Origin of the sequence: Bifidobacterium pseudolongum subsp. globosum, from assembly GCF_000741295.1 — a bacterium.
Lineage (GTDB): Bacteria > Actinomycetota > Actinomycetes > Actinomycetales > Bifidobacteriaceae > Bifidobacterium > Bifidobacterium globosum.
In genome coordinates this window covers 57,672-115,342 of record NZ_JGZG01000002.1, presented here as the reverse complement: position 1 = coordinate 115,342, position 57,671 = coordinate 57,672, and the positions used below count along the sequence as shown (strand labels likewise).

Annotated in this window: 49 protein-coding genes (2 of these 49 cut by a window edge); 35 read left to right on the top strand and 14 right to left on the bottom strand. The window is 61.6% G+C overall.

The window, feature by feature from the left end; genetic code table 11:
• A protein-coding gene (locus BPSG_RS01445; protein ID WP_034878928.1) for a leucine-rich repeat domain-containing protein crosses the window boundary here: on the bottom strand, window positions 1-301 show its 5' portion. Its footprint begins 1,319 nt before the window's first position; 301 of the gene's 1,620 nt are visible here — the first part of the coding sequence; its start codon is at window positions 299-301; its stop codon lies beyond the left edge, outside the window.
• Between the two features lie 376 nt (window positions 302-677).
• On the opposite strand from BPSG_RS01445, the gene BPSG_RS08235 reads away from it, so the two are divergent.
• Complete coding sequence (locus tag BPSG_RS08235; RefSeq protein WP_051592014.1) at window positions 678-1,586, top strand: glycosyltransferase family 2 protein; 909 nt, start codon at window positions 678-680, stop codon at window positions 1,584-1,586.
• A 9-nt stretch (window positions 1,587-1,595) separates the two neighbouring features.
• Here BPSG_RS08235 and BPSG_RS01435 read toward each other — a convergent pair whose 3' ends face one another.
• Entirely contained in the window at window positions 1,596-2,159 is a 564-nt protein-coding gene (locus tag BPSG_RS01435; RefSeq protein WP_026643693.1) for an arsenate reductase/protein-tyrosine-phosphatase family protein, read from the bottom strand.
• A 143-nt stretch (window positions 2,160-2,302) separates the two neighbouring features.
• Window positions 2,303-3,394, bottom strand: coding sequence for a polysaccharide pyruvyl transferase family protein (locus BPSG_RS01430; protein ID WP_026643692.1), 1,092 nt, complete (start codon window positions 3,392-3,394; stop codon window positions 2,303-2,305).
• A 189-nt stretch (window positions 3,395-3,583) separates the two neighbouring features.
• Here BPSG_RS01430 and BPSG_RS01425 point away from each other — a divergent pair, with 189 nt between their 5' ends.
• Complete coding sequence (locus tag BPSG_RS01425; RefSeq protein ID WP_026643691.1) at window positions 3,584-4,993, top strand: Maf family protein; 1,410 nt, start codon at window positions 3,584-3,586, stop codon at window positions 4,991-4,993.
• 31 nt (window positions 4,994-5,024) lie between these two features.
• Here BPSG_RS01425 and BPSG_RS01420 read toward each other — a convergent pair whose 3' ends face one another.
• Window positions 5,025-6,839, bottom strand: coding sequence for an AMP-dependent synthetase/ligase (locus BPSG_RS01420; protein ID WP_026643690.1), 1,815 nt, complete (start codon window positions 6,837-6,839; stop codon window positions 5,025-5,027).
• Between the two features lie 260 nt (window positions 6,840-7,099).
• Between BPSG_RS01420 and BPSG_RS01415 the strand changes: the two genes are divergently transcribed.
• Complete coding sequence (locus BPSG_RS01415; protein ID WP_026643689.1) at window positions 7,100-10,657, top strand: ABC transporter ATP-binding protein/permease; 3,558 nt, start codon at window positions 7,100-7,102, stop codon at window positions 10,655-10,657.
• 72 nt (window positions 10,658-10,729) lie between these two features.
• Here BPSG_RS01415 and pdxT read toward each other — a convergent pair whose 3' ends face one another.
• Window positions 10,730-11,380 carry a pyridoxal 5'-phosphate synthase glutaminase subunit PdxT gene (pdxT, locus tag BPSG_RS01410; RefSeq protein WP_026643688.1) on the bottom strand — a complete coding sequence of 217 codons (651 nt, stop codon included), beginning with the start codon at window positions 11,378-11,380 and terminating at the stop codon, window positions 10,730-10,732.
• Window positions 11,381-11,383: 3 nt separating this feature from the next.
• Complete coding sequence (gene pdxS, locus BPSG_RS01405; RefSeq protein WP_026643687.1) at window positions 11,384-12,259, bottom strand: pyridoxal 5'-phosphate synthase lyase subunit PdxS; 876 nt, start codon at window positions 12,257-12,259, stop codon at window positions 11,384-11,386.
• A gap of 207 nt (window positions 12,260-12,466) precedes the next feature.
• On the opposite strand from pdxS, the gene BPSG_RS08230 reads away from it, so the two are divergent.
• The 3 genes from BPSG_RS08230 to BPSG_RS01390 all read left to right on the top strand — a co-directional run bounded on the left by BPSG_RS08230 (window position 12,467) and on the right by BPSG_RS01390 (window position 14,624).
• Window positions 12,467-13,405: a restriction endonuclease gene (locus BPSG_RS08230; RefSeq protein ID WP_051592013.1), complete on the top strand. Its 939-nt coding sequence runs from the start codon at window positions 12,467-12,469 to the stop codon at window positions 13,403-13,405.
• 265 nt (window positions 13,406-13,670) lie between these two features.
• Window positions 13,671-14,105: a hypothetical protein gene (locus BPSG_RS01395; RefSeq protein ID WP_026643686.1), complete on the top strand. Its 435-nt coding sequence runs from the start codon at window positions 13,671-13,673 to the stop codon at window positions 14,103-14,105.
• Window positions 14,106-14,207: 102 nt separating this feature from the next.
• Window positions 14,208-14,624: a hypothetical protein gene (locus BPSG_RS01390; protein ID WP_026643685.1), complete on the top strand. Its 417-nt coding sequence runs from the start codon at window positions 14,208-14,210 to the stop codon at window positions 14,622-14,624.
• A 45-nt stretch (window positions 14,625-14,669) separates the two neighbouring features.
• Here the strand turns inward: BPSG_RS01390 and BPSG_RS01385 are convergent, their stop codons facing one another.
• Window positions 14,670-15,887, bottom strand: a complete 1,218-nt coding sequence (locus BPSG_RS01385; protein ID WP_080699237.1) for an acyltransferase family protein — start codon at window positions 15,885-15,887, stop codon at window positions 14,670-14,672.
• Between the two features lie 164 nt (window positions 15,888-16,051).
• Between BPSG_RS01385 and BPSG_RS01380 the strand changes: the two genes are divergently transcribed.
• Together BPSG_RS01380 and BPSG_RS01375 are read left to right on the top strand one after the other, a co-directional pair.
• Window positions 16,052-16,798, top strand: coding sequence for an HNH endonuclease family protein (locus tag BPSG_RS01380; protein WP_026643684.1), 747 nt, complete (start codon window positions 16,052-16,054; stop codon window positions 16,796-16,798).
• Between the two features lie 78 nt (window positions 16,799-16,876).
• Window positions 16,877-18,211: an Nramp family divalent metal transporter gene (locus tag BPSG_RS01375; RefSeq protein WP_051592011.1), complete on the top strand. Its 1,335-nt coding sequence runs from the start codon at window positions 16,877-16,879 to the stop codon at window positions 18,209-18,211.
• Between the two features lie 3 nt (window positions 18,212-18,214).
• Here the strand turns inward: BPSG_RS01375 and BPSG_RS01370 are convergent, their stop codons facing one another.
• Window positions 18,215-19,831: an MDR family MFS transporter gene (locus BPSG_RS01370; RefSeq protein ID WP_080699236.1), complete on the bottom strand. Its 1,617-nt coding sequence runs from the start codon at window positions 19,829-19,831 to the stop codon at window positions 18,215-18,217.
• Complete coding sequence (locus tag BPSG_RS08790; protein ID WP_404802103.1) at window positions 19,828-20,403, bottom strand: hypothetical protein; 576 nt, start codon at window positions 20,401-20,403, stop codon at window positions 19,828-19,830. The genes BPSG_RS01370 and BPSG_RS08790 overlap by 4 nt, the downstream gene beginning before the upstream one ends.
• Before the next feature lie 256 nt (window positions 20,404-20,659).
• Here BPSG_RS08790 and BPSG_RS01360 point away from each other — a divergent pair, with 256 nt between their 5' ends.
• From BPSG_RS01360 to BPSG_RS01325, 8 genes are all read left to right on the top strand, one after another.
• Window positions 20,660-22,195 carry a sugar transferase gene (locus tag BPSG_RS01360; RefSeq protein ID WP_026643681.1) on the top strand — a complete coding sequence of 512 codons (1,536 nt, stop codon included), beginning with the start codon at window positions 20,660-20,662 and terminating at the stop codon, window positions 22,193-22,195.
• A gap of 77 nt (window positions 22,196-22,272) precedes the next feature.
• Window positions 22,273-23,517, top strand: a complete 1,245-nt coding sequence (locus BPSG_RS01355; RefSeq protein ID WP_026643680.1) for a nucleotide sugar dehydrogenase — start codon at window positions 22,273-22,275, stop codon at window positions 23,515-23,517.
• Window positions 23,518-23,627: 110 nt separating this feature from the next.
• Window positions 23,628-24,509: a glycosyltransferase family 2 protein gene (locus BPSG_RS01350; RefSeq protein WP_026643679.1), complete on the top strand. Its 882-nt coding sequence runs from the start codon at window positions 23,628-23,630 to the stop codon at window positions 24,507-24,509.
• A gap of 2 nt (window positions 24,510-24,511) precedes the next feature.
• Window positions 24,512-25,276 carry a DUF4422 domain-containing protein gene (locus BPSG_RS01345; RefSeq protein WP_026643678.1) on the top strand — a complete coding sequence of 255 codons (765 nt, stop codon included), beginning with the start codon at window positions 24,512-24,514 and terminating at the stop codon, window positions 25,274-25,276.
• A gap of 52 nt (window positions 25,277-25,328) precedes the next feature.
• On the top strand, window positions 25,329-26,207 hold the full coding sequence (locus BPSG_RS01340) for a glycosyltransferase (RefSeq protein WP_236822958.1): 879 nt from the start codon (window positions 25,329-25,331) through the stop codon (window positions 26,205-26,207).
• A complete protein-coding gene (locus BPSG_RS01335) occupies window positions 26,204-27,247 on the top strand; it encodes a glycosyltransferase family 2 protein (protein WP_051592010.1) in 1,044 nt (347 codons plus the stop codon). Before BPSG_RS01340 ends, BPSG_RS01335 begins: the two co-directional genes overlap by 4 nt.
• Window positions 27,237-28,190, top strand: coding sequence for a capsular polysaccharide synthesis protein (locus BPSG_RS01330; RefSeq protein ID WP_051592009.1), 954 nt, complete (start codon window positions 27,237-27,239; stop codon window positions 28,188-28,190). Before BPSG_RS01335 ends, BPSG_RS01330 begins: the two co-directional genes overlap by 11 nt.
• 20 nt (window positions 28,191-28,210) lie before the next feature.
• Entirely contained in the window at window positions 28,211-29,077 is an 867-nt protein-coding gene (locus BPSG_RS01325; RefSeq protein WP_033502305.1) for a glycosyltransferase, read from the top strand.
• On the opposite strand, the gene BPSG_RS01320 is transcribed toward BPSG_RS01325, so the two are convergent.
• Window positions 29,078-30,544 (bottom strand): oligosaccharide flippase family protein, encoded by a 1,467-nt coding sequence (locus BPSG_RS01320; protein ID WP_033502303.1) that lies wholly within the window; start codon window positions 30,542-30,544, stop codon window positions 29,078-29,080. It lies immediately after the preceding gene.
• 25 nt (window positions 30,545-30,569) lie between these two features.
• Window positions 30,570-31,859, bottom strand: a complete 1,290-nt coding sequence (locus BPSG_RS01315; protein WP_026643674.1) for a rhamnosyltransferase WsaF family glycosyltransferase — start codon at window positions 31,857-31,859, stop codon at window positions 30,570-30,572.
• 125 nt (window positions 31,860-31,984) lie between these two features.
• On the opposite strand from BPSG_RS01315, the gene BPSG_RS01310 reads away from it, so the two are divergent.
• From BPSG_RS01310 to BPSG_RS01285, 6 genes are all read left to right on the top strand, one after another.
• Window positions 31,985-32,860 (top strand): glycosyltransferase, encoded by an 876-nt coding sequence (locus BPSG_RS01310; RefSeq protein ID WP_033502302.1) that lies wholly within the window; start codon window positions 31,985-31,987, stop codon window positions 32,858-32,860.
• 38 nt (window positions 32,861-32,898) lie between these two features.
• Window positions 32,899-33,918, top strand: coding sequence for a dTDP-glucose 4,6-dehydratase (rfbB, locus tag BPSG_RS01305; RefSeq protein WP_026643672.1), 1,020 nt, complete (start codon window positions 32,899-32,901; stop codon window positions 33,916-33,918).
• A 24-nt stretch (window positions 33,919-33,942) separates the two neighbouring features.
• A complete protein-coding gene (locus BPSG_RS01300; RefSeq protein ID WP_026643671.1) occupies window positions 33,943-35,397 on the top strand; it encodes a sugar nucleotide-binding protein in 1,455 nt (484 codons plus the stop codon).
• A gap of 6 nt (window positions 35,398-35,403) precedes the next feature.
• Window positions 35,404-36,294: a glucose-1-phosphate thymidylyltransferase RfbA gene (gene rfbA / locus BPSG_RS01295; RefSeq protein ID WP_026643670.1), complete on the top strand. Its 891-nt coding sequence runs from the start codon at window positions 35,404-35,406 to the stop codon at window positions 36,292-36,294.
• Window positions 36,295-36,395: 101 nt separating this feature from the next.
• Entirely contained in the window at window positions 36,396-38,291 is a 1,896-nt protein-coding gene (locus BPSG_RS01290; RefSeq protein WP_051592008.1) for a DUF4012 domain-containing protein, read from the top strand.
• Between the two features lie 185 nt (window positions 38,292-38,476).
• Complete coding sequence (locus tag BPSG_RS01285) at window positions 38,477-38,932, top strand: hypothetical protein (protein WP_026643668.1); 456 nt, start codon at window positions 38,477-38,479, stop codon at window positions 38,930-38,932.
• A 100-nt stretch (window positions 38,933-39,032) separates the two neighbouring features.
• Here BPSG_RS01285 and BPSG_RS01280 read toward each other — a convergent pair whose 3' ends face one another.
• Window positions 39,033-40,091 carry an aggregation-promoting factor C-terminal-like domain-containing protein gene (locus BPSG_RS01280; RefSeq protein ID WP_026643667.1) on the bottom strand — a complete coding sequence of 353 codons (1,059 nt, stop codon included), beginning with the start codon at window positions 40,089-40,091 and terminating at the stop codon, window positions 39,033-39,035.
• A 254-nt stretch (window positions 40,092-40,345) separates the two neighbouring features.
• A complete protein-coding gene (locus tag BPSG_RS01275; protein ID WP_026643666.1) occupies window positions 40,346-40,747 on the bottom strand; it encodes a thioredoxin family protein in 402 nt (133 codons plus the stop codon).
• Between the two features lie 166 nt (window positions 40,748-40,913).
• On the opposite strand from BPSG_RS01275, the gene BPSG_RS01270 reads away from it, so the two are divergent.
• From BPSG_RS01270 to BPSG_RS01215, 12 genes are all read left to right on the top strand, one after another.
• The gene (locus BPSG_RS01270) at window positions 40,914-41,549 is read left to right on the top strand and encodes an NUDIX hydrolase family protein (protein ID WP_022858828.1); all 636 of its coding nucleotides are present in this window, start codon (window positions 40,914-40,916) and stop codon (window positions 41,547-41,549) included.
• A gap of 73 nt (window positions 41,550-41,622) precedes the next feature.
• Window positions 41,623-42,489: an alpha/beta fold hydrolase gene (locus BPSG_RS01265; RefSeq protein WP_026643665.1), complete on the top strand. Its 867-nt coding sequence runs from the start codon at window positions 41,623-41,625 to the stop codon at window positions 42,487-42,489.
• 25 nt (window positions 42,490-42,514) lie between these two features.
• On the top strand, window positions 42,515-43,576 hold the full coding sequence (gene nudC / locus BPSG_RS01260) for an NAD(+) diphosphatase (RefSeq protein WP_026643664.1): 1,062 nt from the start codon (window positions 42,515-42,517) through the stop codon (window positions 43,574-43,576).
• Between the two features lie 55 nt (window positions 43,577-43,631).
• The gene (gene gcvH, locus BPSG_RS01255; RefSeq protein WP_026643663.1) at window positions 43,632-44,036 is read left to right on the top strand and encodes a glycine cleavage system protein GcvH; all 405 of its coding nucleotides are present in this window, start codon (window positions 43,632-43,634) and stop codon (window positions 44,034-44,036) included.
• The gene (locus BPSG_RS01250) at window positions 44,033-45,424 is read left to right on the top strand and encodes an App1 family protein (RefSeq protein ID WP_099309723.1); all 1,392 of its coding nucleotides are present in this window, start codon (window positions 44,033-44,035) and stop codon (window positions 45,422-45,424) included. Before gcvH ends, BPSG_RS01250 begins: the two co-directional genes overlap by 4 nt.
• 40 nt (window positions 45,425-45,464) lie before the next feature.
• Window positions 45,465-47,906 carry a S9 family peptidase gene (locus BPSG_RS01245; protein WP_026643661.1) on the top strand — a complete coding sequence of 814 codons (2,442 nt, stop codon included), beginning with the start codon at window positions 45,465-45,467 and terminating at the stop codon, window positions 47,904-47,906.
• A gap of 98 nt (window positions 47,907-48,004) precedes the next feature.
• A complete protein-coding gene (locus BPSG_RS01240) occupies window positions 48,005-49,045 on the top strand; it encodes a 3-isopropylmalate dehydrogenase (RefSeq protein WP_026643660.1) in 1,041 nt (346 codons plus the stop codon).
• A 622-nt stretch (window positions 49,046-49,667) separates the two neighbouring features.
• A complete protein-coding gene (locus tag BPSG_RS08225) occupies window positions 49,668-50,378 on the top strand; it encodes a TM2 domain-containing protein (RefSeq protein ID WP_051592007.1) in 711 nt (236 codons plus the stop codon).
• Window positions 50,379-50,381: 3 nt separating this feature from the next.
• On the top strand, window positions 50,382-51,512 hold the full coding sequence (locus BPSG_RS01230; protein WP_026643659.1) for a lipoate--protein ligase family protein: 1,131 nt from the start codon (window positions 50,382-50,384) through the stop codon (window positions 51,510-51,512).
• A 111-nt stretch (window positions 51,513-51,623) separates the two neighbouring features.
• Entirely contained in the window at window positions 51,624-52,334 is a 711-nt protein-coding gene (locus BPSG_RS01225; protein WP_033502311.1) for a Crp/Fnr family transcriptional regulator, read from the top strand.
• Between the two features lie 79 nt (window positions 52,335-52,413).
• Window positions 52,414-54,669 (top strand): transglycosylase domain-containing protein, encoded by a 2,256-nt coding sequence (locus BPSG_RS01220; protein WP_026643657.1) that lies wholly within the window; start codon window positions 52,414-52,416, stop codon window positions 54,667-54,669.
• Between the two features lie 155 nt (window positions 54,670-54,824).
• Window positions 54,825-56,003 carry an NADH:flavin oxidoreductase/NADH oxidase gene (locus tag BPSG_RS01215; RefSeq protein WP_236822959.1) on the top strand — a complete coding sequence of 393 codons (1,179 nt, stop codon included), beginning with the start codon at window positions 54,825-54,827 and terminating at the stop codon, window positions 56,001-56,003.
• Window positions 56,004-56,013: 10 nt separating this feature from the next.
• On the opposite strand, the gene BPSG_RS01210 is transcribed toward BPSG_RS01215, so the two are convergent.
• The gene (locus tag BPSG_RS01210; protein ID WP_026643655.1) at window positions 56,014-57,162 is read right to left on the bottom strand and encodes a quinone-dependent dihydroorotate dehydrogenase; all 1,149 of its coding nucleotides are present in this window, start codon (window positions 57,160-57,162) and stop codon (window positions 56,014-56,016) included.
• Window positions 57,163-57,275: 113 nt separating this feature from the next.
• On the opposite strand from BPSG_RS01210, the gene BPSG_RS01205 reads away from it, so the two are divergent.
• Window positions 57,276-57,671, top strand: the 5' portion of a protein-coding gene (locus BPSG_RS01205) for a glycosyltransferase (RefSeq protein WP_080699232.1). Its footprint extends 606 nt past the window's final position; only the first 396 of its 1,002 coding nucleotides appear in the window; it begins with the start codon at window positions 57,276-57,278; its stop codon lies beyond the right edge, outside the window.

Below are 57,671 nucleotides of genomic sequence, written 5' to 3'. Positions count from 1 at the left end.
CGATTGAAGCGATCGAGTTGTGGGTCAAATTGATGGTGGTGAGCTTAGTCAACCCGCTGAGGCGGAGATAATCGCTGATATCGTTGTCTCCCAAGCCGAGGTCCTGCAGATTGGCCAATGATGAGAGTGGGCCTAAGTCGCTGATATTGTTGTTGTACAGCCACAGGCGCTCCAATGAGGAGAACACTCCCAATCCAGTCAGATCGGCGATGCCCGCATTACGGGCGTCCAGCGAGGTCAATGCATGCACGTGTGCCTGCGTAATGACGGTGCCCTCGTCGGAGATTTTCAAGGTGCCCATCACGGTTTTGCGCAGATTGGCGTCGGGCAGGCACTGAGCAAAGCTATTGCTGCCTACCGCGCAGCTACTGGTGGTGCCTGGCTTCTTCCGCGAAGGCCGGCGGAGCGACTGGCACAGCTACAAGTGCAACGGCCAGCAGCATCCCCACCAGAAGAGACAGCCGTCGAATCGTTTTGGTATACACGAGAATCCCTCCTCAATCTATAATCGTGCACAAAGCATGGTTGCCATCCTCTTTGTGGCAGCGCATGTTGTATGGTTGTGCCTGAATAAATTCCGTAAGAAACCATTCTAATACAGTGGAATATGCGCAACAGCCCGTGTTCTGGAGGTGTTGTGAAAAAATGGTGGAGAAAAGAAAGGGCGGGGTCGAACAATGAACCGGAACACCCCCTTGGTCAGTGTCATTGTGCCGGTCTACAACAGCTCGGCATATTTGCGTACCTGCTGCGATAGTGTGCTGCATCAGTCATACACCAATCTGGAATTGGTTCTGGTGGATGACGGATCGACTGATGGAAGCCCCGCGATCTGCGACGAATACGCCAAGCGATATGACAATGTACAAGTGGTTCATCAGTCGAATGGGGGCGAACCGGCTGCCCGCAACACGGGGCTCTCCGTGGCGCAGGGGGAATACATCATGTGGGTCGATAGCGACGATTGGATCGACCCTGATTGGGTTGCCTCATACATGGAGCTTGCTGTCGACCAAGCGGTGGATGTTGTGGTGGCAGGGCGGGTGACGGGTCAATACGGGTATCCTCAGGCTCTGATTCAGTATCTGTTGAATCATATCGAACACACCATATGGATAAGTTGCGTTCGTCGAGTTCTCTTCGATGGGTTGAGTTTCAGCAGCCACACCATTGGCTGTGACGCGTTGATGTTGACGAAGCTATTTGCAAAAGCTCATTCCACCTACGTCATGCCACGTCCTGAAGGCTACCATTACATGGACAATGAGGAGTCCGTCACCCGGGTGCATAACATCGGCACACGTATGGGCTGGCCTGCTCGAGCTCAGGATGAGCTGGATTTCGTCGCTCACACGGCGCCGGAACTGATGTCATGCGCTCGGTTTGACGTTATGCGTGGGGCCGGGGTGATATACCGGAATGTACGGGCATTGCCGCTGCCGCCGGAAGAGAGGGAACGCAAGAAGGTGTTGCTGAAGCAGCTGCGCCGCTTCATTGCTGAGGGGATGACCCATCTGCCAATGCGTTATATGTCTTTCAAAGACTACAAACAGGTCATATTGACAATTCGTGACATGTGGTTCTGACCTGAAAAGTCATTCCGCGTGTTCGGCTGTGCTAGGCTCGAGTGCTTGGGCGATGTCCGCGAATGCGTAACCGATCTGGTCATGGGCTTTCTGGAATGCGGAGAACTCCTTGCGGTAGGGATCGTCGATGTCTTCTGCAGCCGGCAGCGCATGCCTCACCATCGAGGCATTGTAGATGACCTCGTGCAAACGGTTCTCCACCGTGCCGCTTTTGAGTAGGTTGTGGTCGCTGAAGTATTGACACAAGTTGGCAAAATCGCTGAGTACAAATGTGCGCGTACGCACACGTGGTGCAAGCGCGATGATTTTATTACGCTGATGTTCGGTGAAGCACAGAATCAGGTCACTGTCCATTGCAAGCTGCGGGGTGAGTCGTTTAGAACGGAACGCGCTTGAATCGATGCCGTCGAGCTCCATGAGTCGGGCGCTCGACGGATCGATGGGGTTGCTGATGAGCCCTTGCGTGCCAGCGCTATCAGTCTCAATGTCAGTATGATGGAAGAATAGTGGGAACATGAGCTCTCCCATGGGGGAGCGGCAGATGTTTCCCGTGCATACGAACAGCACCTTCATGTGTTGGGCCTTTCCCTCGAATCCACCCGACTGCGCTTCATTGTGTGGCCGCTGCAGTGTCCTGGTCCTTGTACTCTCAATATCATAGGGCGCATAGCATACGAAGGTGTTCCTTCAGGGCGTACATAGGCGCAAGCCAAGTCCTAGTCGTGCATGGCCTCTGCAAGCCATGCACCTGACCGTTCCCGACGCGCTGCGAGCAATCGGTCGACATTCTCGTAGTCGATTGTCGGGGCGAGGCCAGCATCGATTATCACCGATTCAAGATCGAATAGTCGGAACAATGTTTCCATCCGTGAGTTCATGCTGGATTTACCGGTCATGTTCGCGCGGTTGAATACGGTGAATTGCTTGTGGAACAGCATGGAGAAACAGCATGCGTGGTATGAGTCGGTGAACACATATTCGGCTTTGGAGAACAATTCCACGAAGTCCTGTGGGCCGGCAAGATAAGTCTGAGGGTCACGCATGTCAAGAATACGGCGGATTCTGCACCCGTGCTTCTTGGCATATTCCTGAATGTTCCTCTCCTGCTCATCGCTCGGGTGGCCGAGGAAGTAGGTGAGCACGTATTTGTCGTCTTTGGGCACAAAGCCCTCTGTGATGGTCTTCCAATCGTTAGCGGTCAGCATGAGCGTTGGGTCGAGCACCACAGTGGCGTCGAGACCAGTCATCTCCTTCACCAGTTCGGCGCCACGGAACTCACGGACTGAGATCGCCTTGAGTTTCGGCAGATACTGTTTGAAGACTGCTTGCGTGTCTTCGTCGATTGAGGAGATTCCGAAACTCGCAGCATAGCTGATGACAGGGCAGCCGGCTGGTGTGAAGGAACCGAGTGCCAATCCAAGATCGCGTTTGGTGATCCAGTTGTAGTTCCAGATCTGGTCGGAACCAAGGACCACCCGGTTGTACGTGGCGCCTTGTTTGGCGGTGAGCCCCCTGTAGTCGGTGAGCGTGAAGCGATCATCGGGAATGTAGCGTTTGGTGAACGCGACGCATTTGCGGGTGCGCTGCAAGTCGAGCAGTTTCTGCCCTCGCACAATATTTGCGCGTAGGCGTTTTGCTGTCTTCTTGGCATTGCGCACGAGCTTGTGCTTGAATGTGGGGAGATTGGACTGGAAACGGGCCGTTGTGGTCTCGCCGTACGCGTCTGAAAGGAGCTGCGTCAGTGCGTAATTCTGCAGTCTATTGCCGTAGTTTGTGTAATCGCTGATAGTGACGATTAAATTGGTCATAGGTCTCCAATCCTGCGAACGTATAGTGACATAATAAAGCAAACGGTATGAAGAGACAGCCGCAGACGTCAATACAAGCGGAATCTTTACTGAATCCATGGTTTGGCCATGGCGATCATGTATGAGTGCGGTGCTATATGCTGGGGTCACTTTACTGCATATGCTGCGGCAGCAGTATGGTGGTGGGTTATGACCATACCGCTGATCCTCGCTTCCAAATCCAAGCCGCGCCGCGACATCCTGTTCCACGCCGGCATCTGCCCCACGATCCGCGTGTCGCATGTGGATGAAGACGCGGTGCTCGCCAAGGCGGCCGACGAACGGGGCATCACCGTGGACGAGCTGTCGATCGACACCAAGGTGATGCTGCTTGCCGAAGCCAAGGCGCTCGCCGTATATGAGGCCTATCTTGCCGTCGCCAAGACCGCGCGCGAAGCGACGGGGGAGCGCGTGACCGGCCGCCCGCTTGCCGCCGTGACTGCGGACGATCCGGCCGCGGCGCTCGCCGACGACGTACGCGCCGAGACGCAGACCCGCGATTTTTCCAGTGTACGAATTCCGCGCACCGAGGAGCCGCTGCAGCAGGCGCTCGCCGCTGAAGGGCGCGGTCTGACCGCTGCCGGGGTGGGGCCGCTCATTTTGGGTTGCGATTCGATGTTTTTGCTCGATGGCAAGGCGTATGGTAAACCGCATACGCCGGAAGTCGCGCGCGAACGCCTGCGCCGGATGAGCGGTGCGGCCGGAGAGCTGTGGACGGGCCATTGCCTGATTGATTTCGCGACCGGCCGCGTGTCGAAGGGCGCAAGCAAAGCGACGCTGCACTTCAGCGAGTTCTCGGACACGATGATCGATCGGTACATCGCCACCGGCGAACCGCTCGAAGTGGCTGGATCGTTCACGCTCGACGGTTTCGGTGGCGCATTCATCGAGGGCATTGAAGGCGACCCTAGCGGCATCATCGGCCTCAGTTTGCCGCTTGCGCGCCAATTGACCGAACAGTTGGGCATCGAGTGGACCGACCTGTGGAACGTGACGCGTGATGAGCGTTTTGAAGTGGCTGCGCCGGACAACGGTGGCAAGCTACCTCCGAAAGAGAATGTGCGCCAGCCTGGCGATGGCTGGGTCGAGTGTGCGTGCCGCCGCAAACATTGGGGCACCAACGGCGCCGCCGGTGTATTGCTTGCCTGCAGGGATGCACAGACCGGGGAGGTGACACACATCGTGATGCAACACCGCGCGGCGTGGAGCGCGGAAGGCGGCACATGGGGGATTCCCGGCGGCGCCATCGCCGACGGTGAGAACACCATCGAGGGCGCGCTGCGCGAATCGTTCGAGGAAGCGAACATCACGCCCGAAGACATCGAAGTGGTCGGCTCGTATTGCGAGGATCATGGCCCGTGGAGCTATACCACGGTGTTCGCGTTCGAGAAGCCGGCTCACAAGGTGAACCCCAAGGCGAACGATGATGAGAGCATGGAGATTGTATGGGTGCCGATCGATGAGGTGCCCGATCGCAAGCTGCTCACCGCGATGCGCACTGACTGGCCAAGTTTCGCGCGGCGTCTGCGCGCATTGGCGGCTGAGCATAAGGGCGAGTGAGCCATTTGGCTTCACTCGCCCAATCAGCGGTTCACCGCCCGTAGATCTCCTTGTCGATTTCCCGAGCAAACACCTCATTCACCTTCGGCCTCACGACCTTCATCGAAGGCGTGAGGCACTTGTTGTCCTGTGTGAACTGCACGGGCAGCACGATGAATTTGCGTACGGACTCGGCGCGGGAGACGTCGGCGTTGGCACGGTCCACATACCGCTGGATCTCGGCGTGCACTTCGGGCAATGCGGCGGCCTCCTCGACCCCCAAGTCCGCGGCGAGCTTCTGCGTCGGCAGCCACTGCGTCAGGCCTTCGGGGTCAAGCGTCACCACGGCCGCCACAAACGGCCGGTTGTCGCCCACAACAACCGCGTGCTCCACAATCGGGCATTTCGCGATCTCCTGCTCCATCGGGATCGGCGCCACGTTCTTGCCGCCCGCCGTGATGATGATGTCCTTGGCGCGCCCGGTGAGTGTGATATGCCCCTCATCGTCGATCGACGCCAGATCGCCGGTGCGCAGCCAGCCGTCTTCGGTGAACACCTCGGCGGTTTTCTCGGGCAGATGGTGGTAGCCCACGAACACGTTCTGCCCGCGCACTTCGAGCTCGCCGCTTGGTGCGATGCGCACCGACGACCCCGGCACGGGTTGCCCCACAGTGCCGATCTTATTGTCAGTCACGCGCGTGAACGTGAACGGTGCCGCCGTTTCGGTCAGGCCGTAGCCCTGGATCATCGTCAATCCGATGCCGTTGAAGAAATGCAGCAGGTCAAGCGTGATCGGCGCGCCGCCCGAAGCGAGGTACTTGATCTTCGGGCCGAACGCGCCGCGGATCGTGCGGTACACGCTCGTCTCATACATGGCGTGTTCGGCTCGCTGTTTCGCAGTCGGGCGTTCCCCCGCCTGCTGCATCGTCGACCATTCGATCGCCGCCTCGGCCGCTTTGGCGAACATGCGGCCTTTCCAGCCGGTGCCGGCTTTGCGCGATGCCGCGTTGTACACTTTCTCGAACACGCGGGGTACGCCGAGCAGGAACGTCGGCTGGAACACCTGCATGTCGCGGGGGAGTGTCTTCGTGTTCGGCAGATACCCGACCACGCCTTCCGCGGAGCCGATTGTGAAGTACTGGATCATGCGCGCAAAGCAGTGGGCGAGCGGCAGGAACAGCAGCAGGCGCGCCTCGCCGGTGATCGCCCCGGGCAAACAGTTCTGGGCCGCGCGCGTGATGCTCGTGAAGTTGCGGTGGGTGAGCTCGGCGCCTTTCGGTGCGCCGGTCGAACCGGAGGTGTAGACGATCGTCGCCAGGTCGTCGGCGTGCACGGAGCCGATCCGCTCGTCGAGCTCCTCGTCGGAGATCATGACGCCGAGCCCCTCAAGGGCGTTGATGGCATGCGCGTCGAGCATGAGGATGCGTTCAAGCGCGTGGCAGGAGTCGAGCACGGAGTCGAGCCGGTCGAAGCGTTCCTGATTGTCTGCGATCGCCAGTTTGACCGCCGAATCATTGAGGATGCGCTGCGCCTGCGCCGCGGAATCGGTGTCGTAGATCGGCACGGACACCGCGCCAATGGCCGCCAGCGCGAAGTCGAGCAGGCCCCATTCGATGCGTGTCGCCGAGAAGATGCTGACCGCGTCTCCCTTGCCGATGCCGAATTGGATGAGGCCCTTGGCGATCGCGCGCACATGGTCGTTGAACTCCACGGCGGTCATCGTGCTCCACGAACCGTCGGCCTCCTTGTTCTGTGCAAGCGGCGCGTTCTCCGCGCTGTTTGCCAAGCGTGTGGTGAGCAGCGAGTAGATGGTGGCGTCGTCGTCCACGGTGAGTGCGGGGCCGGGCGTGGTGAATTCAGTGAGCATGAGCGGGTGTCCTGTCGGTGTATACGGGTGCGTAGCCTACGCCATCGTAACTGTGTGCGCGGGGGAGCGCGTTGTGCAAAGGGACAAGACACTCGAAGAGCGCTTTGTAGTTCCATACAACACAGAGGGCCTTTGTGCCTAATGCTGTGGTTTTCCCCACAGGGGTCTGTTGCTCGCGCAGAATTCCTGCTAGATTAGCCGCTGGATTCATGCTCATTGACGGGTCCAGTATTTGGACTGTAGGGGTGGAAAGAGGCGCAATGGTAGACAAACGGCTGTTCTCGATCATGCCCGGCGTATGCGGGCTTGTGGTGGGCAAGATCATCTGCCTGTGGATTGGACTTGTGGCGGACATCGCGCTCGCCGGCACTGTGACCGTACTCGTCGCCTCGCTCTTCCCGCAGACGAGCGTGCACGGCGCGATGCAGTCCATCGGCATCTCGGGGTCGTCCGGATTCATGCTGATCGCCATTGCGACGCTCGCCATCGCCGCAGTGCGGTTCCTCGCGCACCACTTCGCCACCAGACTCGGCACCGAAGCCGCCGAACGCGTGAAGCTCGGGCTGCGGTCGGAACTCTACCGCAAGATGTTGCGCCTCGGCCCCTCGTATGCGCAACGCGCGCGCACTTCCGACGTGGTGCAGCTCACCGGTGAAGGCGTGGACCAGATCCAGAGTTTCTTCGAGTTGTTCCTGCCGCAGCTCGGTTTTGCGATTCTCGCGCCGCTCACCCTGTTTGCGGCGATCGCCCCGCTCAACATGCCCACTGCTGTGGTGCTGCTTGTCTGTGCGCCGCTCATCATCGTGATCGTGGGCGCCATCGCCATGACCACGGCGAAGACCTTCAAGAAATACTGGGGCAAATACACCGACATGGGTGCGGTGTTCCTCGACAATCTGCAGGGGCTTGAAACGCTCAAGACCTTCGACGCCGACGCGCGCGCCGCCGAACAGATGGACAAGAACGCCGAGGACTTCCGTGTGATGACAATGCGCGTGCTGCAGATCCAGCTGCGTTCGCTCACCGCGATGGACGTGGTGGCGTACGGCGGTGCTGCAGCCGGCATCGGCACCGCACTCTGGCAGTTCGTGCACGAAGGGCACACCGCATTCGCCTCGTCGGCGCCGTTCCTGCATGTGTTCAACGGGCCGACGCTCGGCGTGGCGGGCGTGCTGTTCGTGATCCTCGTCTCCGTGGATTTCTTCCTGCCGCTGCGCCAGCTCGGCTCATATTTCCATGTGGCGATGAACGGCATGACCTCCACCAAACGCATCTTCGCGCTGCTGGATGAGCCGGATCGCGCCTATGGCGATCGCCAACTGCCGCAGGGCGCGCTCGATGTGACAACGTGCGATCTGGGCTTCGCGTATGCTGAATCCGCGCGTCCGGCGCTGCATGATGTCACACTGACGATGCCGGTGCGCTCGCTCACCGCGGTCGTCGGTGAGTCGGGCTCCGGCAAATCCACCCTCGCCGCGCTCATCGCCGGCGAGCTCGAAGGGTACGATGGCGCACTGCGCATCGGGCAGGTGGAACTGCGCGAACTGAGCGAACGTGCGCTGACCGGCGCGGTTTCGATCGTCGGCGCGCGCAGTCACCTCTTCGCCGGTACGTTGCGCGACAATCTGCTGATGGCGCGTCCTGGTGCCTCCGACGCTGAACTGCGCGATGCGCTCGCGCGCGCCCATGTGCTCGACATGGTGGACACGCATCCGCAGGGGCTCGACATGCGCATCGAGCAGGATGCGGCGAATCTTTCGGGTGGTCAGCGCCAGCGCATTGCCGTGGCGCGCGCGTTGCTGCATGATGCACCGATCATGATTTTTGACGAGGCCACGAGCAGCGTGGACGCTGAAAGCGAGCGGCTCATCATGCGCACAGTGCATGAGCTGGCCGAGCGCAAAACCGTCATCCTCGTGACGCACCGGCTCGCCGATGCCGTGGACGCCGATGTGATCGCCGTGTTCGACCATGGCGCGTGTGCGGCAACCGGCACGCATGCCGAACTCATGGCCCAAGGCGGCCAATACGCTACGATGTTCCGCGCGCAGGCGTCGGTGGAGCAGGTGGGGCAGCGTGCGCGCAACTGCGGCATTGCGTATGCGGCGGCACCTGCATCAAACACTGTGGAACACAATGTGAAACAACCAGAGAGTGCGCACACACAGTGCACGCCGATGACGACCTTCCAGCTCGTGCACCGGCTGCTGGGGCAGGTGGGCGATCTGCGGCCGCTCATGGTGCTGGCGTGCTGCTTCGGCACACTCGGGCATCTTGCCGCGACCTTCCTGCCGGTGTTCGGTGTCATGGCGTTGTGCGCGGCGGCTGAGCGGCCCGTCTGGGGCCTGTCCGTGGGCTGGGCCGTGGCGCTCATGGTGGTGTGCGCGCTGATCCGCGGCGCCATGCGGTATTGCGAACAGTACATGAACCACAATCTGGCGTTCCGTTTGCTCGCGTTGTTCCGCGGGCAGATGTTCGCAGCACTGCGCCGACTTGCCCCGGCCAAGCTTACCGGCAAAGGCAAGGGCGACCTCATCTCCATGGTCACCACAGACGTGGAATTGCTTGAGATCTTCTTCGCGCACACCATCTCGCCGACCGTGATCGCGCTGGCCACTACAGTCGTGTACGCCCTCGCCCTGCTGTTCCTGAGCCCGTGGTTCGCGGTGCTGCTTGTGGTGGCGCATCTGCTCCTTGGTGTGGCCGTACCGGCGTGGTTCGCGCGGGCGTTGCACGGGGTCGGCGCGCGCATCCGCAAACAGAGCGCGAATCTTGACGATGACGTGCTCGACGACATGCGCGGCCTTGAACAGATCATCCGATTTGGGCAGGGCCGTGTGCGGCTTGCGCGCATCGACCGGCAGTCGCGTGCGCTGTGGGGCCAGCGTGTGGAGCTGAGCGCGCGCAATGGCGTGTTCGGTGGATTCGACCATGTGATCATTGTGCTGGTCACGGTGTGTGCGGCGTTGCTCGCCGTGTTCGCGAGCCGCGGCGATATGGCGATGGTCGCACGCAATGTGACGGCGATGGTGCTCGTCGTCAGTTCATTCGGACCCACGCTCGCGCTGAGCGCACTGCCGGCGAGCCTGACGCAGACATTCGCGTCGGCGCGGCGTCTGTTCGCATTGGTGGATGAGGAGCCGGCGGTCGAGGAACTCGGCACGCTCGAACCGGAATATCACGGCATGCGCATGGAGCAGGTCACGTTCGCGTACGGCGCGCGCACGCCTGTGCTGCGCGACGTGACGCTCGATGTGCCGGTCTCTGGCATCCTCGGATTGCAGGGGCCGTCGGGCCGCGGCAAGTCGACGCTGCTCAAGCTGCTCATGCGGTACTGGGATCCGCAGCAGGGCGCGGTGGCGCTGTCCGGCGACGTGCTGCCGGGCGTGGACGCGCACACGCGCCGCCGGTTGCAGACGATGATGAGCCAGGAAACGTACCTGTTCGACGGCACGATTGCGAGCAATCTGCGCATCGCCAACGAGCAGGCGAGTGACGATGAACTGCGTGAGGCGCTGCGCAAGGCGTCGATTTTGCCGCTCGTCGAAAGCCTGCCGCAGGGCATGGAGACGCCGGTGGGCGAGCTCGGCGGACGGCTCTCGGAAGGCGAGCGGCAGCGCATCGGCTTGGCACGCATGTTCCTGCGGCATGCGGACCTGTATCTGTTCGATGAGCCGACGAGCCGCTTGGACGCGCTCAACGAGGCGTACATCCTGCAGTCGATCAATGAGCTTGTATCGGAGCGCGATGCCGCCGTCGTGCTCGTCTCACACCGCGCCTCCACAATGAAAATCGCCGACGAGGTGCTGCATATGTAGTCATGTAGCATAAAGGGTGGGGGTTGCACGCAGCTGCGTGCAACCCCCACCCTTTATGCCTGCGTGCGCTGTCTACAGACTGAGGAAATATTCGTGGATGCGCGGGTCGTCGGTGATTTCTGGATGGAACGCCGTGGCGATGATATTGCCCTGTTGCAGGGCGACAGCGTTGCCACGGGTCGAGGCCATCACACGCGCGTTTGGACCGACCTTGGCCACGAACGGGCCGCGGATGAACACAAGCGGGAAATCGGCGATTTCGCCGCTCGGTTCGCCCTGCGCGTCGAATGTCCGTACGGTCTCTTCCGCGGCAAACGATCCGAGCTGGCGGCCGTACGCATTGCGGCGCACGGTGGCGTCGAGCACGCCGAAATACACATTGGCGTCGTTCTCGAGCCTGCGGGCGAGCAGGATCATGCCAGCGCATGTGCCGAAGACCGGCTTACCGGCGGCGATATGCGCGGCGATCGGTTCGAACAGGCCGGTGGAGCGTAGCAGTTTGCCCTGTGTGGTGCTTTCCCCACCGGGCAGAATCACGCGGCCGATCGACTCGTCGAAATCCTCGGCCGCGCGCAACAGGCGCCATGGGGCGCCGAGCTGGTCGAGCATCGCGGCGTGCTCGGCGAATGCGCCCTGCACGGCGAGGATGCCAGTGACTGAGCCCGGAGTGTGACCGAGGTCGTCGGAACGCTCTTTCGAGATATATGCAACGTCAACAACCATGGGTCACTCGCCGCGCTGGGCCATGATGATGTCGATCTCTTCCTCATTGATGCCCACCATCGCCTCGCCGAGGTCCGCGGACAGGCGTGCGAGCAGATCGGCGTCCTGCCAGTTGGCGGTCGCCTGCACGATCGCGGCGGCGCGCTTGGCCGGGTCGCCGGACTTGAAGATGCCCGAGCCGACGAACACGCCTTCGGCACCGAGTTCCATCATGAGTGCGGCATCGGCGGGCGTGGCAACGCCGCCGGCGGCGAAGTTGACGACCGGCAGACGGCCGTTGTCATGCACATACTTCGCGAGCTCGTACGGCACGGCGAGCTGCTTGGCCGCTTCGTACACCTCGTCGTCGCGCAGGGAGACGAGCTCGCGGATCTGGCGGTTCATGGTGCGCATGTGGCGCACGGCCTGGATCACGTCGCCAGTGCCCGGCTCGCCCTTCGTACGGATCATCGACGCGCCCTCTTGGATGCGGCGCAGTGCTTCGCCGAGGTTCTTCGCGCCGCAGACAAACGGCACATCGAACTGGGTTTTGTCGATGTGATAGACGTCATCGGCAGGGGAGAGCACTTCGGACTCGTCGATGTAATCGATCTCGATCGCCTGCAGGATGCGCGCTTCGGCGATGTGGCCGATGCGCACCTTCGCCATGACCGGGATGGAAACGGCCTCCTGGATGCCGCGGATCATGGCGGGGTCGCTCATGCGGCTCACGCCGCCGGCCGCGCGGATGTCTGCGGGGATACGCTCGAGCGCCATGACGGCGCAAGCGCCCGCGTCTTCCGCGATGCGCGCCTGCTCGGGCGTGGTGACGTCCATGATGACACCGCCCTTGAGCATCTGGGCGAGGTTCTTGTTGAGTTCGTTGCGTGTAGTCTCCATGAGCTTTTCTCTCTGGTTCCTTCTGTGCGCCTATGTGGACTTGCATGCCGCGCGTGGTGCGTGGCACTGTTTCGAGAGATACCACAATGGTGCTGCACTCCATGTTTCATGTTCTGATATTGAACGGGGAGTTGAGGGCGCACTATTCAGGAGACTGGTAATAGTATCTAAGTGAAGTGAAGAAACAATGTGAGAGAAGGTGCGTCAGTGTTGGAGTGGTTCTCGAATTTGGACAGTGTATGGAAATACTGCATTGCAGGGGTCGGCATTATTGCCGTGTTGGCCTTGGCGATATGGGCGGTGGATTCCATCCGTCAAATGGTGTTTCGCTCGAAGTTCCATAAGCGATATGGTGTGAGTCTTCCGCATAGCGTGCGTATCAAGCGGTACTACCATGAAGACGACCCAATAGGCACGTTGGTGCTGCGTTTCCCATACTGGTCCGCTGCCAAACGAGACGGCACCCGTGACCAACGTACAAAGGATACGACCATTTGCTACCAGAAATCCTTGATTGACATTGGATCATGGGGGCTGAGTGGTAAGAATCCGTTGGTGATGTATCAAATTGCGCTTGACTTACGCGCGCAAGGCCATACCGTCGGATATTGTCCGGAAGAGAAAATCAAGCGCCAGAGCGTAATGGAGCAGGTCAAGGCGCAACGCTCCGCCACCAGCGTCGCTAACATTGTGGCTCAATTCAGGAGCCAGCCCACGGATTTCGAGCCGTTTTGCGCTGATGTGTTCCGGAATCTCGGCTGGAGTGCGGAAGTGACCCCTCCAGTGCGAGATGGCGGGTTTGACCTTAAACTCTATGATTCCCAAGGCGTGAGCTTTATCGCGGAATGCAAATGCTACGAGCCCACGCATCGTGTAGGGCGCCCGATCATCCAGAAATTGCAGGGCGCCAACACTACAGTGGGAGCGCAGGGCATGATGGTGATCACGACCAGCGGATTCTCGCGTGACGCCGTGACGTATGCGAATCAAGCGGGCGTGCAGCTGATTGACGGTGATATGCTCGTTCGTTTATGCGCGCAGGCATTTGGGGAATCTGATGCGCAGCCGGTACCGGCGTCAGCTTTTGTGTTGACGCGTAATGACATCATGCAGCATATACCAGCAGACATGTGGAACATGCTTTAACAACTGATGTTGTTTTGAACCCCGGGGTGTATTCCGCAGTCTGGCATTGAGGCCGCCGCACAAATCGATTTTTGGGGTTGAAATTCGATTTGTGCGGATGAGGAGTGAGGGGAGCAGGAGGTAGGTAGCACAGTAACAGGGGGAGAGAAGTGCTGTTGGGGCAGCGTGGGAATCCACATTTCCACAATAGTGCTGAGGTGAATTGCGCGCTCGGAGTGGTGAGGATACGGTGAGTGGATTCAAACCGCAGTAAGGAGCGAGCGCAATGGATGAATTCTATGAGGAATGGGACGCAATCCCGGTGGATATACACGAGAGTCGCCGCAACTCATATCCGCTGCTGCAGTCGCATCTGTGGCAGACCGCCTCGCAGATGATGCGCCGTTGTGCACACGCCAACATTCCGTGCATGTACTGCGGGTCGACAGCGCTGCGCCTGCTCGGTGTGGAGACGCCGGGAGATCTTTCGGGCCCGGGCAATGTGTGGGACACTGCGCCACCGCACGCCACCAAACAGCCTAAAGACGCATTGCATGTAGTTGTACGCACAGCTGGCGAACGTCATGAATTGCCGGACGTTCGCATGCGCGTGTGGAAGGGCTTGGCGGTCGATTCCATGCAGCAGTTCGCGACCGGCGTGCAGTGCCTGAGGCCGGCGGCCGCGTGGGCGTCGGTGGCGATGGACGCGACGATGCTGTAGCTCATTCAGATTGCGGAATCCATGGAGCGGTACGGACTGTGCCCGCTTACCGATTTACGTGCATTTACAAGCGCACACCGTTTCCACGGAAAACGCCGGTGTTTGCGCGCATTGACGATTGCGCGGCCGGGGAACGCCTCGGTCAAAGAGACTGAATTGCGTGTGCGACTGGAGTTGCGCGGACTGCCGGCGTTCGAGATTAATTATGTGGTGCCCGGGTCAGCGTATGACTCGCGTACAGAACACACCGTGGATCTCGCCATCGCAAAATACCGATTGGGATTGGAATATCAGGGTGGTCAGCATCGTTTGGATTATCGGCAGTATCGGCGTGATCACGAAAAGCTGGGCGCACTGGCGGCGCTGGGGTGGAGTGTATTCGAAGTGACGCAGGCTGATTTGAATTCCGAGGAGGCGCTGGACCGGCTCGCCATGCGCGTCGCCTGTGTAATCGCGCAGCAGACGGGCAAGAATCCGCGGATTGCGCGCCCTCCCTATGCACGCATAGGGAGGGCGTAATGAGGCTTGCGTTGGGCTGGTTTTGAGTCGGGGCAAAGAGAGGTCCTACTCTGCATCATCGTGAGCTTTGGTTTCGGAGGGTATACGAGAATCTACCATCAACTTGGGCAGCGACTGAACCCACGACCACTGGGCTGCTTTATTCCACAGGGCTTCGAACCAACGTCCTGGATGTCGGTCCAGAGTGAGTGCGAAGAGTCCACGGCGGGCGAAATCGCATAGCGTGCAAGCGGCATATACTCCAAGCATGATGACGATGATGCGCAGCAGTGCGAAGGGCTTGCCATATATGTCTTTGAAATCGAACAAAGTAGACCATAGCAGGTCGCGCATGGGGAGGTACTCAGAAATCAGATAGACTGCAAATGCCGACTTGGCAATGAAATTGATGTATTTGCTGTAGAAGTGCAAACGGTCGAATAGTAAGAAGATTGGGATACCGACCATAAGCGATGGCAGTGCAATGAAATCACGGAATGGGGTGTATGTCACCAGCTTTGTGGGGGTGTTATCTGCAAACATAAGCACAATAACTGCATCCTTCAAAACTGTAATCAACACACCTATGAGAAGGCCGCTCGCCATCAGTATCCAAAGCTGTTTGACATTGAATTGTTTGAGATACAGTTTGTAGCACGACAAGAGGATGAAAAGATACATGAACCCTGCCACGTTGTTGATGTAGACACCGAATATGGTGGGGTATGGCACTAGGCTCAACGGGCCGAAGACCAGCAGAAGCATCAAAGCCAATTGTGTGTGGCGCTTGGGACCCATTGCAAGTAGTGCATATTGTAAGAAGGGCAGTATGGCGAGGAATGAGGCGTAGGCCGAAGCGTACCACCATAGGCTGGTGATTACGGGGAATACGCTGTTGAGCATCATTGTCGGCGACAACAAGGATTTCTTTGCGAGGGTGAATGTTATGAGCAGCGTGAGGCTCCAGAACAGAAGTTCGCGCTCCATAAGCCATATGCGCCGGAAGTTGTGTTTGATGGACTGCTCTGAACTGATAAGGAACCAAGTGGAGATAGAGAAGAATATGGTAACACCGATTTTTCCTGCGCCAAGGAAGAGGAATGAGAAGATCTCTCTCACCGGTGTCATGGGAAGATCTGCGAGAGAGGTTCCGTTATGCAAGACAAAATGATGCGAAAGTATCATTAGCATGGCGATGATACGTAATAATTCGATACTTGAATTGCGCGGTGTACGAATCAATTTATGTCGTGCTTTTGTTGCATCAATGCCTTGTGTGTTCATAAGTTGTTCTTCCCCAATAATGACTAAACTCTTTTAATCTTACCAAACTATGTCGACCGGTATTGCTGAAGACGACATGTCGGTGCCGGCTGAAAATCATACGAAACGATTTGTATGCGCCACGCAGCTTGATTTTCCACACGATTCGCGCGACAGTAGAGCGCATGACTCGTAGACGTTCCAAGCATTTCGGCCGCAACTACTTCAACAGTTCCAGTGTGGCTGAGCGCGTGTTGATTCTGCTCGTGATCGCCATAGTGATTGGTGTGACGATTGGTGTGGTCCTGCCGCGCATCAGTCCGAAATTCGCGGAAATCACTGGGCAGTACCACGCCACGGGCACGGCAGCGGAGACGTTGCAGAAACTGCCGGTGGACGACGACGTCTCCACGAACGGCTACGAGCGTGAACTCTTCGGCTACCGCGAAACAGACGACGACGGCAATGGCTGCGACGTGCGCGAAGACGTGCTCGCCCGCGACCTGACCGACGTGAAATACACCAAGCTCGGCGGGTGCAAAGTCAAGTCCGGCGTGCTCGCGGATCCGTATACAGGCAAGACGATCCACTTCCAGCGCGGGCAGACCACCAGTTCGGCCGTGCAGATCGACCATGTGGTGGCGCTGCAGAACGCGTGGCAGTCCGGCGCGCGCGACTGGAGCCAGCAGAAGCGGTTCCGCTTCGGCAACGATCTCTACAATCTGCTCGCGGTGGACGGCCCGGCGAACCAGGAGAAAGGCGCGGCGTCGGCGGCGTACTGGCTGCCGACGAACGGCGAATACCGGTGCGATTACGTGGCGCGGCAGATCGGTGTGAAAGACAAGTACGGGCTGAGCGTGACGACGCAGGAGAAACGCGCGATGCTCAGCGTGCTGCACTCCTGCCCGGGGCAGGCGATTCCCAATGATTGAGCGGCGCGCGAAACCACGATAATTCGACACAATGGAATCCGAAGATAGGCTGCGGTAGTCGAGGAGTCGTGATGCATAATGAGCCAAGGTAAGCAACAGAGCGCACCGGAAGCGCCGGCGGACATCGACGCGCTCGCATTGCAAGCCGAGGCGAACCAAGACATTGCGATCGAGCGCAAAGCGAACGGCAAGCCGGAGAAACCGGCGCACGCGCTCGCCAGCATGCTTGGGCCGGCGTTTGTGGCGGCGGTGGCCTACGTGGACCCGGGCAACGTGGCGGCGAACCTCACCTCCGGCGCGAAATACGGCTACCTGTTGGTGTGGGTGCTCGTCGTGGCCAACTGCATGAGCGTGCTAATCCAATATCAGGCGGCGAAACTCGGCATCGTCACCGGCAAAAGCCTGCCGCAGATCCTCGGGCAGCGCATGGGCACGGCCGGGCGTTTCCTGTTCCTCATGCAGGCCGAGGTCATCGCCATCGCCACCGACCTCGCCGAAGTCATCGGCGGCGCCATCGCACTGAATCTGCTGTTTGGTGTGCCCCTGCTCGTGGGCGGGTGCATCATCGGCGCCGTCTCCACGGTGCTGCTGCTGTTCCAGGGCGGTGAGACGCACAAGATCTTCGAACGGCTTGTCATCGGCCTGCTGCTCGTGATCACCTTTGGGTTCATCGCCGGCCTGTTCATCGACCCGCCCAATCCGCTTGCCGTGGCGGAGGGATTGATCCCGCGGTTCACCGACGGGTCGTCGGTGCTGATGGCCACGTCGATGCTGGGCGCGACCGTGATGCCGCACGTGATCTATCTGCATTCCACACTCGTGAACGACCATTTCGGCGCAGGCACAGACAGGCCGAGCGTACGCGAGATGATGCACGGCAGCCGCATCGACGTCGTGTGGGCGCTCGCGATCGCCGGCACGGTGAACATCGCACTGCTCGTGCTCGCGGCGAATTCGCTCTACGGTATGACGGGCACCGACACGATCGAGGGCGCGCAACACGCGATCGCGCAGGTGCTGGGGCCTGTCGTCGGCACCATTTTCTCCATTGGTCTGCTCGCGTCGTCGCTCTCATCCACATCCGTCGGCACCTACGCTGGCTCGGAGATCATGAAGGGACTGCTGCGCGTGGACGTGCCCATGTGGGCATGCCGTGTGGCCACGCTCGTGCCGGCGCTTGTGGTGCTTGCACTCGCCAACAATCCGACCGAGGCGCTGATTGTTGGGCAGGTGGTGCTGTCGATCGGCATTCCGTTCGCGATCATTCCGCTGATGCGCTACACGCACGACCGCACGTTGATGGGTCAATACGCGGATGGGCGTATCAAGCACATCGTCTGTTTGGCGGTCGTGGCGCTGATCATCGCGCTCAACGCCGTGCTCATTATGCTCACGCTCATGGGCAAGGCGTAAGTATTACTGTGCGGATGCGGCCTTTGCATGACGCAGTGCACGGCGTACGGCACTGCGTGCCGAGCCGGCGTCTTCGCCCTTGACGCCGAAGACGACCATCAGAATCATGATGAAGTTGATGATCGCGCTGATACGCAGCGCCCATTCAATGCCGATGACGCTTGCTTCTATATCCGGGCGTCCGGCGCCCATCTGGGCTGCGGCGATCGAATACATGATGAGGATCATGACAGGGGACCCGATCGCACCAGCGATCTGCCGTACCGTGTTGGTGACGGCTGAACCGGCCGATACTTCGGCAGGCTTAAGGCAGTTGAGTGACCACGTGGTGACCGGCATCATGACGAAGCCCATGCCGATCTGCCGGATGAACTGGCAGATCGAGATGTACCAGATCCAGGTGCCCATGCCGATCATGCTCATCATCGTTGTACCAAGGCACAGCAGGATGGTGCCGACCATGGCGACAGGGCGTGCCCCGAACCTGTCGAGCGCGCGGCCGCCAAAGAACTGGGCGATGGCCTGGGCGATTGCGCCGGGGAGCATGACAAGACCGCTTATGGTGGCTGTGTAGCCGCGGCAGTTCTGGATGTAGAGCGGGATGAGTACGACGAGCGAGCTGAACGCGAAGAAGCTCAACGATGCGATGATGGTGCCGACGGAGAAATGCGCATTACGCAACACCGAGAGGTCGAGCAATGCGGGGCGGCTTGTCTTGCCGGTCTTGAAGCGTCGCTCATTGCGGAACTGACGCAGTACGAACCATACGATGCCGGCGAGGCCGATGATCATCGGGAGCCATACAACAGGCGCCGCCAGCGGGTATGCCTGGATGTTCGTGAAGCCGAACATCAGCCCACCGAAGCCGATGATGGACAGCCCGACTGAGAAGAAGTCCGCGTGCGCAGCTTTGTCTGACTCACCGAAGTTATGCAATCCGAACACAGCGAGCAGGATCGAGATGCAGCCGATGACAGTGAGCGTCAGGAAGATGGCCCTCCAGCCGTTCATATCCGTCTGCAGTCCGCCGAGCGTTGGGCCAATCGCCGGCGCGACGGCCATCGCCATGCCGACGATGCCCATTGCCATGCCACGCCTGTCAAGCGGGAAAATCGAGAATACGGTGATCTGCAGAACCGGCCACATGACGCCCGTGCCGACTGCCTCAAGGAAGCGGCCAAACAGCGCGAGCGGGAACGTGGGGCTGAGCCATGCGAGCACCGAGCCGACCGTGAACACGACCATCGAGGCGATGACGATCTGGCGCGTTGAGAACCGTCGCGTCAGGTATGCGGTGAGCGGCACCATCACGCCCATCGTCAGCTGGAAGATCGACGTCATCCATTGGCCGAGCGTCACGGAAATGCCGAAGTCGTCGACGAGCGACGGCAGGGCGGCGCTGAGCTGCAGCTGCGTGAAGTTGCCGACGAAGGTGATGAACGTGAGGATGGCGAGCGAGATGAACGCCGGACGTGTCAGATGGTCGTTGCGGTACGACATCTCGCCGGTGAGCACGGTGGACAGGCCGGCTATGCGGCCTTCGTGCTCGACCGTCTCGGGGCTGTGGTGCACATCACGCGTGTAGGGGCGCCCTGGCTGTGGTGGCTTCGGAAGACTCATTCTGTTGGCTGTTCTGCCGCTTCCTCGGCGTTGACCACAGGCGTTTCTCCGGTCGGCGTATCATCCGCCTGCCGTGCGCTCTGGTCTTCCGGGCTGTATTCCACCACGTTGAGCACGGCGATGCCGTCCGCGGTGCGGACGAACACATTGGCGCGGCCGCCGATTTCCTCAATGCCCTCGAGCAGATGCGAAATCGGTTCAGAATCGAGTACGGGAAGCACCTGTGCCACGCCTTTGGCATCGATCACGCGCAGTGTTTCGTCAAGTTCGCCGGTCGCGAGGATGTCGTCGATGCGCTTTTCGAACTGACGCAGTTCCTCGTCGGCAATCGCCCCGTCATCGCTTTCTGCTTCGGTTGCAGTGAACTCGCCGGTGATCACGTCATCAGTGGAAGGATCGGGCATCACGGCGTTGTCAGGCGTGACGGCAGCGGTCAGCGGGTCTGTGTTGAGTGCGCGGGGTTCCGTGAGTTCATCGGTCTTCAACGCATCATGCTCGGCATCCCGAGCGGCTTGCCCTGGGCCGTATTCCACGGCATTGAACGAACCGGTGTTGCCTTGTGCCTGTTCCATCACGAATCTCCTTTGGAAAGTGCCTCGTCGTACATACGATGGTCATGAACCTATACTTCGCCCAATTCATATTGTAAACGGAGCACATCGTGCTTCACCTACTGAGAAACCATGGCGAACATGCAAGCATGTACCATGATGTGCAGTTTGCGGCAGGGGGCAAGGTAGTATTGGCTTGTTATGCGCAAAGCGGGTACCGCCACGTGCGGTGAGGGAACAGGCCTGAGCGCTGTGTGAGCAGGCGAGAAGGAGAACCATGACAGAGGAAAAGAGCGATGCGCAGCTCGCACAGAAGGTGGAGCGTCAATCCGCCAAAGTGCTGCATTGGCGCCTTGTGCTGAATCTTGCCCTCATGGCGTTCGACGCAGTGGTGTATTTCTGCGTGGGCCTTGTGGTGATGTACTTCAGCAAAGAGATGGATTTGTTCACCACACGCCTTCAACTCAACCTCCCCATCAGTGTGTATTTGTATGTGGCGGTGTGTGCGATCATCTGGGTCTTCTGCGCCCATTCCTCCGGCGTCTATCACAGGCATGTGTTCGCCGATGGCTATCAACTCAATATCCTGCTACTTAAAGCAACGGTGTTCAGTTGGGTGGGCGTATGTGCACTCAATTTCATCATGCAGACGAATGTCTCGTTCTACTCGGTATGCATGACGTCATTGTGTGTGTGGTTGGCCGAGATGATCGTGCGCTTTGTGGCGCGCCGCTTCCTCACCTACCGCCATCGCAAGGGCGATTACGCCTACCCTACGGTCATTGTGGGTTCACCTGAAGGCATTGGGCAGATTCTCAAATTCCTGCAACAGCGCAAGCAGCTCAACTACAAACCGGTGCGGGTATGCCCAATCCGTGTGAACCGTGAAACCGGTTTGATTGAGGCGGACCCGGACATCGATGTGCTCAATACGATGGTGCGCGAATCTTGGGGCGAGCCGATCGAGATGATCGAATACGGCGACCATCTGGCCGGCCGCATTGCACAGACCGGCGCGCAAACTGTGATGGTGACGGATGTGCTCGACCGCTTCTCCGACAACCTGAGCACATTCGCCGTGCAGATGGAATCGCTCAATCTGGAGATCGCATTGATCACCTCCGCGCTCGACATCGCCGAGCATGCCACACAGATGCGCAACATCCAGGGCATGAGCATCATGACGATCAGCCTGCCACAGTACTCGCCGGTGGCCAAGGTCAAGAAGCGCATCTTCGACATCGTCGTCTCGTCGCTCGCCATCGTGCTCTCGTCGTGGATCATGCTCATCGTGGCAATCGCCATCAAGATCGAAGACGGTGGTCCGGTGTTCTACAAGCAGGAACGCATTGGCCTGCGCGGTAAGCCATTCTATATCCACAAATTCCGCTCGATGCGCGTGGATGCGGACCAACACCTGAAAGAAGTGCTTGTCGCGAACGGGCAGGAGATGGGTGCACGGTACAAACTCAAGCATGATCCTCGCATCACGAAGGTCGGCAATTTCATTCGCAAGACAAGCCTTGACGAGCTGCCGCAGTTCTTCGACGTGTTCATGGGCAGCATGAGCGTGGTTGGGCCGCGTCCGCAGCGTGACTTCGAGGTACAGGAGTACGACCCGGTCTACGCTACGCGCCTGCTCGTCAAACCAGGCATCACCGGCCCGTGGCAGGTGTCTGGGCGCAACGACCTTGACGAAGAGGAAAGCCGTCAGCTCGACGTGAGCTACGTGCAGGATTGGAGCGTGATGGGAGACGTCGTGTACATCATGCGCACCATCGGCACGGTGCTGCACCCGAGCGGGGCATACTGATGCAATAGCTACTGTGTCAGCTCCCAACAATATCTTTGGAACTCAGAGCAGTATTCGTTAGAAATCGAGGAATATATATGAAGATCGCAGTTGCCGGCACCGGCTATGTGGGATTGTCCGTGGCGTTGCTGCTTGCGCAGCATAACGAAGTGCACGCGTTGGACATCGTGCCTGAGAAGGTGGAGAAGCTCAACCATTGCGAAAGCCCGATTGTGGATGTGGAGATCACACGTTTCCTCGACGGCAAGCGTGATGGCACGATGCATCTGGACTTCCAAGCCACCACTGATCCGGCCGTTGCCTACACTGGTGCGGATTATGCGGTTGTGGCCACGCCTACCAACTATGACGAGCGCAAGAACTACTTTGACACCTCAAGCGTTGAAGCCGCCATCAAGGCCATCCGCGAATATGATCCGGACTGCTGGATCGTGATCAAATCGACGATTCCGGTTGGGTATACCGCACAGTTACGCGAAAAGACCGGCGACGAGAAGATCATTTTCTCTCCGGAATTCCTGCGCGAAGGCCACGCGCTGTACGACAACCTGCACCCTTCGCGTATCGTCGTCGGCGCACCGATGGACGATGCCGCAGCTGTGGAAGCTGCCCGTACCTTTGCGAACCTGCTGGCGCAGGGGGCCGCACCTGAAGAACACGACCGCAAGAACGCCGATGGCACGACTGGCATTCCCGAGTTGATCTGCGGCACCACCGAAGCCGAGGCAATCAAGCTGTTCGCCAACACCTTCCTGGCTTTGCGTGTGGCATATTTCAATGAACTCGATACATATGCCGATTCCCGTGGCCTGAATACCGCTGAGATCATCCGCGGTGTATGCCTCGACCCCCGTATTGGCAGCCACTACAACAACCCCTCATTCGGCTATGGTGGGTATTGCCTGCCAAAAGATTCCAAGCAGTTGCTGGCGAATTACGCCGATGTGCCACAGAACCTCATTGAGGCGATTGTGGCGTCGAATGCCACGCGCAAGGACTTCATCGCCGATGAGATCCTCAACGCAATCAGTGGTGAAGCGCATCCAGTCGTCGGCATCTACCGTCTGACGATGAAGTCCGGCTCCGACAACTTCCGCCAATCGAGCATCCAAGGCATCATGAAGCGCATCAAGGCCAAGGGTATTCCGGTCGTGGTGTATGAACCGACGCTTGACGATGCCGAGTTCTTCGGCAGCGAAGTGACCCATGACCTTGATGAGTTCAAGCAGCGTGCCTCCATCATCGTCGCGAACCGTTGGAACGACGAGCTTGCTGATGCCTCAGATAAGGTGTTCACTCGGGACTTGTTCCGCCGCGATTGATGTTCGCCTGTAGCGGGCGTGCCCGCTCGTGTTGAGCAAAGACCATCTAGTTGGATAGACTGGAGGGATTGCATAGCGACGCGTGAGGTTGAACTTTGTTTGTCAATAACATCTCGGTGATCATTCCAACGCTCAACGCGGGCACCATGATCGATGATCTGCTGTCCGCGTTGAAGCGGCAGACCATCACACCTGCGGAAATCATTGTGGTGGATTCCTCTTCAGACGATGACACACAGGCGATTGTGCGCACTAAACACCCTGAGGTGCGCCTGCTAGTGATCGACCGCAAGGATTTCAACCATGGTGGCACGAGGGACTACGTGCTCCGCAAAAGCTCGGGGGAGTTCGTGTGCTTCCTCACACAAGATGCGTTGCCGAAGAACAATGAGTTTTTGGCACGGATCGTCAAACCGTTCAGTGATGAGCATGTGGCACTTGTGTACGGGCGGCAGTTGCCGCGCGCGGACACCCGGCCCGCTGAGCGCATTGTGCGCGAGTACTCATACCGTCCCCAGTCGCATAGGGTCACCAAAGCCGATGTGAAACGCTTGGGCATCAACGCCTTCCGTGCCTCCGACGTGTGCGCGGCGTACCGCCGCAGCGCATACTTGGAGGTCGGGGGATTCGAGAACCCGGTGCTCACCAACGAAGACATGTTCATCGCCGCGCGTTTCCTCCGCGCAGGCTGGACCATCGTGTACGAAGCCGATGCGCAGGTGGTCCACTCGCACAACTTCACGTTCAAGCAGCAGTTCAACCGCAACTACATCCAAGGCGTGGAAATCACCAAGCACGCGGATATTCTCGGCAACGCCGAGTTAGCTGGTGAAGGATTCTCGATGCTCACCTACACGATGAAGGAATTACTTAAAGAGGGGGAGATCATGGAAGCCGCGCGATTCTTCGTCGATTGCATCTTCCGCTACACCGGCAACCGCAAAGGCGTGCTGGACGCCAAGCGCGCCGCACGGAAAAGCGCAAGGCGGTGACAATGCCAGACCAAGCGAATACACGCGTCTACATTGTGGCGCACAAAGACTTCGACGCGCCTGCCGAACCCGGGTATGTGCCGATTCTGGCCGGCGCCGTGCACAACCATGCGAGCATTGCGGTGCGCGATGACACCGGCGAGAACATCTCCGCGAAAAACCCGCAATTCTGCGAACTGACGGCACAATACTGGGTGTGGCGCAACGCCTGTGTGGACTGCGCGAATGTGGGATTTGTGCATTACCGGCGCTTTTTCTACACCGATGCGCGCAAAAGCCGCATTGTGCCGGCCTCGCAGTTCGCTCATGACCTGACCGAAGTGGATGTGGTGCTTCCTGAACCGTGGATCCTCACCAAGACCATCCGTGCGCAGTTCGCCCAATTCCACAACATCGACGACTTGCATACCGTACGCGCGATCCTGCAGGAAAAGCACCCAGAGTATGTGCAGGCGTTCGACGAACTGCTCGATGGGCACGCGCTGTACAGCTACAACATGTTTGTAATGGACACGAGCCGGTTCTCGGCGTACATGGAGTGGCTGTTCGACATTCTGGACGAGGCGGAGCGGCGCATCGACACCACAGGGTATGACGCGTACAACCAGCGGCTCTTCGGATTCCTCGCGGAACGTCTGCTCAATGTGTGGGTGCGCACGCGCAAACTGCGCGTCAAAACCTATCCGGTATACAAACCCGATGATGTGTGGTGGAAAGAGGCGCTGCGCGCACAGACCAAGAAGCTGCTATATGGACGCCACCGCTAAGCGGTCCGGCATGTTGCACAGGGAAGGGGAGCATATGAAGCGCTGCGCTGGAATGGTCACATTCAATCCGGACACGGCACGGCTGCAGGCCAATCTTGACGCCATAACCCCGCAAGTTGAGGCCGTGTTCGTCTTTGACAACGGTTCAGGGAATGTGCAGGCTGTACGCGAGCTCGCCAAGCGATATGAGGGCGCGGTGCATGTACAGGGCGCGGGGCGCAATCTGGGCATTGCCGCGGGACTCAACGCCGTGCTGCAGTGGGCGGCGGCCCGCCAATACGACGCCGCGCTGCTGTTGGACCAAGACAGTGTGACCACCGCTGGCATGGTCGATGCGCTGGCACAGCTGCTCACCGATGACGTGGGGCTCGTCTGCCCGTTCATCTTGGACCGCAACCGCATGACCGAAGAAGAATACCGCAGCCAGCATCTACCGGCAGTGGAGCAGCTGACCCGCGGAGCCTCGCATGGTGCGATCACCTCAGGCTCGCTCGTCAGCGTACCTGCCGCGCTCGCTGCAGGCGGATTCGACGACGCGTTGTTCATCGACTATGTGGATTTCGACTTCAACGAACGCCTGCTGCTCAACGGGTACCGGATCGTCAAAGACAACGCGGTGTATCTGCTCCACGAAAAAGGCAAATCAGGGCAAACCGGGCTCAAAGTGCCGCGCCGCCGGTCAGACGGCACGGTGGTGTGGGCGCCGCTATTCACGTTGGGGTACAACCCCATGCGCTGTTATTACCAAGCGCGCAACCGGGTGATCTACTGGAAGAAATACCACAAGTGGACCAAACTCGAAGGCCTTGTGGAGATTCCGCCGATCATGGCGCTTTCGCTGTTGGAACCGCATAGGTTTGCCAAGATCAGGGCGTACTGCAAGGGCATTGCGGATGGTGTGCGCATGCCGGTCAAGGAGTACCGACCATGACCGCCCATACTCCGCTCATCAGTGTGATTGTGCCGGTATACAACCAAGAAGCATATGTTGCCGCATGCATCGGCTCGTTGCGCGCGCAGACGATGGACGATGCGGAAGTGATCGTTGTTGACGACGGCTCCACCGACGATTCCGTGCGCGTGATGCGCAACGCCATTGCAGGCGACGCCCGCTTCACCATCGTCGAACAAACCAACCAAGGCGTGGCTGTGGCGCGCAATACCGGCCTCGACATGGCGCGCGGCACATGGGTCTGCTTCATCGACCCCGACGATGTTGTAGACCCTGAGTATCTGGCCACATTGTATGGCGAAACGCGCGCGCATCCGCATGCCGACGCCATCATGTCGGCGTGCGTCGCCTTCGGCAGTGCAGGCGAGCGCCGCCAGCGGTTTTTCCCCAGCGGGTTCGTGGTGGCGGATGAGGCGGCCAAGAAGCCGCTCTACCGCCAGCTCATGGATGGCGCATATATGCAGGACGCCGGGTTTGTGACAGCGATCGGCGTGCCGTGGGGCAAACTGTACCGGCACGCGCTGCTCACGGAGCATGATCTGCGTTTTGACCCGGCGCTGCCTCGGATGCAAGACAACCTGTTCAACATGGAGGTCTTCCGCGCCGCGCATGAGCTGGTGTATGTGGACTACGCCGGGTACCATTACCGCGTTGGCGGATTGGGCGCGCGCACGGTGGCGAACACCGCGAAAGGGCTGTACCACCCCGCAATCGACGCCCGTACACGGCTGATGCATGAATACCGGCTGGACACTGACGCCGACTTACGGCAGGCGTGGGCCACCGAACAGGTGAATCTGTATTACCAAGAACTCAAGGCTGTGGCCGCGCTTGCACCGCGCGATTGGAACGCCATCCGCAGAGCCTGTCGGCGGCGCGCGCAGGCATTGCGCCCGCGCTTGGCCGCAGTGGACAGGCAGGTGCTGCCGAAGGCAGGCCGATTGAAATACGCCATGCTGACGAACCGGTTCATGACCACGGTGGCTGCCACGCTGCTGTGGAAGAACCATGGCGAGTGAACCGAAGAGGGAGAACCAGATGCCTAGACTCAAGGAATTGCCGGCACGGCTGTCGAAGATCAATTCCGCAGCGGTCAATTGCACCAAGCTGCTGGGAATCAAGCCAGCCGCGCTTGGGGTGGTGTACCACTGCACCAAGCGCTGCCGTGACCGGTATTACCGCGTGTTCGACGACGCGTTGTGGGCCAAGGTCATGCGTCACATTCCCTTTGACGCCGACGCCATCGCCGGTTTGCCCGCGCACAATGACGGACCGATCTGGGTGGCATGGTGGCAGGGGCTGAACGACCGCACGCCGGCGGTCATCCGCGCGTGCGTCGACAGCATCAGACGCCATGCAGGCGGCCGTGAGGTCATCATCGTGACGCGAGAGAATTACGCGCAGTATGCAAACATCGACCCCATCCTGGTGCAGCGCCGTGAGGCGGGCACCTTGACAATCAACGCGTTCTGCAACGCGCTGCGCGTCAAACTGCTGTATGAGCATGGCGGCGTATGGCTCGATTCCACGCTGTATCTGACCGATGACCTTTCGGCTGATTTCGCCGACTACCCGTTCTATTCGATCCACGCCGAGTATCCGGAATGCCATTGGACCACATACTGCTTGGCATCGGTGGCTGGCAATCCGCTCATGAAGTACATCTACGACTGTTTCGTCGCGGTGTTCACGAGAATCCCCGCGGTGCCGGAGTACTTTCTCTTCGACGAGTTCTTCCATGACGCCTACATGCACATTCCGCAGGTCACCGCGATGATCGACGCGATACCGGTGAGCAACAACGGTCGCTTTGAACTCTCCGAACAGATGGATTCCACCGCAGCCGAGCCCACGGTGGCGCCCGGCACATATATCAACAAACTCACGTACAAGATCCCATACCCCACCACGGTGGATGGCAAGCCCACACTGTACCAGCGCGTGCTTGACGGCACCCTGTGATGGCGACGAAAGGACGACCCATGTTTGGATTCGTGGTGCTGCATTACCTGGTGGATGGCGCCACCGCGCAGTGTGTGGATTCGATTCTCGAATACTGTGGCGGCGAATCATGCCGGATCGTGATCGTCGACAACGATTCCGCGAACGGCAGTTTCGAGCGGCTCCAGGCGCGCTATGCCGAAACACCCGGCGTCACGTTGTTGCACAACGCCGCGAACGAGGGCTTCGCGCGCGGCAACAACGTTGGCTACCGGTATTGCAAGAGCCAGTTGCACTGCGACTACATTGTGACAATCAACAACGATGCGATGCTCACAAGCGCCGATTTCATGCCGTTGTGCACTGAGGACTATGCCCAGATGCATTGCGGCGTGATCGGCCCGGACATCGTCTCGCTCAAAGACGGCCGCCACCAGAACCCCAGTTACGGCATCATCCGCACCCGAAGCGAAGTGAACAGGCAGATCCGCCGGTTCCGTGCGATCCTGCTGTTGCTGCACCTGCACTTGTACGAGCCGCTTGTGCGGCTCAAGCAGCGGCTGGGGCACCAGTCTGCAGCGGACAGCCCGTACACGCACGCCACAGCCGAGGCAGATGCGAACCGGCCGTACAAATTGCACGGCGCATGCCTGATCTTCACGCCAGCCTTCGTGCAACACTACGACGAGCCGTTCGATCCGCGCACATTCCTGTATTTCGAAGAGCACATCCTATGGATGCGCTGCCAAACCGCTGGACTCACGATGCACTATGACCCGCGCATCGTGGTGAAGCATGTCGAAGACGCGTCGACCGACAGCATGAGCGCAACCACACGCCGCAAGATGATCTTCACGCTCGGCAACTATGTGCGCTCGCTCAAGGTGCTGGGCACCTACACCCACTGATCACCGTTTGGCGGGGCGCCGCAGCTTGCGCAGGAAGAACGCCAGGCTGTCGTCGCGCATCACCAGCAGCGCGATCCCGTAGACGAGGGCATAGGCACCGCCGCGCACCAGAAAGTCCACAACGGGATTGCCGATGTGCACAGTGCGCATGCAGAGCATATGGCACGCGACGATCAGCGCACAGCCCACCGCGGTGTGCACGAACGATGCACCGAGCTTGAGTTGGGTGATCTGGTCGAACGAGAACGCGAGCGAGAGCACGGTGACGACGAGTTCGGCGATGACGATGCTCACGCAGGCGGCATAGGTGCCGAAGAACGGAATCAACGCCAGATCGAGCGCGATGTTCACCACGGCGCCACTGGCTGTGGAGATGACGACTTTCTTCTCCCTGCGCAATGGGATGAGCACGGCGCTCGTGAGGAAGGCGTTCGGCGCCGCCAAGGCGAGCGCGAACGCGATGATCTGTAGCATGGGGATGGCATCGACGTATTTGGGGCCGCTGATGATCAGCACAATCGGCGAGCTCAGTGCGTACAGCAGGATCGCCGCAGGGATGCAGGTGACGATGATCGTGTTGAACAGGCGGTTGAGCAACGCGATGTAGCCTTTGCGTTCGTTTGCCGAAAGATAGGAGAGTCGGGGCAGCGAGACCACGGTCAGGGAGTTGATCACCTGCCGTGCAATGGAGTAGATCTTCATGGCCACCGAGTACAGGCCCACCTGCACGTCGCCCATCATGGCGCCGACGAATGTGGTGCCGGCGTTGCTGTAGATATTGATCGCCACATTGTTCATGAACAGCGTCATGATCGGCCCGATGTGCCTGTTGACCTCGACATGCCGCGTGGGGCGCAACGTGCAGAATTTGCGGGCGTGGAAGAAGCCCCATGCGTTTGCCGCCGACGAGGCGAAGACGGAGATGCCCGCATAGATCACGTAGTCGGAGGGCTTGTGCACAAAGATGAACATGAGGATCAACGAGGCGAACTGCATGGCGATCGTACGCACGGACAGATAGAAGTAATCCTCGAAAATCGAATACAGCCAGTCCACGCCGATTGTGGTGAACCCAATCGTGAGGCTCTGGATGAACAGCAGCACCCAGTAGGCGTGCAAATCGGGAAGCGCGAACACCACGATCAGGAACGCAAGGTAAGCGATGCCCGACGAGACGAGGTTGATCGTGAAGATCTGCCGCGCGAACCGGGTGAGGCTCGCTTGGTCGCGTTTGATCTTCGCGCCTTCGCGGATGGCGTAGTTGGAGATGCCGAGCGCGGCGAACAGGGCGAAATACGAGACGATCGAAAGCGAATAGTTGATTTTGCCGATGTTCGCGGCGCCCAATACACGCGAGACATAGGGGAAGGTGATGAGTGGGAAGATGAGGCTCATCACCGTCTTCATGGAGTTGAGCAGCGCGTTGCGGGTGAGCGACGGCGTCTTGGTGGTCGGTGTGGTTCCCATGTCCGTTTCTTGGTCGTATGGTCGGTCAGTCGCCGTTCCGCGCGGCTTCGGCATCGGTGAGCACTTCACGGCTCAACGGATCGATGATGCCGTCGAAGAAGTCTGTGTATTCCAGATAATGCGCGTAGTTCGGCGGGTACGGTTTGCCGTCGTCGGCATGCGGGTCAGCCTGCATGGCCTGCCAGATCGCATTGGCAAGGCCTTCGATGGACAGTGAGTCCAGCGAGGTGATGTGCGGGATGGCGCTGAGGTCTTTCGTGACAAAACTGTTCGTGATCGTGGTGATGCCGAACGCCGCCATTTCGAGCGGCGGGTAGCTCGGGTGCGGCGAGCACATGAGCGAAACACCGACGCTTGCGCGGTGCATCAGCGCAGCGTAAGCGTCGAGTGTCATCTTGCCGGCGGTCTGCAGACGCTGCCCGTCCGCAAGTGTGATCTTGCCGATGCTGCTGCCAATGGAGAGGATCTTCCACTCACGGCTGACCTCGGGGTGCTGCGTGAGCAGCAGGTTGAGCGCGTTGACGATCAACGGGAAGCAATTGCGCGGAATGGAGGGGCGGCCGTAGAACACGAGCAGCTTTTCGTGTGCATGGTCCGCCGGAACATCGTGCAGATGCTTGGCGATGTCCGGGTCGAGCTTCGGGCTGAACACATATGACGAGGTGAACCCATAGCCGAGCCGGTCGAACCAGTCCTTGAGCTCGACTGAATTGAAGACGGCGATGGTGTTGGGCTGGTGGTAGATCGAATCCGCCAGCAGATAATCCGCGGACCACGCCTTGAACCCAGGCTCGAAGTCCTGGATCAGGTGGATGTGCGGGGTGGCGCGGCCGAACGCCTCGCGCTGGAACGCCTCGTACTGCGCCAGTGCATAGGCGCCCGTCCAATACGTGTAGACGAAATAGTCGAGCGGACGCACAGGTAGTTGGGCGCGCTCGCGCGTGTCTGGGTCGAGGATCACGATCTGCCGCGCGGCGGCGCTCTGTTCGCCTGCACCGACGATCTGCCAATCAGGGTACTGCTCACGCAACACCTCAAGTTGATGAGCGTCGCACGGCTGTTCGACAAGGATGCGCGCGTCGCCGCCGCACTCATCGAGCAGAGCGGTGAAGAAGCGGAACGCCGTCTTCTGGCCGCCATACATGCGGCTGCGTTCGATATTGGGGATGAACAGGTTGAGCCGGCGTCCGCTCCCCGCGGTGCAGGGCTGGAAGCGCACCGGCGTCAATGCATGGTAGGTGTCGAGATGATATGCGCCCCCTGGGCGAATGGCTTGGTGCACGGCGTGCAGTGCGCGCTTGACTCTACCGCTCATAATATATTGCGCCTACCTTTCCACGCACTGCACTGTAGCAGATGGTAACGGCACCAATGGCGTGGGGTTGGGCCGGCGTATAGAGTAATGGGGAAGTGGTATGGCACTCATGGAAAGGTCTGTGCATGGGCAACGCGGCGTCTGGGCGGTTCGGGTTCGTGGTATTGCATTATCTGGTGGATGAGGCGACCATGCAGTGCGTGGAATCGATCAGGCGGTGCTGTGCCGGGCGGGATTACCATATTGTGGTGGTGGACAATGATTCGGCGAACGGGAGCTATGAGCGCCTCACTGAACGCTATGCGGGGGCCGATGACGTGACGCTGCTGCACAATGCGCGCAACGAGGGGTTCGCCCGTGGCAATAATATGGGCTACCGGCATTGCAAGGAACGGTTGCACTGCGACTACATGGTGACGATCAACAACGACGCCGTGGTGGACGACGCCCACTTCATGGACCGTGCCATTGAGGATTACCAGCGGTGGCATTGCGGTGTGATCGGCCCCAAGATCATCTCGGGCAAAACCGGCCACGACCAGAACCCCGTGCGCTCCGTGGTGGACACGCCCGTGAAGATCGCAGCCGTGCGTAAGCATATCCGTCGTAATCTGCTGCTGCTCCACCTGCACCTGCTGGAGCCGCTCAGCGCGTTGAAATCGCGTGTGAAGCGCCCGCCGCAACCGCACACTGAAGCACCGAAACCGGTTGTGGAGGGAACCTACAAACTGCACGGGTCGTGTCTGATCTTCACGCCAGTGTTCGTGCAGCGTTTCGACGAACCGTTCGACCCCGGCACCTTCCTGTATTTGGAAGAAGACATTCTGTACATGCGGTGCAAGCGTGCGGGCTTGGCCATGCGGTACGACCCACAGATCGTGGTGCGCCATGCGGAAGATGTGTCCACCGACAGCATGGTGCGGCACGACGCGCGACGCAAGCAGATCCTGTATCTGGAGCGCCACCGCGATTCGTTGGGCACCCTGGAACGGTATGTGTAGCGCCACATTCATAGCCGGCCATTGCTAAGCTAAGTGCCATGACCGAATCGTTCACACCCAAAAACATCATCGTGACCGGCGGCTGCGGCTTCATCGGCTCCAATTTTGTGCATTACGTGGTCAACAACCACCCCGATGTGCATGTGACGGTGCTCGACGCGCTCACCTACGCCGGCAATCTCGAGAACATCAAACCTCTGCTTGGCGACCAAGTGGAGTTCGTCCACGGCAATATCTGCGACGCGCAGCTGCTCGACGAGCTTGTGCCCGGCCACGACGCGATTGTGCACTACGCGGCCGAGTCACACAACGACAACTCGATCGCCGACCCCGAGCCGTTCCTCAAGACGAACGTGGAAGGCACGTTCCGCCTGATCGAGGCGGCGCGCAAATACGACGTGCGCTTCCACCACGTGAGCACCGACGAGGTCTACGGCGACCTCGCGCTCGACGACCCGGCGAAGTTCACCGAGGAGACGCCCTACCACCCGTCGAGCCCGTATTCGTCCACGAAGGCGAGCTCCGACCTGCTTGTGCGCGCCTGGTTCCGCACGTACGGCCTGCGCATGACGATCTCAAATTGCTCGAACAACTACGGGCCGTATCAGCATGTGGAGAAGTTCATTCCGCGCCAGATCACGAACATCATCGAAGGCATCCGCCCCAAGCTCTACGGCGACGGCCTCAACGTGCGCGACTGGATCCATACCGAAGACCATTCGAGCGCGGTGTGGACGATCCTGACGCAGGGCCGCTTGGGCGAGACCTATCTGATCGGCGCGAACGGCGAACGCAACAACCTGACCGTGCTCAAAGACATTCTGCGCGTGATGGGACAGCCCGAAGACGCGTTCGATTGGGTCAAGGACCGCCCGGGCCATGACCGCCGCTACGCGATCGACGCCACCAAGCTGCGCACGGAGCTCGGTTGGAAGCCGACCCACACCGATTTCGAATCCGGTCTGCGCGCCACAGTGCAGTGGTATGTGGACAACCCGCAGTGGTGGGAGCCGGTGAAGGCCGCCACCGAAGCGAAATACAAGGCCCAGGGCCAGTGATTGCAACGGAAGGCTTACAACGCGATGGAATTTGAAAAGGAACTCAAGGTCACCGAAACGAACATCCCCGGACTGCTCGTCTTCGACCTGCCGGTGCACGGCGACAACCGCGGCTGGTTCAAGGAGAACTGGCAGAAGGCGAAGATGACGGCGCTTGGGCTGCCGGCCGATTTTCAGCCGGTGCAGAACAACATCAGCTTCAACGCGAAGAAAGGCGTGACACGCGGCATCCACGCCGAGCCATGGGACAAGTTCATCTCACTTGCCACGGGCGAGATCTTCGGCGCATGGGTCGACCTGCGCCCGGGCGACTCGTTCGGCCAGGTGTATACAACGCGCCTGGATCCGTCGCGCGCGATCTATGTGCCGCGCGGCGTCGGCAACAGTTTCCAAGCGCTCGAAGACGGCACGGCGTATTCGTATCTGGTGAACGCGCACTGGTCGCTCGAGCAGAAGAAGACCTACACGTTCGTCAATCTGGCCGACCCGGACCTCGATATCCAGTGGCCGATTCCGCTCGAGGAGTCCGAGCGCAGCGAAGCCGACCTGCACCACCCGATGCTCAAAGACGCGAAGCCGATGGCGCCGCGCCGCACGCTCGTGACCGGCGCGAACGGGCAGCTCGGCCGCGCGATCCGCGACTATGTGCAGGCGCATGGGCTGGAAGGGTTCGAATTCACTGACATCGACGAATTCGATTTCTCGGACCCCGCCGCCTACGCGCAGATCGACTGGAGTCTGTATGGTGCGATTATCAACGCCGGCGCCTACACCGCCGTCGACAAAGCGCAGACGCCGGAAGGCCGCACGGCCGCGTGGAAGGCGAATGCGCAAGGCCCGGCGCTGCTGGCGAAGACCGCCATCGAGTACAACCTGACCTTGGTGCACATCAGCTCCGACTATGTGTTCGATGGCGCGACCGAGGTGCACGATGAGGACGAAGCCTTCGCCCCCTTGGGTGTGTACGGCCAGACGAAGGCCGCCGGCGACATCGCGGTGGCGATGGCGCCGAAGCACTACATTCTGCGCTCGAGCTGGGTGATCGGTGACGGCCACAATTTCGTGAAGACGATGATCGCGCTGTCCGACCGCGTGGCGAATCCGGATGAGGCGTTGGAGCAGGTGACCGTCGTCGATGACCAGATCGGCCGCCTCACGTTCACACAGGATATGGCGCGCGCGATCTTCTTCCTGCTCGACCGCGAGGCACCCTACGGTACATACGACCTCACGTCGTCGGGCGACAGCGTGAGCTGGGCGGCCATCGCGCGCGAGGTGTTCGCGCAGGCGAACGGCAACGGGCAGGCGGTCAAGCCGATCAGCACCAAGGAGTACTTCGCCAACGCGACCGCACCGGTCAGCCCACGCCCCACCTACAGCACGCTCGACCTGGCGAAGATAGAGGAGACCGGGTTCGAGCCATCCGACTGGCGCGACGAGCTCCATGCATATGTCGCCGCCGCGCGCCGAGGGGAGTGATCGCGCATGAAAGGCATCATCCTCGCCGGCGGCTCCGGCACGCGACTCTACCCGCTGACGACCGTCACCTCAAAGCAGCTGCTGCCGGTCTACGACAAGCCGATGATCTTCTATCCGTTGAGCACATTGATGCTCGCGGGGATCCGCGACATCCTGATCATCTCCACGCCAAAGGACCTGCCGAACTTCGAGCGCTTGCTTGGCGACGGCTCGCAATACGGCGTCTCGCTGAGCTACAAGGTGCAGCCAAGCCCCGACGGTCTGGCGCAGGCCTTTTTGCTCGGCGAGGAGTTCATCGACGGCGATGCGTGCGCGCTTGTGCTCGGCGACAACATCTTCTACGGCAATGGTCTGGGGCGCCAGCTGCGCAAGGCGGCCTCCATTGAGCAGGGCGCCACGGTGTTTGGCTATTACGTGGATGACCCCGAGCGGTATGGCGTCGTGGAATTCGACGCCAACCACAAGGCGGTCAGCATCGTCGAAAAACCCGAGCATCCCGCGTCGAACTACGCGGTGACGGGCCTGTATTTCTACGACAACCGCGTGGTGGATTTCGCGAAGCAGGTTCGTCCGTCTGCGCGCGGCGAACTCGAGATCACCGACCTCAACCAGATGTATCTGGCCGACGGTACCCTGCACGTGCGCACACTCGGCCGCGGCTATGCGTGGCTCGACACCGGCACGATGGACAGCCTGTTCGAAGCCGGTGAATTCGTACGCACGATCCAGCACGCGCAGGGGCTGCCGATCTCGGTCGTTGAGGAAATCGCGTTCGAGAATGGATGGATCAGCCGCGAGCAGCTCGAAGAGGCCGGCCGCAAGTATGGCAAGAGCCCGTATGGCAAGCATCTGCTTGATGTGGCGAACCAGCGCATCGTGGTCAGTCATGACGATTAATTAAGATAAGGCGGTTCGGTATGGGCGGACGTTGGGTTCCGCCCGCACGCACCAGCTTGGGTACTTTCAGCCGCACAACCGAGACAGGAGAGACGGGCAGTATGACGTCGCATGATGATCAGGCGCAGCACGGGCAAGAGATGCATCCGGAGGTGGAAGCCGGCAACGCAGCAACGGCGCAGAGTGCGGTGGCTGTTGACGCTGCGCCGCACAAGCCGTGGTACCGCCGTATCCGTTGGTGGGGTTGGGTGCTCATTGCCATCGCGGCGGTCATGGTGGTGTTCGCCGGTACTGTCGGTACGCAGGCGCTGCTCGTCAAGCATCATGAGGAAGCGGCGATCGCCGTCGTCAAAGACGCCGTCAAGAAGCATAGGCTCAACGACCTTGACGGGGTTGTCGCGGACATGCAGAAGCAGACGCGTGCCGCGAAGAACATCACGAACGGGCCGTTGTGGTCGTTCACCGAGAAATTGCCTGGCATCAAAGGCAGCATGCGCGTTGTGCGCATGATGACCGACGTGGTGGACGACATGGCGCAGGATACGGCACCGAAATTCGCCGATGTCGCGCAGAGCGTCGACATCAAGTCGATCTACAGGAATGGCAGCATCAATGCAGAGCCGATCGTCAAAGCATTGCCTGAGCTGGAAACCGCCGCGCAATCGCTGCAGCGGTACACCGAGGAATTCGACAGAATTCCCACACCGCGCATCGGCATTGTGGCGAATGCGCTGAACAGCAGCCGTGGCATGCTCGACAGGGCCGACTATTACATGCAGGCGGCTGTGGACGAATACATTCCGAACCTGCCCAAGTGGCTCGGGTACGAAGGCAAGCAGACATATGCCATTCTGGCGATGACACCGGGGGAGATGCGCGCGAGCGGTGGTCTCATCGGTGCGGTCGGCACAGTGACGCTCACCGATGGCAAGATCGAAATCGGTGATTTCGCCAGCACAGCACAATTCCCGGGATACGCCATCACTGCACGCAACCTGTCGGAAGACGAAAACCGCATCTATAGGGAAGAGGGCCCGATGAGCCTGAATTACGATGCGCGCGATATCGCGAATTCCCCCGACACCGTGCGTGTTGCCGACTATTTCAGGGCCATCTGGGACCAGACGGAGATCGGAAAAGACACCGAGCTCAATGGCATTGTGCTCGCCGACCCGCTCATGGTGCAAAGCCTCGTTAAGGTGCTCGGCGATGTGACGCTGTCCAACGGCACGGTGCTGACCGGCACGAACACCGCGGACTTCCTGATCAACACCGCATACAAAGAGTATCCGGCCGAAGAGACCGACGCGATGTTCGCTACTGTGGCGAAAGCATGCGTCAAGCGACTCATGGGCGATCTGGATGCCGGCAAGATGGCCAAGCTGGCGAGCGAGATGCTCACCCTTGCGCACAACCGCCACCTCGCTGTGTATTCCTTCGATCCGACGATGCAGCGGATCTTCTGGGATACCGAGCTGACACCCACATTCCCGCTCGATGAGGCCAAGCCGGAGATCGGCATCTACATCACCGAGAACAACCCGTCGAAGATGGGGTGGTACATCAAGCGATCCACGAAGATCACGCAGCTTGACTGCTTGGAGGACGGCCCGGCGAAATACCACGTGGAGTACACGATCCGGAACACGATGACCGATGAGGAATCAAAGACCTTGCCGCAGTACATCACCGGCATCCGGTCCGAATTCCCTGACAGCCATGGCACCAGCTTCGAAAAGATCGTGTTCATGCCGCCGGCGGGCGGCACGATGAGCGATTTCGAAGTCACGGGCAATGGAGCCGACCCGGTTGCGGATTCGCTCAATTTCCGGCTCATCTACACCACGATCACGCAGGTGCAGCCGGAGAGCGAGGTCACGTATTCCTTTGATGTGACCGTCTCGCCGGATGCCAAGCACAAGCTTGGTGTGGACGAGACGCCGACGGCCTCGGAGAAGCCCGACGTGACCTACGTGAAGCAGTGCCCGGTGCAGTGACCGACGCGTATCTATGCGACTTGAGTATCTGTGTTCCATGGGATTAATGGCGCCTAGATATCCGGGTTCTTCGAAGGTTTTTCGATACAGTAATTTCCATATCGTTGAAATCAATTTGCTTTTGTACAGACTATATTTTATAGTGGTACGGCATCATTCATTCCTCGATGTAAGGAAGTTCGTATATGTCGATTTTACAAGGTTTTGAAATGGTCAACCCGGCTGCTCCGGCAGGCAAGTCCATTTTGACTATTACGCCTCGCTATATTCGATTCAATAAGAATTCCGTACTCGAACTTGGCTCGCCGCGGTTCGTGCAGATTCTGACGAATCCCCACAGCAAGCAGATTGCCGTGAAAGCATGCAGTGGCAGCGACGCCAATGCCATCGAATTCGTGAAGCCGGCCAAGAAGACCGCTTCGGTCACGCTGAACATGCCGATCGTGATGGATACGGTGCTCAAGTTCTTCGATTTTCCCGAAGTCGCCGATGACGAGGTGGCGTACGCCCACCTGCACGGCAATCCGTTCATCGATGACAAAACCATCATCTTCGATGTGGCCAGCAAGAAGACCGGCGTGATGAAGAAGCGTGGTCGCAAGAAGCAAAAGCGCACCGAAGAGCCGGCTCAGGCAGTCTGATCCTGTGCGGTACGTGTTTGATTGAACACGCCTAGTAATGCAAGTGAGGGGCGGGCACGTCATGTGCCCGCCCCCCCCAGCGATATGTAGACGCTTGGGTTTAATACCAGTGGTTGGCCTGCCAGAACGTGTAAGCGCCTTGGATGGAGCCGTACCGGCCCTTGCAGTAATCCCAGAACCACTTGAGCTGCGTTTGGTAGTTGGTGGCCCAATCGGCGCCGTGCGAGGCCATCTTGCTGCCCGGCAGCGCCTGGGCGAGGCCGTAGGCGCCAGAAGACGCGTTCGTGGCCGTGACCGACCAGCCGGATTCGTGGCTGATGATGTACACAGTGGCGGTGAAGTCGGCTTCCGTGCCCCCGTTGGCCAGCAGGTAATCATGGGCCCACTGCTGCATGTCGCCCACCGGCACGGTGGTGCCGATCGAGGGCGAGGCGGCGGCATTGTTGTTGGACGACGCGTTGCCCTCGGTCTTCTGCGTGGTGGAAGGCTGCGCCTGCTGCGTCGGATCCGCCTGCTGCACACCGGTGCCCACGAGGATCACCTTTTCGACCGGGGCCTTCTTGACGTATGAGGTGAAGGTGTTCGACGAAATCACCTTGTCGCCGGAACGAGTGACGAGGTTCGTCTTTTCCAGGATGCCTTCCTGGCCTTCGGTCTGCACCTTCTCGGTGCCCTTTGGCAGGTCGGCGGTCTCCTTCTTCACCGTGTTGAACGGGATCTTCGATTCTTCGGTCTCCATCTTGGCGCCTGCGCGCGTGATCTCGATCGTCGTCGATTCGTCAACCGGCGTACGCAGGTCGGGCTTCACGGTGTCGCCCGATTCGAGCGTGATGTCGCCGGCGTCAAGCACGGACTTCACGTCGGTGAAGTTGGTGCCCAGCACGGTGCGGGTTTTGCCGTTGATCGAGACGTTGACGTACGTGGCTTCGCCGTCCAATGCCTCACGGGCATTGCCACGGGAGGCGGCGTGGGAATCGGACACGGAATACGCGGTCGGCTGCGGTGCCGCCTCGGGCTTCGCGTCGGCATAGATGCTGCGCGTGGCCAAGCCGCCGGTCACAACCAGACCAACGCCTGCGGCCGCCGCGGCAATGCGCATCCATTGACGCTTGCTCAGCGATCGAAGGGTGGGGTTGTTCGACTTGTGATGAGCCGACATTATGCTCCTCTGACTACGTCCACTAATCCTCGGCGGTATTGCTCATGGCTGATTCGCGCTGCCAAAAACGCCCACTCGCAGGGCGCGCGCCAACCTCGGTGCGCGCGGCCACGCCTGTGGCCGCCGCCGGAATGCGCACTGCAGCCCATTATACCGCGCACCGCTCTCCTTATATAGGAATATGCCCGAATCTTCACACTCCGCAAGCTGCGGAGTGTGAAGATTCGGGCACAGTACCGGGACGGAGGTCAGGCTCAGGCCTGAACCTCCCCTTCCTCAAGCACCTCGTGCGGGTCGCCGCCGTTCTTCTCGGCTTCGGCGAGCGCAGCCGCCACATCGAGTTTCTTGGCCTGGCCGATGATGTCGTCGAGGTCCGGAGCGCGCAGGGCACCGGCCTCCTGGTAGATGATGTGGCCTTCCTTGACGATCATCAGCGTCGGCACGGCCTGCACGTTCGCCTGGTTGGCGAGGTTCTGGTTCTTGTCGATGTCGATCTTGCCGAAGAAGATGTCGGGGTTGGCTTCCGAGGCCTTGTCGAAGATCGGGCCGAAGGCGCGGCACGGGCCGCACCAGGTGGCGTAGAAGTCGAAGAACGCGAGTGTGTTGTCTTGCACCGCCTGTGCGAAAGTCTCTTCCGTGATTTCTTGAACTGCCATAGTCTGCTCCTTCATGACGTTCGTTCGGTTCACCAGTACTATGGTCAACCGATTCCACTCCCCAGCATTCCATACTCGCCCCGGCGCGCCGGGAAATCAGCCACGGGGATAATCCGCGCGGTGTGTGCGGCTGGAGTCGACGCGCGGATTGCGCCATAATGGGGGCATGCCAGTGCTGAATGATGAAGTGCCAGACAACGACGACTACGATGCCGGCCGCCGCCGCGGCGAGTTCGACAACATCACGCCGGAGGATTTCACGCGCGATCATGGTTCGGGGCGCGCCACACCTCCCGGCTGGCTTGACGGCGAGAGCCTGGGGCGGATCCGCCGCCAGATGCCGATCGCGTATGTGGAGGTCGTGCCGGTGCGCGCGGACGAGTTCGGGCGCGTCACGCAGATCGGGTCATTGCTGCGTGTGTGCGACGACGGCTCGATTGTGGAGCGCACGCTCATCGCCGGCCGTGTGCTGTACCACGAGACGATTCGCGAGGCCATTGCGCGCAATATCTCGAAGGACCTGGGTGACATCGCACTGCCGCAGCTGCCGCAGGGGTTGATGCCGTTCACCGTGGCCGAATTCTTCCCCACGCCGGGGGTCTCGCCATACCACGACGCGCGCCAGCACGCGATCGCGCTGTGCTACATGGTGCCGATCGCGGGCGATTGCAAGCCGCAGGACGAGACGCTCGACGTGGAGTGGGTCGACCCGCGCACGGCCGCGCTCGACTCGTTCCTTGAGCAGATGGCCGACGGCCACGACTACATTGTGCGCCAGGCGCTTGCCTGGGCCGGCCTGTGATCGGCGGTGGTGCTCTAAGGTGGTGCGTGGACGTTGCGTGACGCACGCGCACAGGAACTGAGGAGCTGCAACCATGGCACTGACGATTGAAAACCACGTCTACCGCGAAGGCGAGGGGATCCCGCTGATCTTGGTGCACGGATTCCCTGTGGACCACCGCATGTGGGACCGTTGCGCCACCGCGCTCATGGAGATGTCCGATGCGCAGGAGTGTACGCAATACCCGATCTGGGCACCTGACATGCCAGGCGCCGGCGCGAGCCCAGTGCCCCGACCGGAGGACAGTGGTGCGCGCGCCGAGGATGGGGCGCTTCCCGACGCGCTCGACCTGATGGCCGACGCCTACGTGGACCTGCTGCACGCCGCCGGCTACGGGCAGGCGATCTGGGCGGGGCTGTCGATGGGCGGCTATCTGGTGCTCGACGTGCAGCGGCGCCACCCCGAGGCCGTGGCGGGCATGGCGCTGCTCGACACGAAGGGCGACGCCGACGCGCCGGCCTCGCGCGCACATCGCATCGAGATCGCACGCGAATGCGTGCAACGGCACACGACCGACCCCGTGATGTTCTTCACCGAGGTGCAGCCGGGCGATTCCACCGTCAAACAGTCCCCGGACTACATCAGCCAATTCTCCACGTGGATCCGCGAACAGCAGCCGGCGGGCATCGCATGGCGCGAGCTGATGGCGGCCGGCCGCCCCGATCTCAACGGCCAGTTCGCGCGCATCACCGCGCCGGTGGCCGTGATCTGCGGCGAGAACGACCCGTCGAGCGCGCCCGCCGTGATGGAGCCGATCGCGCGCGCGATGACCGGCACCGATGTGGCGATGACAGAAATCGAGGACTGCGGCCACTTCAGCGCATGGGAACGCCCCGACATCGTGGCGCACGCGCTGCACGGGCTGATCGCACGCGTGCCGCGCGCCATCGCAGCGGAATAACCATCCATCAACGAGGGGAATCATCATGTTCGCACCATTGGCACTCACCCAGGCATTGCCGTATCTGCCGCTCGCGCAGGGCTCCATCGACTATCAGGTGGAGCGGCGCGCGGACCCGGGGCTGATCGACCGCACGCTGCGCGAAGCGGGCGCGCGCGTGGTCCTGACGCGCAACGGCCTGCTCGCCGTGCCGCTTGGCCAGCGCAATGCGGCCGCGCAGCCGCACGCGCGCATGCGGCTCGCCACGCTGCCGGGCGCCTATGTGGCCGACGCATTGGCGAGCCACCCGCATGTTGTGGCGATGTATTTGGGCGAAGTCGCCGGCGCGCACCCCGAGCGCATTGTGGCGCTCGACATCAGCGCGGTGGACGCGGTGCCGCCGGCCGCTCGCGCGGTGGACGCTGCGTTCGACGAGCGCGGGGACGCGGCTGGCGGCCCGGCTGTGCTCGAATCGGCCGTGCAGCGCTTCGACTGGGTCGACCTGCGCGCGTTCGTGCCGCGCGCGTCGGGCCGCGACATCGGCGTGGCCACCACCATGCTCTCGCTCGCCAACTGGTTCGCCTACCAAACACACTGCCCGGCGTGCGGAGCGCCGACACGGCCCGCGATGAGCGGCTGGGCGCAGCGCTGCACGAACGGCGACGACGGGCACCGCCTGCTGTTCCCGCGCGTGGAGCCGGCGGTGATCATGACGGTCGTCGATTCACAGGACCGCCTGCTGCTGCAGCACAACCGCGCATGGGCCGACCCGACGCTCTACTCGGTGAGCGCGGGGTTCGTGGAAGCCGGCGAGAACCTCGAGCACGCCTGCCGCCGCGAGACGATGGAAGAGACCGGCATCGAGGTGGGCGAAGTCAAATACCTGGGCTCGCAGCCGTGGCCGTTCAAGATCTCGCTGATGATGGCGTTCAAAGGGCAGGCGCTCTCGACGCAGATTCATGTAGACGGCGAGGAGGTGGCCGACGCGCGGTGGGTGACCCGAGACGAGTTCACCGACCTGCTCGTGACCGGCCGCATCAGTGCGCCCGGCAAAGCCACGATCGCGCGCTACATGATCGAGGAATGGTATGGCCGCAGCCTGGACTGAAGATGGCCTAGACTGGGGGAAGCACACGCAAGGCATACAAGAACGGAGCAAGACGATGAACGACGCAATGGAACCGGTGGGCCGACTCGACATTCCCAAGCACCTGCAGTATTCGGAAGACCACGTGTGGGTCGATGACACGAAGGAGCCGGCGGTCCTCGGCATCACCGAGTACGCGGCCGAACGCATGGGCGACATCGTGTTCGTGGACCTGCCGTCGGTGGGCACACGCGTGGAGGCCGGCGACGAACTCATGCAGGTCGAATCGTCGAAGGCGGTGGAACCGGTGATCAGCCCGGTGGCGGGCACAGTGAAATACGTGAACCACGAGGCGGAGGACGACGCCGCGATTGTGAACGACGACCCGTACGGCGAAGGCTGGCTTGTCAAGATCGACCTTGACGACGACCGCCCGGATCTGCTCAGCGCGGAAGAGTACGCGGAGAAGATCGCCGCATGACGGACAGGGACGACATCCGGCACGCGCCACAGCAGGTTAAAAGCATCCTGCAGCACGCGCTGATCCAAGCCGAAGAGGAACAGCACCGGCAAGGCCGTGTGGTGAGCAGTTCGCCGAACACGTCTGCGGCGGGGCCCGACGCGCCGGCGGCGGCCGTGGCATTGCGCACGACGAGCGCCGCCACATCCAACAGCGACATGCCCACCGTGGCGGTGCCGCTCGGTGCGGTGTCCGCGGGCACCGCGCTGCCGGCGGTGAGCGAACGGATTGCACGGCGCCGGCGGTTGCAGTGGAAGAACCCGCTCAAACAGTTGGTGCGCAAAAGCATCATCGGCGTGTTCGGCGTGTGGCTCAAGCTCTCGACGAACCTCGTGAAGCATCTCAACTGGTTCCCGAGCGTCAAACCGTATGTGGGCTATGGCACCGAGGAATATTCGCGCCTCGTGTGCCGCACGATCTACGAGCCGACGCGCGCCAAACCGCATACGCCGATGCGCGGCATCCACGCGATGCTCGAGGTGCCGGCGGCGCACGAGCGTGTGAGCATCCACATCGACGGCGTGCCGCTGCGTACCGTGCAGGTGGGCACGATGGAGGTGTATGACCGCAACGACCCGGCGCGTGCACAGACGATGGCGTATTCGGTGTCCGACTCCGCAGGCTATCTGGACCTGCTCGCCGAGCACCGCCTACAGCCGGGCGTGCACCGCTTCAGCTGCAAGGTGCCGCGGCGCGGGCCGGTCGAGGCGGAACTGTTCACGATCCCGAGCGACGCGAAGGTCGGCGTGATCTCCGACGTGGATGACACGATCATGGTGACACAGGTGCCCACGCTGTGGAAGGCGGCATACAACATGCTGCTGCTTTCGCCGCGCAAACGCGCCTCCGTGCCGGGCATGGCGGTCATGTACAACGACATCCGGCGCATGTTCCCGGATGCGCCGTTCTTCTACCTGTCCACCTCGCCATGGAACGTGGAGAGCTCGATCCGCAACTTCATCCTCGACTACGGGTTCCCCGACGGGCCGCTCCTGCTGCGCGACCTGGACCCGCGCCCCAAGACCTTCGTGCCTTCCGGCGTGCAGCACAAGCTCGAATACGCCGAGCAGCTCATGGAGGACTTCCCCGACATGAAGTTCATCCTGCTGGGCGACGACGGGCAGAAGGACCCGAGCACGTACGCCGAAATCGCCAAGCGCTATCCGGGGCGTGTGCTCGCGATTGGCATCCGCCAGCTTTCCGCGCGCGAATCGGTGGGCGGTCTGGCCTCGGTGGCCGGGTTCGCCGCCACGCAGCCGATGCCGGTGACCGACGTGCCGGTGTTCACCGGCGCCACGGGTTCGAACATCCGCAAGACCATGCTGCCGTATCTGCAGCAGTTCGTATAGGCGCGCGCCGCATGCCGTGAGGCGTGCCTATAATCGGCGCATGACCAACGAACAGCACGCACCACAGCCGCCGCGCGCCCGGCGCACGCCCACCACCCGCACATTCCACAACGACGTGTTCGTCGACCCGTACGAGTGGATGCGCGACAAGGAATCGCCGCAACTGCAGCGGTTCGTGGAGGAGGAGAACGCATACATGGCCACGCGCATGGCCCATCTCGAACCATTGCGTGAGCGGCTGTTCGACGAGTTCAAGTCGCGCGTGCAGGAGACCGACATGTCGGTGCCGACGCGCATGGACGGCTACTGGTATTACGTGCGCACGCAGGAGGGGCTGCAGTACGGTACACAATGCCGCCTGCCGATCCGCGGCGCGGACGACTGGGACCCGCCGGTGATTGACGCCGCACAGGCGCCGGGCGAGCTCGCGGGGGAGCAGGTCATCTTTGACACGAACGTGGAGGCGCAAGGGCACGAGTTCTTCGCGCTCGGCGGCATGGACATCAGCAAGGACGGCCGCTGGATGCTCTTCGGCGTCGACACGCGCGGCGACGAACGCTATGATTTCACAATCCGTGACCTCGACACCGGCGAGGAGCTGCCCGAGCGCTTCGACGGCATCGCCGCCGCGTGCTTCACGCCCGACGCCCGGTATGTGTTCTACACGGTGCTCGACGACGCGCAGCGCCCGTACCTGATCCGCCGGCACAAGGTCGGCACGCCGGTCGAATCCGACGTGGATGTGTACGAGGAGCGTGACGAGCGGTTCTGGACCGGTGTCGGCATGTCGTTCGACGACCGGCACATCGTGATCGGCACCGGCTCGAAGACCACGAGCGAGGTGCTGATGCTGCCTGTGGATGACCCGGAAGGCGAGTTCACCCCGGTCATCCCGCGGCGGGAGGGCATTGAATACGACGTGAGCTTCGGCGTGTTCGAGCATGCGGGTGAGCAGGGCGAGGACATCCCGATCGCGGTCGTCTACCACAACGCGGTCAATCCCAATTTCGAAATCGACGTGATCGACATGCGTGCGCACAAACCGCCGTACCGGCTGGGCGACGGCGTGACGATCGCGGTCGGCTCGCCGTACGGCACCGAGCTCGGCGACCGTGTGGCGCCCGGCGCGCGGCGGACGCCGGTCGGCACACCGTTCACCGATGCGCGGAACCCCGCCCTGTTGCAGGGCGTGCGCGGGCTCGCGATCGAAGGCATCGCGTTCCACAAGAACTTCGTGGCGCTCTCGTACCGCGGCGACGGCCTGCCGCGCCTCGCGATCACTACGAAGGGTCAGGCGGCGCGCGATTTCCTGTCCGGCCGCCCGTGGAGCTTCACCGAGCTTGTGCCGCCGCCGCTCGAAGGCGACGACGAACCGGCCGACGTGCCGGCATTGCGCGGGTTCGAGGGCACGGCCGGGCGCATGTATTCGATCGGCACGGCCGGCAATCCCTCGTACGAGGCGCCGCGCATGCGCTATTCGTTCACGAGCTACACGCGGCCGGGCGAACTGCGCGAAATCGACCCGGCCACGGGCGAGGACACGCTGCTCAAGGCCGCCACGGTGCTCGGCGGGTACGACGCGCGCGCGTACGCCGAACGGTCGATCTGGGTGCGTGCGCGCGACGGCGAATCGATCCCCGTCTCGCTCGTCTACAAGAAGGGCGCGCCGCTCGAGTCGATGCCGATGTTCATCACCGGGTATGGCGCGTACGAGATCAGCACCGACCCCGCGTTCTCGGTGGCGCGCGTGAGCATGCTCGACCGCGGTGTGCTCTATGCCGTGCCGCATGTGCGCGGCGGCGGCGAGATGGGGCGCGCATGGTACGAAACGGGCCGGCGGCTCAACAAAAAACACACATTCGAGGATTTCGTGGACGCCACGGCCGCGCTGCAGGACTGCGGTCTCGCGGATCCGGCGCGCACGGTGGCGAACGGCGGGTCCGCCGGCGGCCTGCTGATGGGCGCGGTGGCGAATCTGGCGCCGGAACGGTACGCCGGCATCGAGGCGGACGTGCCGTTCGTGGACGCGCTGACGACGATGCTCGACCCGAGCCTGCCGCTCACCGTGACCGAATGGGACGAATGGGGGGACCCGCTGCACGATGTGGAGGCGTACCAGTACATGCGCGGGTATTCGCCGTACGAGAACTCGCCGATGCCCGCGGATGACGGGCGCATCGACGAGCCTGCGATTCCCGAGCCCGCGGCCGCCCAGCCGGCGCGCGCCGTGTGGCGCGACGGCGAGGCGGTGGAGGCCTACCCGCGCATCTTTGTGACGACGTCGATGAACGACATGCGCGTGCTTGTGGTGGAGCCGCTCAAATGGGTGGCGCGCCTGCAGGCGGCCGGGCTCGACGCCGTGATCAAGGTCGAGGTGGAGGCCGGGCACGGCGGCGGCACGGGCCGCTACAAGCGTTGGCGCGACGTGTGCTACGAGAACGCGTGGTGCCTCGACGTGATGCGTGCGACCGAGCTCATGTAGCGCGGGGCGTCTTGCCATGTGGATGTTTTGCGAAGAGCTGTCCAAGAAATGAGCCGCATGGGTTCACCATGCGCGCGCCGCGTGTACGCTCGCGTCTTATGAGTGAAAACAAGACGCAGTACACGATCGCCGTGATTCCCGGCGATGGCATTGGCAAGGAAGTCACGCCGTGGGCCCAGCAGGCGCTTGAGAAGGCGGCCGGCGACGCGGCGCAGTTCACCTATGTGGACTTCGATCTGGGCGCGGAGCGCTACCTGCGCGACGGCGAGATCCTGCCCGACGAGGACCTGGAGCGTATCAAGGGCACCGACGCGATCCTGCTCGGCGCGGTAGGCGACCCGCGCGTCAAGGCGGGCGTGCTCGAGCGCGGGCTGCTGCTCAAGCTGCGCTTCGCGCTGGACCAGTATGTGAACCTGCGGCCGTCCAAGCTGTACAAGGGCGTCACCTCGCCGCTCGCCGAGCCGGGCGAGATCGACTTCGTGGTGGTGCGCGAAGGCACCGAAGGCCTGTATTGCGGCGCCGGCGGCGCGATCCGCAAGGGCACCGAGCACGAGGTGGCCACCGAGGTCTCGATCAACACGGCGTACGGCGTGGAGCGCGTGGTGCGCTACGCGTTCGACTTGGCCATGAAGCGCCGCAAGCATGTGACGCTCGTGCACAAGAAGAACGTGCTCGTGAACGCCGGTGACATGTGGCAGCGCATCGTGGACAAGGTGGGCGAGGAGTACCCCGAGGTCACGCACGACTACAACCATGTGGACGCCGCCACAATCTACCTGGTCAACGACCCCTCGCGCTTCGACGTGATCCTGACCGACAACCTGTTCGGCGACATCCTGACCGATGAGGCGGGCGCCGTGGTGGGCGGCGTGGGCTATTCCGCGTCCGGCTGCATCAACGCGATCAACGAATACCCGTCGATGTTCGAGCCGATCCACGGATCTGCGCCCGACATCGCAGGCCAGGGCATCGCGAACCCGACCGCCGCCATCCTGTCGGCGGCCATGCTGCTGCGCCACCTGGGGTTCGACGCCGCCGCCGCGCGGATCGACGCCGCGGTCGAGGCCGACATCGAGGAGCTCGGCTCCACCACGCGTTCCACCGCGGAAGTGGGCCGCGACATCCTGGCCCGCATCTGACGCGGCATGGTCGCATGCCGGGCCGGACGCCCGTCTTTCATCGTGGCTCGGCTGTAGACTGAGCTGCGAATACGCACGATTCACGGCGCGCACACCGCGCGCCCAACCAGCGAAAGAGGTACAGCTATGTGCTGCAATTGTGAAGAAGCTTCGATGAACTACAGCAACGGTTTCCAGACCTACGCGAGCCCCACCGCAGGCCCGTACATCGCCACGACCCACGTACCGAGCGAATACGGCCCAACCTACGTGGCCTGAGCCTCGCGCTTGATGCTTCGGCGGCGGCCGGCAAGCCCATAAGCATGCCGGCCGCCGTTATCATACGCCATTACACCCAGTCCTGTTTCCACCGCATTCCCGTTCTCCGTATGTCCGTTGGTATCTAGTTGCTAGCCACGGGTTGTCGCCGACTGCCTTCCGTATGTCCGTTGGTGTCTGGCGACTAGTCATGTGCTGTCGCCGATTACCTACAGTATGGCTGTCGGTGTCTGGCAGATGACCATCGACAGCCATCGTGAGCCGGAAAACAGAGGCCCCATCAACCTGTGGCCGTGTAGAGTGGTAATGGCAGCCGACAGCCAATACGGCTGGGCACGGCAAACACGACACGAAAAGAGCATCCATGACCGATCCGACCAATCCGAACATCAACCCCGCGCCGTCCAACGACGAGACGCCCGCCGCGTATACCGGTGGCACCACAGCTGACGCCAATCAGCAGGACATCGAAGTGACCGAGACCTTCACCACGGCAATGCCGCAGATGCCTGATCTGCCGCCGAATCCGAACGGCACCATGGACGACCCGTACTCGGCCGACCAGCAGGCCACGACCGCCATGCCGAATGTCGCCGCGCACACCGCCAATCCATACACGCAGCCAGCCACGGCGAACACCCCGCAATACGGCCAGCCGGCCTCCAATCCCTATACACAACCTGCTGCGGATCAGTATGCGCAGCCGGCTGCCGATCCATACACACAGCCGTCCGCCGATCCGTACGGGCAGCAGTACGCGCAGCCGCAATACGGCCAGCCGGCCCCTGGCACCCCGACATATGCGGCGGTGCCGACGGGCTACATCCCGCGCAACAAGATCCTCGCCGGCCTGCTCGCGCTGTTCTTCGGCGCTTTGGGCATCCACAACTTCTACCTCGGCTTCACCGGCAAGGCGATCGCCCAGGTGCTGCTCACATGCCTCGGTTGGATCCTGTTCGGCCTCGGACCGATCGCCGCGATCATCTGGTCGATCGTCGAAGGTGTGCAAATCCTCACATCGAACTACGGCACGCCGGCCCACCGCGACGCCCGCGGCGTCGAACTCGTCGACTGACCCATGCCCGCAATCGGCGAAGTCAAGATTCCCGGCGGCAAACTCGTGCGCGTGACGGTTGCGGATGCAGCCGGCACGCGCACATGCCATATCGACGGCGATTTCTTCGCCGCCGGCGAGCGTTCGTCCGCCGCGGTGATCGCGCAGGCCGAAGAGGCGCTCGCCGGGCGTCTTAGCGCACTCGATGCGCCCGGCGTGGCGATCGAACCGTGGTACCGCGCCACCGTGCGCGCGCTCGAACCGATTGTGGAACGCGCGTTGATCGGCGCGAACGCCGAATCCATCGCGCTCGCCACGTTGCGCGCCCATGCACAGCGCGCGCTCGAACCATTCGCGCAGGCGCTCGCGCGGTTTGAGGGCGAACGCAACGCGCGCATCCACCGCCAATGGCAGGCCGCACAGCACGGCGAGCACCCCCAGCCGCCGCTGATCGACCCGCGCGAGGTGCGCGAACGCTGGCGTGCGCTCGCCCCCGTGCTCGTGGAGGACTGCCCGCGCATGCCCGAAGAGCAGATGCGCGTGGAGCGCGAATGGTCGCGGCAGGTGGCGCACGGCGCGCGCCCGGCCACGCTGCGCGTGTGGGATTGGGGCGCGCCCGCGGTGGTGTGCGGGGCGTACCAGTCAATCGAAGACGAAGTGCATCTCGACCAGGCGCGTGCGCGCGGCGTGCACGTGGTGCGGCGCGATTCGGGCGGCGGCGCGATGGTCATCGAGCCTGCGCGCACGATCACCGTTTCGTTGTACGCGCCGCTCGGTTTTGTGCAGGGGCTCGATGTGGCGCAATCGTTCCAGTTGTGCGATATGTGGCTCATCGAGGGGCTGCGCGCGTGCGGTGTGCGTGCGCGGTTCGCCGGCCTCAACGACATCGCGGGCCCGCATGGCAAGATCGGCGGGTCGGCTCAGCAGCGCGTGCCCGGCGAACCCGGCTGCATATTGCACCACACGACGCTCGCGTACAGCATCGACGCGCGCGCAATGGGCGCCGTGTTGAACACGAGCGCCGAGAAGATGTCTGACAAAGCGGTCAAATCGGCGGCGAAACGCGTGGAGCCGATATGCGCGGGCACACGGCTCACGCGCGCGCAGGTCGTGGCGCGCCTCGTGCGCACGGCGCGCGCATTTGGCGCCGTATGACGCGCAGGGGCGCGGCAGGCTGGGGTTCGGTGCGTGGCTGGACTACAATGGGACAACCGTGCGCCCATGGACGGCCCGGGCGCAGGCACACGGTTCAAGCATGAGGTGGTCATGGCGACGCACAACGACGATCAGACGCACAACCCGCTGCTGCACACGGCCCTGTTCAAGCAGGTCTCCGTGCAACAGGCGGAGGAGCTGCTGCCACATATGCACAGCGCTATGGTGAACAAAGGCGACACGATTTTCCGCGAGGGGGACACCGATCACCGCATGTATGTGATCGAGCAGGGGCGCGTGAAGCTGATCCGGCAGTCGGCGGACAACCGCGTGCAGCTGCTGAGCATCCACACGCGCGGCGAAGTGCTCGGCGAGATTCCCGTGTTCGACCCCGAAGGGGGCCCGCGCACGGCGACCGCAGTGGCGATGCTCAATGGCACCAAAGTGGTGTGGCTCGAACACGACGCGCTGTTCGCGTGGCTCAACGCGCACCCGCGCGTGGCCGTCGACATGCTGCAGGTGCTGGCGAACCGCCTGCGCCTGAACAACGAGCGGATCGCGGACCTGGTGTTCATGGACGTGCCCGCGCGCTTGGCGAAGACACTGCTCAATCTGGCGGCACGCTTCGGCAAGCCGGTCGAGGAGGGCCTGCAGGTGCCGCACGACCTGACGCAGGAGGAGATGGCGCAGCTTGTGGGGTCGTCCCGCGAAACAGTGAACAAGGCGCTCATGGATTTTGCCAACCGCGGATGGATCGCGCGCGAGGGGCGCACGATCATCATCTACCAGCCGGGCAAACTGATCCGCCGCTCGCAGCGCTAGCGCGGGCGGTTGCGCACATTGCGTGAGCATTGCGGGGAAGCTGTGGACGCAGTAGAGCCGACCATTTAGAATGGTCAGCATGCCGAAGCCGAACAAGAAGAAATCCCTGACTGGAATGCGCGTGCTTGCGCTCGCGCTCGCGTTCATCACCCTGTGCATTGCGGGCGGTGTGACGATGAGCGTGCTGTTCCTGCCCGCGGTGATGGGCGCGAACAATGTGGCCAAAGCGGTGGCCCCGTCGATGCAGGTGGAAGGCATTGACTTCGATGTGACAAATCTGCCGCAGAAATCGACGATGTACGCGAGCGACGGCAAGACCGTGATCGCGGAGTTCTATGCGCAGAACCGCGAAGTGGTGCCGCTCAAAGACATCTCCAAACCGATGATGCAGGCCGTGGTGGCCCGCGAGGACAAGCGCTTCTGGGAGCATTCGGGCGTGGATGTGCAGGGCGTGATGCGCGCGTTCGTGCAGACCTACATGCGCAAGGGCGACCAGCAGGGCGGTTCGTCGCTGACGCAGCAGTACGTGAAGAACGTGCTCGCCACCAAGGCGCGCGACAACAACGACCCGATCGCCGCATACCATGCCACCGAAGACACGATCTCGCGCAAGCTGCGCGAGATGCTCATCTCGGTGCAGATGGAGAAGAAGTATTCGAAGCAGGAGATCTTGCAGGGGTACCTGAACATCGCGCAATTCGGCAGCAATTCGCTGTACGGCGTGCAGGCGGCGGCGGAACGGTATTTCGACACGACCGCGGACAAACTGAATGTGGTGCAAGCGGCCACGATCGCCATGATCACGAAGAACCCGTCGAAATACGACCCTTCGATTCCAGAGAACCAGGAAGAGGCGCAGAAGCAGCGCAACATCACGCTCCAACTGATGCACGACCAAGGCTTCATCACGCAGAAGGAGTACGAGGAGGCCGTGAACACGCCGCTTGTCGACACGCTGCATTTGACGAGCGTGAGCCGCGGCTGCATGGCCGCGAAGTACGACGCCGGCTATTTCTGCGATTACGTGGTGCACAAGATCGAGAACTCGCCCGAATTCGGCAAGACGGCGGAAGACCGTGAGCGCCTGCTGCAGGAGGGCGGCCTCAAGATCGTGACGACGCTCGACCTGGATGCGAACGCGGCGATGATGGACGTGGCGAACGCCACGATCCCAGCGGCCGATTCGAGCGGCATGGAGATCGTGATGGCCTCGGTGAAACCCGGCACCGGCGAAGTGCTCGGCTTCGGCCTCAACCGCACCTATGACGCGACCGACGCGGCGGCCACCGACCCCACGCGCTCGTCGATGAACTACGCGGTGGACCAGATCGACGGCGGCGGCCAGGGCTTCCAGATCGGCTCGTCGTGGAAGCCGATCAACCTCGTGGCGTGGATGCAGCAGGGCCGTTCGATCAACGAAAGCCTTGTGGCTCCCACCGACTTCCTAACGAACAGGTTCTCGTGCAACGGCTACCAGGGCGGCTCCGACAACTGGCACGTCACGAACGCATTGACGAACGGCACGGTGAGCCCGGAAAGCCCGTTCCTCGGCCTCGTGCATTCGCACAACACCACGATGGCGGCGATGGGCGCGCAGATCGGCCTGTGTGCGGTGGCCGACGCCGCGAAGTCGCTCGGCTACCACAATTCGAAGATCGGGCAGGAAGACGTCTACAGCGACATCTCGATGCACCCCGCGCTGCTGATCGGCGGCACCACCTCGGTCTCGCCGCTCACGATGGCCAACGTGTATGCCACGATCGCGGCCGATGGCGTCGAGTGCACGCCGGTGGCGATCAAATCGGCCGAGGACTCCGACGGCAACAAGCTCGATGTGCCGCAGGCGAACTGCCACCAGGCGGTGGACAAGGAGATCATCCAGACGCTCGCCTACACGATGAACCAAGGCGTGACGCGCCCTGACGGCGCCGCGCGCGCGGCCCAGCTGGCCGACAACCGCAAGACTTTCGCGAAAACCGGTACGAACGAGAACATGTATGTGACCACGGGTGGGTTCGTTCCGCACCAGATCGCCACGTTCGTGCTCGTCGGCGACGTGCAGGACCCGATCAACCACCCGATCGAGAACATCGCGATCAATGGCGAATACCACGGCTACTGGGATGGCTCGACGATCGCCGCGCCTGCGTTCAGCAGGGCCGTGAGCCAATACGCGGCGAAGAAGAACCTGCCGATGGACAACGACTACGGGCAGGCTGCGGACAAGTACATGAAACAGGTGGGCGTCTCAAGGTCGCAGACCAGCGACATGGTGCAGGGCACGCAGCAGGGCCAGTTGCAGCAGCAACAGAACCAAAACCAGCAGAACCGGTGATCCTGATTCCGGGCCCCACCAAACGCGGCTGACCGGTGGCGGCGCATCCAAGCTGGTGCGCCGCCACCGCCATATGTGCACGTGGCGGCAAGGACACTACCCGTAGCGGGGCAGCCGTCATGCCGTCCGTATCCAGTGTGGTAGGGTGGCGGGGTATGGGCACGCAATCACAAGCCAAGGGCATCAAGCAATCCAAGACATCGAAGGCAGCCAAGGCAACCAAGGCGTCACAGACAACGGTCAAGGCGACGGAGCCGGCGCTGTTCACCCCGATCACCTTGCGCGGCATGACTGCGCGCAACCGCGTATGGCTGCCGCCGATGGACATGTATTCGGCGTTCGCGCGCGACGGCCGGCCCACAGACTTCCACTACCAGCATTATGTGTCCCGTGCGCTGGGCGGTTTCGGCCTCATCATCGTCGAAGCGACCGCGGTCACGCCCGACGGTCGCATCTCGCCATGCGACCTGGGCCTGTGGGAAGACGCGCAGATTGACGCGTACCGGTGGATCACGGAAGCGGTCAAACAGGCCGGCGCCGTGCCCGCGATCCAGCTCAACCACGCCGGGCGCAAAGGTTCGATCGGCTGTTTCTCGATTGGATACGATGGGCAAACCGTGCCGGCCGACAAGGGCGGTTGGCCCACCGTGGGCCCCTCGGACCTGGCGTTCGGCGGCCTGCAGGCGCCGCGCGCATTGGATGTGGACGACATCCACGGGATTGTGCACCGCTTCCGCGACGCCGCATGGCGCGCGATGACCGCCGGGTTCGAGGCGGTCGAGATCCACGCCGCGCACGGGTATCTGCTCTCGGAATTCCTCGACCCGCTGATCAACACGCGCACCGACGACTACGGCGGTTCGCTCGCCAACCGCATGCGCATGCTCGTGGAGGTCGTCGACGAGGTGCGCGGCGTGATCCGCGACGACTTGCCGCTGTTCGTGCGCATATCGGCGACCGACTGGGCCGAGGGCGGCTGGGACGTCGACCAGTCGGTCGTGCTGGCGCGCACGCTCAAGGAGCACGGCGTGGACCTCATCGATGTGTCGACGGGCGGCCTGATCGACGGCGTGACGATCCCCGTCAAACCGGGGTACCAGGTGCCGTTCGCCGACCGCATCCGCGCGAAGGCAGGTGTGCCGACGACGGCGGTCGGCCTGATTACGAAGCCCAAACAGGCGCAGAAAATCGTGGCGCACGGGCAGGCCGACGCCGTGGAAATCGGTCGCGCCGCCTTGCGCGACCCGTACTGGCCGCTGCGCGCCGCCGCGAAACTGGGCGTCGGGCGCGCGCAGATCCCATACCCGCCGCAGTATCTGCGCGGCGCGTGGTGACGCGTAGCGGTCAGGCGTCGACGCCGACGGCTTCGCCCACATGCGCGAAGCCGTCGCGCTTGAGCAGCTCCGCCAAGCCACGCTTGAGCACGGTGATCTGCTGCGGCCCGCGGTACATGAGCGACGTGATGAACATGACGAGCGACGAGCCGGCGCGGATCTTGTCGTAGGCCTGCTGCGGCGTGAATACACCGCCGACGCCCGCGATCGCGAAGCGCTGGCCGTAGTCGCGGTAGACGCGGCGGATCAGTTCGGTGCTTTCGACCGTGCACGGACCGCCCGAAAGACCGCCGGGCCAGTCGCGCGGGATGTTCAGGCCGCTGCGGTCCTTTTGCAGGTTGGCGATCGTGACGCCCTGCACATTGTGCTCGGCGAGCACGTCGAGCAGCTCCTTGAACTCGGGCCAGGTCTTGTTGAGCGGCATCTTGACGAGTGTGGGCTGCGGGCGGTCGATCTTGTCGAGTTCGGTGAACAGGCGGTCGAGCGCGTTGGGGTCCGCGGTGAACGGTTCGCCCGCGGTGGTGTTGGGGCAGGAGACGTTCACTTCGACCATCGCGGTGCGCCCGGCCGCGCGGCGCATCGAGATGCAGTAGTCCTCGATGCCTTCGTCCAGGTCGCCCACCAGATGGTCGTTCGTGCGGGCGATCGACACGGACATCTGCATCGTCTTCGTCCTGCTCCACGCCCGCTGCGCGCGGTCGATCACTTCGGCGGAACCGAGGTTGGCCAGACCCACATGCACCATCATCGAATCGTATTCGGGCAGGCGGTGGAACCACGGGCGCGCGTTGCCCCGGCACGGGCGTGACGTGGTGGATCCCACCGTTTCGAAGCCGAAGCCGGCGTTGTCGAGCAGCACGGGCATCTCGCAGTTCTTGTCAAGGCCGGCGGAAAGCCCGAAGGGATTGGCGAAATGCACGCCCATCGTGGTGGTCTCGAGCACCGGGTCGGTGTAGTCGAGCATCGTGCGCAGCAGCCACATGAGCGGCGGCACGCGGCGCGTGACATCGCAGAAGCCGATCATCTGGTCATGCGCCACGTCGGGCGTGTGGTTGAACACGAAATGCGGTTTGATGACGTTTTTGTACGCGAAGGTGAACAGGTCGGTCGTGGCCTTGTTGACGGCGTCGTGCAGACTATGCTCTGATACATAAGACATGCGTCCATTGTGCCACGAACGCCTTCGCGCGTCGAGGCGCACGGGTTCACGGCGGGCGGACCACGGCGCCGCGCACTACAGTCGTGGCATAGCCGAAAGCAGGAGGTGGGCAGATGACGGATCGCGTATGCGTGGTCATGCCAACGTACAACGAGCGCGACAACCTGGAGCCCACGCTCACCGGCGTCTTTGTGCAGAACCCGGGCGTGGACGTGCTCATCGTCGATGACGCCTCGCCCGACGGCACCGGCACGCTCGCCGACGTGATCTCGAAGGCCACCAACATGGCGCCGCAACTGAGCGTGCGCGTCAAGCCCGGCGCGCAGCCGAGCGACGTGGGCTTCGAGCGTGACGGCAAGAACGCCAAGGTGCTTTACGACGCGCATGTGAGCACGCCGGACCTGAAGATCGCGAACCGCATCAACGGCTGCACGATGGATTCGCGCGTGTTCGTATTGCACCGCAAAGGCAAGCTGGGGCTCGGCTCGGCGTATGTGGACGGCTTCACA

Bases quoted from the DNA above. Each gene is read 5' to 3' on its own strand.
- BPSG_RS08235 (WP_051592014.1), top strand. From the start codon at position 678: ATGAACCGGAACACCCCCTTGGTCAGTGTCATTGTGCCGGTCTACAAC.
- pdxT (WP_026643688.1), bottom strand. From the start codon at position 11,380: ATGGTTGTTGACGTTGCATATATCTCGAAAGAGCGTTCCGACGACCTC.
- BPSG_RS01265 (WP_026643665.1), top strand. From the start codon at position 41,623: ATGGCACTGACGATTGAAAACCACGTCTACCGCGAAGGCGAGGGGATC.
- rfbB (WP_026643672.1), top strand. From the start codon at position 32,899: ATGACCGAATCGTTCACACCCAAAAACATCATCGTGACCGGCGGCTGC.
- BPSG_RS01320 (WP_033502303.1), bottom strand. From the start codon at position 30,544: ATGGGAACCACACCGACCACCAAGACGCCGTCGCTCACCCGCAACGCG.
- BPSG_RS01220 (WP_026643657.1), top strand. From the start codon at position 52,414: ATGCCGAAGCCGAACAAGAAGAAATCCCTGACTGGAATGCGCGTGCTT.
- BPSG_RS01415 (WP_026643689.1), top strand. From the start codon at position 7,100: ATGGTAGACAAACGGCTGTTCTCGATCATGCCCGGCGTATGCGGGCTT.
- BPSG_RS01395 (WP_026643686.1), top strand. From the start codon at position 13,671: ATGGATGAATTCTATGAGGAATGGGACGCAATCCCGGTGGATATACAC.
- BPSG_RS01310 (WP_033502302.1), top strand. From the start codon at position 31,985: ATGGGCAACGCGGCGTCTGGGCGGTTCGGGTTCGTGGTATTGCATTAT.
- BPSG_RS01275 (WP_026643666.1), bottom strand. From the start codon at position 40,747: ATGGCAGTTCAAGAAATCACGGAAGAGACTTTCGCACAGGCGGTGCAA.
- BPSG_RS01360 (WP_026643681.1), top strand. From the start codon at position 20,660: ATGACAGAGGAAAAGAGCGATGCGCAGCTCGCACAGAAGGTGGAGCGT.
- BPSG_RS01430 (WP_026643692.1), bottom strand. From the start codon at position 3,394: ATGACCAATTTAATCGTCACTATCAGCGATTACACAAACTACGGCAAT.
- BPSG_RS01230 (WP_026643659.1), top strand. From the start codon at position 50,382: ATGCCCGCAATCGGCGAAGTCAAGATTCCCGGCGGCAAACTCGTGCGC.
- BPSG_RS01435 (WP_026643693.1), bottom strand. From the start codon at position 2,159: ATGAAGGTGCTGTTCGTATGCACGGGAAACATCTGCCGCTCCCCCATG.
- BPSG_RS01240 (WP_026643660.1), top strand. From the start codon at position 48,005: ATGAGTGAAAACAAGACGCAGTACACGATCGCCGTGATTCCCGGCGAT.
- BPSG_RS01380 (WP_026643684.1), top strand. From the start codon at position 16,052: ATGACTCGTAGACGTTCCAAGCATTTCGGCCGCAACTACTTCAACAGT.
- BPSG_RS01340 (WP_236822958.1), top strand. From the start codon at position 25,329: ATGGTCACATTCAATCCGGACACGGCACGGCTGCAGGCCAATCTTGAC.
- BPSG_RS01335 (WP_051592010.1), top strand. From the start codon at position 26,204: ATGACCGCCCATACTCCGCTCATCAGTGTGATTGTGCCGGTATACAAC.
- BPSG_RS01285 (WP_026643668.1), top strand. From the start codon at position 38,477: ATGTCGATTTTACAAGGTTTTGAAATGGTCAACCCGGCTGCTCCGGCA.
- BPSG_RS01300 (WP_026643671.1), top strand. From the start codon at position 33,943: ATGGAATTTGAAAAGGAACTCAAGGTCACCGAAACGAACATCCCCGGA.
- BPSG_RS01385 (WP_080699237.1), bottom strand. From the start codon at position 15,887: ATGAACACACAAGGCATTGATGCAACAAAAGCACGACATAAATTGATT.
- pdxS (WP_026643687.1), bottom strand. From the start codon at position 12,259: ATGGAGACTACACGCAACGAACTCAACAAGAACCTCGCCCAGATGCTC.
- BPSG_RS01290 (WP_051592008.1), top strand. From the start codon at position 36,396: ATGACGTCGCATGATGATCAGGCGCAGCACGGGCAAGAGATGCATCCG.
- BPSG_RS01210 (WP_026643655.1), bottom strand. From the start codon at position 57,162: ATGTCTTATGTATCAGAGCATAGTCTGCACGACGCCGTCAACAAGGCC.
- BPSG_RS01370 (WP_080699236.1), bottom strand. From the start codon at position 19,831: ATGAGTCTTCCGAAGCCACCACAGCCAGGGCGCCCCTACACGCGTGAT.
- BPSG_RS01225 (WP_033502311.1), top strand. From the start codon at position 51,624: ATGGCGACGCACAACGACGATCAGACGCACAACCCGCTGCTGCACACG.
- nudC (WP_026643664.1), top strand. From the start codon at position 42,515: ATGTTCGCACCATTGGCACTCACCCAGGCATTGCCGTATCTGCCGCTC.
- BPSG_RS01375 (WP_051592011.1), top strand. From the start codon at position 16,877: ATGAGCCAAGGTAAGCAACAGAGCGCACCGGAAGCGCCGGCGGACATC.
- gcvH (WP_026643663.1), top strand. From the start codon at position 43,632: ATGAACGACGCAATGGAACCGGTGGGCCGACTCGACATTCCCAAGCAC.
- BPSG_RS01330 (WP_051592009.1), top strand. From the start codon at position 27,237: ATGGCGAGTGAACCGAAGAGGGAGAACCAGATGCCTAGACTCAAGGAA.
- rfbA (WP_026643670.1), top strand. From the start codon at position 35,404: ATGAAAGGCATCATCCTCGCCGGCGGCTCCGGCACGCGACTCTACCCG.
- BPSG_RS01215 (WP_236822959.1), top strand. From the start codon at position 54,825: ATGGGCACGCAATCACAAGCCAAGGGCATCAAGCAATCCAAGACATCG.
- BPSG_RS01325 (WP_033502305.1), top strand. From the start codon at position 28,211: ATGTTTGGATTCGTGGTGCTGCATTACCTGGTGGATGGCGCCACCGCG.
- BPSG_RS01280 (WP_026643667.1), bottom strand. From the start codon at position 40,091: ATGTCGGCTCATCACAAGTCGAACAACCCCACCCTTCGATCGCTGAGC.
- BPSG_RS08790 (WP_404802103.1), bottom strand. From the start codon at position 20,403: ATGGAACAGGCACAAGGCAACACCGGTTCGTTCAATGCCGTGGAATAC.
- BPSG_RS01345 (WP_026643678.1), top strand. From the start codon at position 24,512: ATGCCAGACCAAGCGAATACACGCGTCTACATTGTGGCGCACAAAGAC.
- BPSG_RS01245 (WP_026643661.1), top strand. From the start codon at position 45,465: ATGACCAACGAACAGCACGCACCACAGCCGCCGCGCGCCCGGCGCACG.
- BPSG_RS01425 (WP_026643691.1), top strand. From the start codon at position 3,584: ATGACCATACCGCTGATCCTCGCTTCCAAATCCAAGCCGCGCCGCGAC.
- BPSG_RS01355 (WP_026643680.1), top strand. From the start codon at position 22,273: ATGAAGATCGCAGTTGCCGGCACCGGCTATGTGGGATTGTCCGTGGCG.
- BPSG_RS01250 (WP_099309723.1), top strand. From the start codon at position 44,033: ATGACGGACAGGGACGACATCCGGCACGCGCCACAGCAGGTTAAAAGC.
- BPSG_RS01315 (WP_026643674.1), bottom strand. From the start codon at position 31,859: ATGAGCGGTAGAGTCAAGCGCGCACTGCACGCCGTGCACCAAGCCATT.
- BPSG_RS01270 (WP_022858828.1), top strand. From the start codon at position 40,914: ATGCCAGTGCTGAATGATGAAGTGCCAGACAACGACGACTACGATGCC.
- BPSG_RS01420 (WP_026643690.1), bottom strand. From the start codon at position 6,839: ATGCTCACTGAATTCACCACGCCCGGCCCCGCACTCACCGTGGACGAC.
- BPSG_RS08225 (WP_051592007.1), top strand. From the start codon at position 49,668: ATGACCGATCCGACCAATCCGAACATCAACCCCGCGCCGTCCAACGAC.